The organism is Pseudomonas sp. AK106, assembly GCF_053903055.1.
The window spans coordinates 3,088,505-3,141,965 of the sequence record NZ_CP096426.1 but is presented as its reverse complement, the minus strand read 5'-3'; the positions used below and the strand labels follow the sequence as shown (position 1 = coordinate 3,141,965).

The window sequence follows — 53,461 nt, the reverse complement described above, 5'->3', positions numbered from 1 at the left end:
GACGGATGGCCCGGGTGAGGTCGTAGCCGTTCATGACCGGCATGTTGCAGTCCGCGATCACCAGATCGAAACGCTCTGCACGCCAGCGTTCCAGCGCTTCGGCACCCTGAAGCGCCATGTCGCAGCGGTGCCCGAGGAAGCACAGTTGCTCGAACAGCAACAGACGGTTCGCCGGGTGGTCGTCGACGATCAGAATATGCAGCTGTCCCGAGGCATGGGTGACCGCTTCACGGGCGATGCTTTTCGCCTCCAGCGGCTCCAGGGTGGTGAACTCGAAGGTCATTTCGATGCGCGTGCCATCCCCGGGGCGGCTGCTCAGCGTCAGCTTCCCGCCCATCATTTCGCACAGGCTGCGACAGATCACCAGACCCAGGCCGGCGCCGGTGCGCGCCAGTTGCCCGGATTGATCGACCTGAGAGAAGGGCGCAAACAGCCGCTGCTGGTCCTGCTCGGTGATGCCGATGCCGCTGTCGTGAATCACCACTTGCACGCGCATTTGCTGGGGGCTGCGGCCGGCTTCGGTCTGCAGGGTGATCTTGACCTGACCCATTTCGGTGAACTTGATGGCGTTGCTGATGAGATTGGAGAGGATCTGCTTGAAGCGCAGCGGGTCGATCAGCACATCGGTGTTGGTCCGCGCGTCCAGATCCAGGGCCAGGGTGAGGCTTTTCTGCCGGGCCAGGCCGTCGAACACCCGCACCACGGATTCGACCAGCTGGCGCAGGTTGGCGCGCTCGGGGCTCAGGCTCAGTCGCCCCGACTCGATGCGCGCGATGTCGAGGATATCGCCGATCAGTTCGAGCAAATCCTTCGCCGAGCTGTAGGCCACTTCGATGGCCGGTCGGTCGAGATGGCCGTGGTCGGCACGCTTCAGGGCCAGCTCGAGCATGCCGATGACGGCGTTCATGGGCGTGCGGATCTCATGGCTCATGGTTGCCAGGAAGGTGCTTTTGGCGCGGTTGGCATCGTCCGCCAGGTCCTTGGCCGTCTGCAGTTGCTCGATCAGTTGCCGCCGTTCGCTGATGTCGATCCAGCCGCCGATGATGCCTTGCACTTTGCCGAGGGAATCGCGGAACGGCAGGATCCAGTGGTAGATCGTCAGCTCGCGGCCGCCGATGTGCAGCGAGCGGTCGAGAATCAAGGGCTCGTTGTCGGCCATGACGCGCTTGTAATCCTCGACGTAACCCTGGGCCTCTTCGGTGTTGCTCAGTACACCGTCCAGAATGCTTTTGCCGATCACGTCCTCGCGCCGCTCGGCAAAGGCGGCGAGGTAGCTTTCGTTGCACATTTTCAGCAGGCCGTCGCGGTCGCGGACATAGATGGGATGAGGCGTGCCGTTGAGCAGCGCGCTCATGAATTCGAACTGATCGTTGAGCGCCCGCTCGGCGCGTTCGCGCTGTTTGATCTGCCGGCGCATCCACGCGTTCCAGGCCAGCGAGCCGAGCAGCAACAGGCTGGCGCCGCCGATGATCTGATAGATCAACAGCTCATAGTCGTGCCACGCGCCGCTGCTCGGCGGCGTATAGGTGCGCCACCGATTGTTGATCGCGGCCAGGTCTTCCGGGGCGATGCTCGACAGCGCCTTGTCGAGAATCGAGGTCAGTTCGGTCGCATTGCGTGACGTGGCCATGGCAATGCGCGCCGGTTCCTGCCCGACGGTCACGCGCATCTGCAACGTGTCGTTCAACGCCCGGGAGGAGAGGAAATAACTGGCGCTGAACAGCGACGTGATGGCGCCCTCGGTACGGCCGTGGGCCAGCAGGTCCAGGGCTTGCGCCGGGTTGTCGACCTCCACCGGATAAATGCCCGGGTGCTGGTCGCGCAGGAAAGGCAGGATCGGGCTGCTGAGGGCCAGCGCCACCCGCTTGCCGTCCAGTTGATCGAGATTGGAGGGCGCCGAGGTTTCCTTGCGGGTGACCAGCACGAACACGTTATCCATGTACGGCCGGCTGAAATTGAAGCGGTTCTGGCGCTCTTCGCTGGGAATCATCGCGCCAATCAGGTCGGCCTGGCCCTGGCTCAACTGGTTGGTCATGTCGTTCATGCTGGCGGCATGGCTGACCTTGAAGGTGAGCCCGGTGCGCAGGCGTATGAGTTCGAGCAGGTCGGCGGTGACGCCGCTGAAATTGCCGGCTGCATCAAAAAACGTCAGCGGCGCGTAAGCCTCGTTGAACACTACGCGAACGGTCGGATGCTGAGCGATCCAGCGTTCTTCCCGTTGATTGAGCTGCAGCTTCTGGTCGGTGAGCATCAGATCGCTACCGGCGCCCCAGCGTTTGGAAATGGCGATGCGCTCTTCCACCGGAATGCCTTTGATGATCCGATTGACGATGTCCAGCAGTATCGGGTTTGAAGCCTGCACGGCGAAGCTGAAACCGTTTGCCTCGTGCTTGCCGAAATTGGCCATCTGCACGTTGTTCAGATAGCCCTTGTTGATCACGTAATGGGTGGAGATGGTGTCGCCCAGAAACACGTCGGCCTGATTGAAGGCCACGGCGTTGATCGCGCTCTGGAAGGAGGGGAAGGTCTGCAGGCGCGCCTTGGGATACAGCGCGGCGATTTCGTCGGGCGGCAGGTAGTGATAAACCATGCTCAGGCGCAAACCGTTGAGGTCGCCGCTCAGGGGCCGGGCCTCGCCGGCGCGGGTCACCAGGACGGGCTGATCCACGGCGTAGGGCGTAGACAGTACGATCCCGCGCGACGCCGCTTCGTAGCCATTGGCGCTGCCCAGCAGATCGATTTCGCCCTTGCTCAGCGCCTGAACCGCCTCGTCGCGGCTGGCGAAACGCAGGACCTTGACCGGCAGGTCGAGCACGCGTCCGAGAATGCCGATGTAGTCGGCGGTAAAGCCTTCGTAGTCGTGCCCGGTCAGGGTCATGTCGAAAGGCGGATAGTCCGGCGCGGAGGTGCCGACCACGAGCTCGCGCTTGTTGCGCACCCATTGCCACTGGGCGCGCTCCAGCGTCACGTCCATGTGCGCAGGGTTGGAGCGGCTCAGCAGCGTGTAGCGTTCCGGCGCCAGGGGTTCTGCCTGGCTATCGAAGCTCAGGCAGACAATCACGGCTGCTATCCAATAGTCCTTTAACGCCTTTGGCATCCTGTCTCTCACACTAGCGAATTACGTTTTGCCATCTCGATAAGTTCTACCAGAGTCTTGGCCTTGAGTTTTTGCATCAATCGGGTTTTGTAAGTGCTGACCGTTTTGTTGCTGAGGAACATGCCTTTGGCGATTTCCTTGTTTGTCCGCCCTTGGGCAAACAGTTGCAACACCATCAGTTCACGGTCATTGACGAGTTTGAAGCGCTCAAGCTCGTTGGGGTCACCCTCTTTTTTGATTGATGCGGCAAGGGCCTGACTGGGAAAGTAATTGTAGCCGGATAATACCGCTTTGACCGAACTGACAAGTTCGCTGAGGTCTTCCTGCTTGCAGACATATCCCGAAGCGCCCGACTGCATGCACCGGATGGCGAACAGGCTCGGCGCCTGAGCAGTGAGTACGAGAATTTTCGAGGGCAGGTTCATGGCGTTGAAGCGGGCGAGGACTTCGAGCCCGTCCAGCTTGGGGATGCTGATGTCCAGGATGATGAGATCGGGCATGCATTCACGGACCATCTGCATGGCGTCGACACCGTTGTCGGTCTCTCCGACCACCTCGTAATTCTCGTTTTCCAGAAGCATACGTATGGCCATTCGTATGACCGGGTGGTCGTCGATAATAAAAATAGAGTTCATGATCAATCCATAACGGGTGGCAAGAAAGCGCGCACCTTATCCCAGATGTTCAGAGGCGCACACGAAGAGATCATGCCCGAAGCGCTATATAGGAATGTTCCTACAGAAATAAGCGTATGTGCGTACGTGGATACACGCAGCGGTCATGAATGTTTAATACGTAACAGCATTTACCATCAATCGATATGCATTTAAGTGCGCGCGTTTATTGCGAATCGGAATAACCCTACATAATCCGGAAACTTTGCCTACCTGCTTAAACATGTCGGTTCAACGATATCAACGGCGCTTTGGCAATAGGCGCTGGGCAGCGGTCTGTATTCTTGCCCGATATATCCAAAAAAGGCTGCCATGCAGGCAACCTTAAGCGGGTGCGGACAGCAGGCTGATCAGCTCGAGGGTGTTAAGCGGCTTACTCAGGCACCCCAGCAGTGGCAGGCCCAGCGCCCTGGCCTCGGACTCAAGGTTCGCCAGCGGATCCGCGTCGAGGCCGCTGAGCAGCACGGCGCGCTGGACCAACCCGCGCTGGTTCGCCGTCTGAATCAGCTCCAGGCCACACATGCCTGGCAGACGCTGGTCACAGAGCAGCAGGTCATAGAGCTCGGCGCTGCGCTCCATGGCGCCGAGCGCTTCGCTGGCATTGAGCGCTGGCGTGACACGGTACAGGCCGTGGTTGTTCAGCAGAATCTGCAAGGCAATCAACTGAAACGGATGATCCTCAACCAACAGGATTCGGAAATCTTTCGTGAACATCGGCGGTTCCAGACGTAGGGGAAATGAGCACCGCCGTTTGAAGGCGGGCCGGCGGCGCGCTCGCAGGGCGGGCGGTGTCTTCGGGAGGTAATGGGTCGGGTTGTCCCAAGGCTCGGAATGGCGCGGATTATTCGGCAGCGATGTATGACCAGCGATAAGGGCATTCCGACGGTTGCGTAGGAAATGTCCGAAGTTGCTGTTGGATTGCCTGAAGCCCCAACGAGAAAAGCCCGAATACCGGTACGTATTCGGGCTTTGGCAAGCGTCCTAGGAAGGGCGCCACGGCTGGCGGGCAGCCCTAGGCGGGGTTGGAGTGGCCGGTCATCTCACGGGCCATTTCGCTGGCGTAGCTGTCGGTCATGCCGGCAATGAAGTCGATGACCCTGAGAAAGGACGTGTGCAACGGCCAGCTCGGGTCGGGCGCGTTATTGCCCAGCAGATCGAGAATGCGCCGGCTCTTGAACGACGGCTCATGCCCGCCGAACTGTTCCAGCGCCGCGCCGCAGAAGGCGTTTAGCAGGATCTCCAGCGTGGTGTAGGCGCCGATTTCGTGCAGGGTCTTGCGCTTGTCCTGGAAGATCTTCTTGCGCGCCATGTCCTTGGCGTTGAGCACGCAGCGCTTGGCCGGCCCGTGCATGTGTTCGACCAGATCACCCTGCAGCGTGCCGGCCAGCAGTGCGTCCTGCTGTTCGACGAACGCGCGGGCGGCGGCGTTGGTCAGGTGCTCGATGGCCTTGCCGCGCAGAATCGCCAGCTTGCGACGACGGGAGTCATTGGGGCCCAACTGACGATAGGTTTCGGGCAGGTCATCGCCCACCAGGCCCAGCAACAGCGACTCCACTTCGTCGTAGGTGAGCAACTCCATTTCCAGGCCGTCTTCGAGATCGATCAGCGCGTAGCAGATGTCGTCGGCCGCCTCCATCAGGTACACCAGCGGATGCCGGGCCCAGCGTTGGTCCTCGATCTGCGGCAGACCGAGCTTGCCGGCGATTTGCTCGAGGATCGGCAGCTCGCTCTGGTAGCAGCCGAATTTGTGTTTCTTGTAGCCCAGCGAGTCGGCGTGACGCGCCGTCCACGGGTATTTCAGGTAGGTGCCGAGGGTCGCGTAGGTCAGCCGCGTGCCGCCTTCGAACTGGTGGTACTCCAGCTGAGTCAGGACGCGAAAACCCTGGGCATTGCCTTCGAAATTGAGAAAGTCATTGCGCTCGACTTCGCTCATCGCGTCGAGCCAGCCGCGGCCGGCGGCCTGTTTGAACCAGTTGCGAATGGCGTCTTCACCGGAGTGGCCGAACGGCGGGTTACCGATGTCGTGCGCCAGACAGGCCGATTGCACGACCATGCCCAGATCGCTGGGGTCACACCAGTCGGGCAGGGCGCTGCGCAGGGTTTCGCCGACGCGCATGCCCAGCGAGCGGCCGACGCAGCTGACCTCCAGCGAATGGGTCAGGCGCGTGTGAATGTGGTCGTTGCTGGTGACCGGGTGAACCTGGGTCTTGCGGCCTAGACGGCGAAAGGCACCGGAGAAAATAATGCGGTCGTGATCCTTGTGGAACGGACTGCGGCCCAGTTCCTCAGGGCTGTGCAGGGTTTTGCCAAGGCGCTCGCGGGTGAGCAGGGTTTGCCAATCCAAGGCCGGTACTCCGTCGGGTGATTACCGCGCTAGCTTCCCGGTTCGCCCCGCACGCTGCAAGCACAAGATCGCCGATGCGGCGTCAAGAAGCGTCATCAAAACCCTGCTGCGTCGACATCGATCAGCAACAGCCGCTCGCCGTTGTCGAAGAATTGTCCGGCCGTCAGGCAATACTGATTGCTGGTGGCGTCCCGGTAGGTGCTCGACAGCGTCAGGCGCCGCTCGTGCCAGCCCTCGGCCAGCAGGTGATAGAAATAGGGTCGCCACGACCAGTTATGGCCCAGATACCGGGCGTCCGCGGTCCACGCGCCGTTGCGCCATTCCAGATTCGGCGTGAGCTGCGTGCCATGGCGGTCGCACTGGTAAAAGCGCAGCAACCACGGGAAGTCAGTGACCTGGGGCAAATCACTCAGCGGCGCGTTGCCCTCGGCCCAGCTCTGCAGGCGGGACATCAACTGCGTGAGTTGTCGGCGCAGGGTCATCAGCCGTTCGCGCTCACCCACTTTCTTCATCACGTAACGATCACGCAGGACGGCGAAGCGGTCGACAAATGCATTGGCATTAAAGAAGTCCAGCTGCGCCGGGGCGAACAGATAGCCCTGGACGTAGCGCGAGCCGCATTCGAGGGCGAAGTCCAGCTCGGCTTCGGTCTCGACCCCTTCGGCGATGATCCAGCACCCGGTTTTCTCCGCCATTTGGGCGAGGGCCTTGACCACATCACTGCTGGGGCCGCCCCTGGCTGCGGCCTGAAACAGGCGCATGTCGAGCTTGAGGATGTCGGGCTGCAACGCCAGTACCCGGTCCAGCTGCGAATAGCCGGCGCCGAAATCATCGATGGCAATGCGCGCGCCGGCGTCGCGGTAGCGGGCGACCACCTCGTTCAGGCGCTGGCCATCGCCGCTCAATTCGGTGATTTCGAAAACGATCCGTTCCGCGGGAATGCCGTAGGTCTGCAGCTGCTTCAGGCTGGGCGGCGATTCGTCGGCGCGCAGGCGGCTGATCCAGCGCGGGGAGATGTTCAGGCTCAGGAACCAGTCGCTCGGCGCATCGTGAAAGCGGCTCAAGGCATTGTCGCGAACCTGACGGTCCAGCCGACGCAATTGCACCGCCGGGCGCCGTGGGTCCGTGAACAGCGCGCCGACCGATTGCAGGCTGCCGTCTGCCTGGCGCAGACGGCCCAGGGCTTCTACGCCGGCGATGCGCCCGGTCGCGGTGTCGATGAACGGCTGGAAACAGGCGAGCGGTTGCCCATCGAACACGGGGCCTCCTTAGTGGCGGTTGATTGGAGTGGTGTTGGCGACGGATTGGCTGAGTGTTCTCGTCTGACAAGCACCGCCACCTCACCCGATAGGCGTATCGGGCAAGGCGGGGTTGCTTAGCAAGAATGCAGCCAGAAGGCTTTTAGCGACGGCGGGACGAGTTCTGCAGGGCCATCTTGATCAATGGCAATACGGTTGCGCTGAACTTGATCAGGCGGGTGACACTGCCGGTCTTTTTGCTGCGCGTGCCCTTGCCGGTGAGGAACCCGAGGAGGGTGACAGCACCGACGCCCCACAGCGGCCCATGCTTGATGCCGAGGGAGCCGGGGAGGTCGGAGGCCATGCCGCGCATGCGTTGCAAAGGGTGCATCAATCGCGAGGATTCCTGACGGATCTCCTGACGGTGCATTTCCATGCGCAGGCGGATCAGCGCCTTGCGCAGCTCGCGACGGTTATGGGTCTGGGGCAATTGAGGTGCACTCATGGCATCAGTCGCTCGCGGTCGTTGGCCAGTTCTTCCAGGGTCGAATGGAAGGGTGAAGACTCATCGAACACAGCCGCCTTAAGCCGCATGGCGCAGAACAATGCCGCCAGGGTGTATAGCCCGCACAGGCCGACGATCCCGTAAAGGCGATAGCTGTCCCAGACGAGAACCAGCAACAGCGCGGACAGGCCGATGAGCAGCAGCAACGCGAAAACCAGCGCCAGGCCTGCGAACAGCAACAGCCTGACCGTACGGGCTTTCTGTTCCTGAAGCTCAATGCCGAAGAGCTCGACATGGGTGTGCAGCAGCCCTAGAAAGGCCGCACCCAGCCGTCGTGGCGAAGAGGATTGATCGGTCCCGGTTGGACCTGTCGGCTGCGTCATGGCCGTTAGCGCCGGGTGGCCAGCAGGCCCAGCAGAAAGCCGACGCCAGCTGCGATGCCTACCGATTGCCATGGATTGTTCTGAACATAGTCCTCAGTGACGATGACCGCTTCCTTGCCGCGTGCGCGCAGGGTTTCTTCGGTCAGCTTGAGGGTTTCGCGTGCACGGAGCAGGCTTTCGCGAATCTGCTCACGCAGTTCGTCAGCCTGTTCACCGGCCAGGGAGGCCGTGTGCGCCAGCAGTTTTTCCGTATCGGCAACCAGCGTCTGGAAGTCAGACATCAATATGTCCTGGGCTTTTTCTGCTGTAGGTCGAGCCATGGTTTTCTCCTTAGGGGATGACGATATGGGGTTTCGAGTATGGCGCATTCCTGAAGGTTCATTCCAATCGCGTGAACAGCACTGCCGTTTCGGCCATGGCGTTTTCTGCGCCGTTCCGGTGCGCCCGCCGAGGGTTGCGCGCCAGTGTGGGCAGGCGCGTGGAGGGAGGTCTGGGCGCATGGGCAGGCTCGACGGTGTTTCAGGGGAGTTCTAGACTGGTTCATCCAAACCCTTGCAATCGCAGCCACAGAGGGGCCGAGCCATGCCATCGGAATGTCAGCTATTTGGAACGTTGGGGTGTCATCTGTGCGAGGTGGCCGAAGCGGAACTGATGCCGCTGGTTGAGCACGGCTTGATGGTGGAGCTGGTCGACATTGCCGACAGCGAGGCGGACCACGAAACCTACGGCCTGCGAATTCCCGTGCTGAGGCGGGCGGACACCGGTGCCGAACTGGACTGGCCGTTCGACACCGATCAGGTCGTGCTGTTTCTGAGCGACTGACGCCCACGCGATCAGGGCACAGGACCGCGCGTTATCGCTGGCTTCAGAAATGTCGCGTATCAGAGGTATTGCGTGTCGACCACCATGGCTTGAGCGACAGCGGCTTTCTGCTCGTCGGTCATGCCGTCCCAGACGTGGACTTTGGCGTAGTAGCCAAGGCCGGCGACGATGTACAGGCTCAGGGTGAGCACGATGAACACCGACATGAACGTCCAGCGACCCACGTCGTGGTCTTCGTTGGAAAAGGACTGGGAGTAGTTGTCATCGTTCTGCGATGACGTACCGGTGGAGAGACGTTTGATCCATTGGAAGAATTGAACCAGCATGGGCGTAACCTCAAAAGTTGCGAAAAGAAATCTGTGGTGGCAGCACGTCGTGCAGTGGCGCCCGACGCGCGATACAAACGCTGAAAACGAAAAAAGCCCGTCGATGACGGGCTTTCTTTTTATGGGTTCAGGTCTGGCAGGCGTTTTCGATTTCAGTCACGTGGGTGTTCGTGTCCGCTCGGATTCGCGCCTGCGTGCCGATTTCGAAACATTTTAGGACAAATCAATTTGCGCATCCAGCACCGCACTGTGGTTGTCAGACAACTGGCGCCGGTTTTCCGTGCGACATAACGTCGCGCGCCGCTGTGGGGCTCGGAATAGAGCCCTCCCGCGAAACCGTCATTTGCCCTGTCGCGTAAAGCGTCGCCGGCATTGATAATGCCGACCCTGTCGCCTTCGTTATTTCAGCCTGAGTCATTTATGTCCGCACCTGTGTTCACCGCCGCCCACCGTCAAGCCAGCACGTTGTATCTGCCGCCCGGACCCTGGTTGACGGTGCTCGACTGCCTGTGCGAGCGCTTCAGTGCCATCAGCCGCGAGCAGTGGCTCGACCGGATCGCGCGGGGCAAGGTGCTGGACGCTGACGGCCGGCCGATCGCCGTGGACCTTGCGTACCGCGAAGGCCTGCGCATCCATTACTTTCGCGAGGTGCCCAACGAGACGCCGATCCCGTTGCACGAGTCGATCCTGTACGCCGACGAGCATCTGGTGGTCGCCGACAAGCCACATTTCCTGCCCGTCACCCCCGCCGGCGAGTACGTCGAGCAGACCCTGCTGCGGCGACTGATCCGTACCCTCGACAATCCTGATCTGGTGCCTTTGCATCGCATTGACCGGCACACGGCGGGGTTGGTGCTGTTCTCGGCCAGCAAGCAGACGCGCTCGGCGTATCAGGCGCTGTTTCCTACCCGGCAGATTGAAAAGCGCTACGAAGCGATTGCCCCTGCGCTCCCGGACATGGCATTTCCTCGCGTGCACAAAAGCCGTCTGGTCGATGGCGAACCGTTCTTTCGCATGCAAGAGGGCGACGGGCCGAGCAACACCGAGACGCGCGTGGAAGTCAGCGAGAAAAATGGCGGGCTCTGGCGCTACGCCCTGTATCCGGTGACCGGCAAAAAACATCAACTGCGCGTGCACATGGCGGCCCTGGGTGCCGGCATCTGCAACGACCCGTTCTATCCCGACGTGCTCAAGGATGCCGTGGACGACTACGCCCACCCGCTGAAGCTGCTCGCCCAGGGCTTGCGCTTTGTTGACCCGGTGACCGGGCAGGAGCGGGTGTTCGAAAGCCGGATCACCCTGGACTGGTGAGGCACGGATTTTTCGCCGTCCCACCCCTATACGCCAGACAAAAAAAGACCCGCTCGATTGGCGGGTCTTTTGCATTCAGCGACGGGCTATCAACCCCTCGCGATCAAGCCGGGATCACAGTTCTTTAACGGTACGAACCTGATCTTTGTTGATGCGGGTTTCTTTACCGTCCAGCTGCTTGAACTCATAGAAGCCCGAATCTTCGTCGTACTTCGGCTCGTCGGTTGCCTGGATTTCACGGCCGTCGTTCAGCGTGATCACGGTTGGCGAAGAGCAACCGGCCAGGGAGGCGAGGCTCAGTGCAAGCAGGAAGGCGGCAGGAAGAGTCCGTTGTTTCATTGCTGTGTCTCCGGGGTATTTTGTTTAGTGATGTGTCTGACGCAGAGTGTAACGGCAAAGTTCCATGAAACCTGCCCGCTGCGCTCAGTGCGTGATCTCGGTCAATAGATCCGGCGTGTTGAGGTTGGCCAGACGCGGGTCGTCGGCTTCGCACTGCAAGGCGACGGCGTGCAATTCAGCCAGGGTCCGGCGTGGGCTGCGCTGGCCCTGTCGCCAATGCTGCTCGAACACGTTCGCGTGTTGGCAGGGGATGCAGCATAACAGCGGCTCCCACTGCTCGCCCTGGCGGACCATCACCGGCACGCCGGGGTTATCGGCTGCGGTCTGGCGCAGGCCCTCGAGAAGCGCGCGATCCAGCAGCGGCATGTCACAGGGGATGACCAGCAGGTAGTCATGTTTTGCCACGGCAAGGCCGCCGCGAATGCCTGCGTAAGGGCCGGGAAAGTCCTGTTGCTCGTCCTCCACCAGTTGGTCGGCGTAGCGCGCGTAGTGCTCGCGGTTGCGGTTGCACGACACGATCACATCGTCCGTGAGGGGGCGCACCAGATCGTGCAAATGTTCGATAAAAGGCTTGTCGCGCCAGGCGATCAGGCCTTTGTCTCGTCCGCCCATGCGGCGACCCTGGCCGCCGGCGAGCAGCAGGATAGAGCAGGGCGGGAGGGCATCGGAAGGGGTCATGTTCAGCTCGGTTGGCGCGGAAAAAAACAGGTGCTGTGATATAACACCGCCCTGTTTCCTCTACAACCGGACCTCGCCATGAAAGCCAAGGCAGACTCGCCTTTCGTACCCCTGAACATTGCTGTTCTGACGGTCAGTGACACCCGTACTTTTGAAACCGATACCTCCGGCCAGATGTTCGTCGATCGCCTGACCACCGCCGGTCACGGCCTGATCGAGCGCGTGCTGCTCAAGGATGACCTTTACAAGATTCGCGCCCAGGTGGCGACCTGGATCGCCGATGATGAAGTGCAAGTCGTGCTGATCACCGGCGGCACCGGGTTCACCGGCCGCGACAGCACCCCGGAAGCCGTGGCCTGCCTGCTGGACAAGCAAGTGGACGGTTTTGGCGAGCTGTTCCGCCAGATTTCCCTGCCCGACATCGGCACTTCGACCATCCAGTCCCGCGCCCTTGCCGGGCTGGCCAACGGCACGCTGGTCTGCTGCCTGCCGGGCTCGACCAATGCTGTGCGCACGGGCTGGGACGGCATCCTCGCCGACCAGTTGAACAACAGCTTCCGTCCGTGCAATTTCGTGCCGCACCTGAAAAAGGCCGAACCCTGCGCGACCCGCGGGTGAGCCTTTATGAGCGCACCTGAAAAGAGTCGCCTGATGCCGGTCGAAGAGGCCATGCAGCGATTGATGGACCTCGCCGCCGCAGCGCCGATCACCGAGCGTGAAAGCGTGGCGCTGGCCGATGCCTTGGGACGCGTGCTGGCGGAGGATCTGGTCTCGACGCTGGATTTGCCGCCCTGGCCCAACAGCGCCATGGACGGCTACGCCATGCGCGTCGCGGACTGGACCGGCGAGCCGTTGCCGGTGAGCCAGCGGATCTTCGCCGGGCACGCGCCCGAGCCACTGCAACCCGGGACCTGTGCGCGAATCTTCACCGGCGCTCCGGTTCCTGAAGGGGCTGATTGCGTCGAGATGCAGGAGAACGCCGAAGTCCAGGCGGATGAGACGGTGCGCTTTCTCGAACCCTTGAGCGCCGGTCAGAACATTCGCCCCAAAGGGCAGGAGACCACGGTCGGCGACAAGGTGCTGGATGCCGGCACCGCCATGAACCCGATTGAACTGGGCCTGGCCGCGAGCATGGGTTTCGGCCACGTGCAGGTCATACGCCGCGCTCGGGTCGCTGTGCTGTCCACGGGCGATGAGTTGATCGAGCCGGGGCAGCCTTTGGGACCAGGGCAGATCTACAACAGCAATCGCGTGCTGCTGTGCAGCTGGCTGACGCGGCTGGGCTGCGAGGTGGTCGATGCGGGCATCCTTCCCGACAACCTCGAGAAAACCCGCGCGGCGCTGGGCAGCCTGAACAACGTCGACCTGATCCTCTCCACGGGCGGCGTGTCCGTCGGCGAAGCCGATTTCCTCGGCCACGCGCTGCGTGAAGAAGGCGAGATCGCCCTGTGGAAACTGGCCATCAAACCCGGCAAGCCGCTGACCTTCGGCCACTTCCGTGGGGTGCCGGTGATTGGCCTTCCGGGCAATCCGGCCTCGACGCTGGTGACTTTCGCGTTGCTTGCCCGTCCTTACCTGCTCAGACGCTTGGGCGTGCAGGCCGTCAAGCCGCTGCAGTTTCAGGTGCCGGCTGCATTCACCTGGACCAAACCGGGCAACCGGCGCGAGTACCTGCGCGGACGCCTCGAACAGGGCCGGCTGGTTGCCTACCGCAATCAGAGTTCGGGTGTGCTGCGCAGCGCCGCCTGGGCCGACGGGCTGATCGAGATTGTGGAAGGCACAACGGTGGCGGAGGGTGACTTGCTCAACTTTATTCCGCTGAGCGAAGTCATGGGCTGAAGAGGTGAGCCTTCTTCGAAAGGCTCACCCGTGGAGCTACTGTTTTTTAGCCTTCAACGCAGGCTGCGCTTCACTCGCTTCCTCGTCCATCCGGTCGGATTCGAACAGCTCGGACAACTCGGTCCGCGCCTCAAGCGCGCTTTGCATGACCTTCGCTGCATCGTCGTAGATCAGGTGCTGGCGATTCAGCACTTGTTCGTCATGACGCTTGAATCGATCAATCCGCGCCGCCGCCTGGGCTTCACTCAGGCCCAGCCCGATCAGGGTGCGGCGGGTCATCTCCAGGCTTGAATAGAACGTCTCACGCACCGCCTCGGCGTCCAGATCCAGCAGGCGGTGAACGTGCTGACGGTTACGGGCCCGGGCAATGATCTTCATGTGCGGGTACAGCCTGCGCACCAGCTCGGCGGTCTTGATGTTGGTGTCCGGGTCGTCGGTGGCGATGACGAAGTATTCGGCCTGATCCACCTTCGCGGCGCGGAGGATTTCCGGGCGCAGGGGGTCGCCATAGAACACCGGTACATTACCGAAACTGCGGGTGAACTCGATGGTTTCCACCGACGTGTCCAGCGCGATGAACGGGATATTCTGGGCGCGCAGGATACGCGCAACGATTTGCCCCATCCGGCCCATGCCGGCGATGACCACACGCGGGTTGTCGGATTCGATTTCCTTGTACTCGGCCGGTACTTCCCTGACCACCGGCTTGGGTTTTAGCCAGCGCGACATGACCAGCAGCAACAGCGGCGTCAGCGCCATCGACAGGGTGATCGTCAGCACCAGCGTGTCGTACAGCGCGGCATCGAACAGGCCCTGATCGCGGCCGATCTTGAACACCACGAAAGCGAACTCACCGCCCGCGGCCAGGACCAGCCCGAGGCGCAGCGCGCTTTGCTTGCCAAGGCCGCCGGCCAGACGCCCGACGAAAAACAGCAGCGGCAATTTCAGGCCGATCAGCAGCAGCGTCAGGCCCAGCACGGTGAACGGCGAATTGATCAGCAGGCCGATGTTGGCGCCCATGCCGACGCTGATGAAGAACAGCCCCAGCAACAGACCCTTGAACGGCTCGATCTGCGCTTCCAGCTCATGGCGGTATTCGGAATCAGCCAGCAGCAGGCCAGCAAGAAACGCCCCCAGCGCCATGGACACGCCCACCAGATCCATCAGCCACGCCGTGCCGATCACCACCAGCAATGCGGTCGCGGTGGAGACTTCCTGCAGTTTGGTTTTGGCGACGATGCGGAACACCGGACGCAACAGGTAACGACCGCCGACCACGACAATGGCGATACCGCCGAGCACTTGCAGGCCATGACGCAGGGAATCGCCGGAACCGGCATCGTGTGAACCGCCCGCCAGCATCGGCACCAGCGCGATCAATGGAATGGCCGCGATGTCCTGGAACAGCAGAATGGCGAAGGCCAGGCGACCGTGGGGCGCATTGAGCTCCTTGCGTTCGGCCAGGCTCTGCAAGCCAAAGGCGGTCGACGACAGCGCCAGCCCCAGGCCGAGCACCACGGCGCTGTTGAGCGGCTGATTGAAGCCCAGCAAGGCGACCGCGCCAATGACCACCCCCGTGAGCAGCACCTGTGCCATGCCGACACCGAATACCGATTTGCGCATGGTCCACAGGCGTCGCGGCGACAACTCCAGGCCGATGATGAACAACAGCAGCACCACGCCCAGCTCGGAGATGTGGGCGACGCTTTGCGGATCGCCGATCAGGCCGAGGCAAGACGGGCCGATGATCACACCCGCGATCAGGTAGCCAATCACGGCGCCCAGTTGCAGGCGTTTGGCCAGAGGAACCGTGAGAACGGCGGCGAGCAGGAACACGACTGCGGCCTGCAACAGGCTGCCTTCATGGGGCATTGGGAACTCCTTGTTGAATGAGTGCGGAGGAAGAATTCTGCGTTGTTGGCAGACCCGTCCTACCGCCCTTAAACGCTTAAGCGACTGAAAGTGCGCGCATTAAACCACGTGAAAGTGACGGGCATCAGCGGCCGAGGCGCTTCGTCGCAGCCTCGACGCCGCCCTGATGCGGGCGTGTCAGCGTCGATGCGAGCAGGTACCATGTCCGCACATGTGTACAGCGCCCCACATCTCGACCGGTTTTCAGGAATCCCGCAATGACCAACAAACAGCGTCTGATTTACTCAATCATCATCGCCCTCAGCGTTCTGGCCATCATGCTTGGCCTTTCCCATCTGCAGAACACCGGCGTGCTCAGCGAAAAGACCTTTCAATACATCGCGATCTTTGTCGCCGTCGTCGTGGTGGTGCTCAACGGCGTGCTGCGGCGCAAGGTCAAGCGCTGATCGGATCTGATCGGTGCCTCGCTGACGCGGCCTTCGTGGCGGCATTTGTTCGGCAGCATCAAGCGGTTACAAAACCCCGGATGAACTATTTTTCGGGTCAGGAACTCCAAAAAATCGCATTCAAAAAGCCCGCAAAGGGAAATGGAGTTCAATCATGATCAAGACACTTACCGCTGCCGTTCTCGCCACCGCTGCCCTGACCACCGCACAGTTCGCTCTGGCGGACAAGCCGGGCGCTGGCTGGATCACCATCGAAAAAGCGATCGAAAAAGCCAAGTCGGCGGGTTACACCGAGATCTACAAGATCGAAGCCGACGACAATGGCTACTGGGAAGGCGAAGGCCGCAAAGCGGACAGCCTGACGTACGAATTCCGCATCGACGGCACCTCCGGTAATGTCCTGCGCGATCAGAAAGACTGATCGACTCTGCGCCTGAGCGCGTGTGGGAGCCCCCGGGCTTCCACATCCATCCTCACTGAATCCTTTGCCACTTCTTCGCTTTAACCCCTCGCAGCTTTACTCCCCCTCGCATATCCGACAACCTTGCACTTCCCCCTTTACGTCAGCAGGAAGCGATGCATGAGTGTCCGGATCGAATTCAATTCCAACCCCTCCGAAGAAGAACGCCTGCAGATCCTTGAGCCCCTGAGGGCCTATAACGCTGCCATGGCGGGCGACGGCAAATCCGAGAAATTTGCCCTGTTTGTCCGCGACGAACAGACCGATGCCGTGCTCGGTGGTCTGCATGGCCGAATCCTCTACAGCTGGCTGTTCATTGAACTGCTCCTGGTGCCTGAACAGGCGAGGGGCCAGCGCATGGGCAGCCAGTTGATGGCGATGGCCGAGGACCTCGCCCGCGAACGGGGCTGCGTCGGCGTGTGGCTCGACACCTTCGATTTCCAGGCACCCGAGTTCTATCGCAAGCACGGCTATGAGCAGTTTGGCCAGCTGGATGATTATCCGCCCGGGCACCAGCGGCTGTTCTTCCAGAAGCGCTTGCAGGCGGAGTAATCAGCGCTGTGCAGCGCGCGGCGGTTTACGCGAACCGCTTGGGGCTATAAGGCGCCGGATCGGTAAACGGCGTGGCGCCGGTCATCATTTCCGCCAGCAGTCGGCCTGTGACCGGGCCGAGGGTCAGACCATGGTGGGCGTGCCCGAAGTTGAACCACAGCCCTGTGTGCGACGCCGCCGGCCCGATGACCGGGCGCATGTCCGGCAAACACGGTCGGCGACCCAGTCAGGGTTCATCGTCCAGCCGCTCGCCCAAGGGATAGAGCGTTCGGGCGATGGCTTCGCAGCGGCGCAGCTGGATCTCGTTGACGGGCGCGTCTGGTGCGGCGAACTCGAGGCCGGTGGTGAGGCGAATCCCGCGCGCCATGGGCGCCAGCACACAATGCCGGCGCCGAGGACGACGGTGTGGCAATTCACGATCTGGCTATCAGCGGTCAGCGAATCCATCGAGCGGTCCTCGTTCGGTTGAGGTCAGTGCGGCCATTGCGCTAGGCACGCAGTTTACCCGCTTGTGGCCGCGCAGTACTCTGCAGAACGAGCGTCTCCAGGCGCCTGCCTTCTCTGTTTCGCTTCCACGTCCAATAATCACAACGGAGCTTCAGATGCCTTCAACCCACGACAACCAGACCACCCGGACGATTTCCTTTGCCGATCTGACCGAGCTGCTGCGGCAGATCTTCGTGCGCCATGGCACCTCGCCCGAGGTGGCGCAAGTGCTGGCCGCCAACTGCGCGGCCGCCGAGCGCGATGGTTCCCACAGCCATGGCATTTTCCGCATCAAGGGATATCTGTCGTCGCTGGCAGCGGGTTGGGTCGACGGCCGGGCGGAGCCGAAGGTCGAGGACGTCGGCGCAGGGTTTGTGCGCGTCGATGCCATGGGCGGCTTTGCCCAGCCGGCGATGCAGGCGGCCAAGGCTTTGGTCATGGACAAGGCACGAAGCGCAGGGATCGCCATTCTGGCCATTCGCAACTCTCATCACTTTGCCGCGCTGTGGCCGGACGTCGAGCCGTTCGCCCAGGAGGGTCTGGTGGCGTTGAGCGTGGTCAACAGCATGACCTGTGTCGTGCCCCACGATGGGCAAAAGCCTTTGTTTGGCACCAATCCTATTGCCTTCGCCGCGCCCCGCGCCGACGGTCAGCCCATCGTTTTCGATATGGCGACCAGTGCCATCGCTCATGGCGACGTGCAGATTGCCGCCAGAGAGGGACGCATGCTCCCGCCCGGGATGGGCGCCGATCGCAATGGTCAGCCGACCGAAGACCCGAAAGCCATTCTCGACGGCGGCGCGTTGCTTCCCTTCGGCGGTTACAAGGGATCGGCACTGTCGATGATGGTGGAGCTGTTGTCCGCCGCGCTCACCGGCGGCCATTTCTCCTTCGAGTTTGATATGTCGAAGTCTCCCGGGGCGCAAACCCCCTGGACCGGTCAGGTGATCATCGTTATCGATCCGGACAAGGGCAGCGGTCAGGCATTTGCCGAGCGCAGCGAAGAGCTGGTCAGGCAGATGTACGGCGTTGGCCAGCAGCGGATGCCGGGTGATCGCCGCTATCGCCAGCGGGAGCGTTCGTTGAAAGACGGGATTGTGTTGTCCGCAGGAGATCTTGATCGGCTGGAAGCGCTCGCCCGGGTTTAAGCGCCTGGTTACGGATCCAGTGCCTGAGAGGGTGGCAAGTCGCTCGGACGTCCACACTGCCGGGGGTTATCCGAGTGACCATTCGTCGCGACAGGACTTGCGTTCGAGGGGCGTTGAAAATACTGTATGTTTAAACAGTATCGAGAAGAAGAGAGCAGCCATGCAAACCAATCAAGTCAATACCCGTCAGGACTTCACCGCCCAGAAAAACGAATCGTCGTTCAGCAGCGTATGGGGCAACGAGATGCAGCGTGAGGATTTTCTAGCCCTGGCATCCGGACTTCGCCAGTTCAGCGCCAATCAGGCCGACCTTGCGTTTGTGCCAGCGAGCGGTGGCTTCGCATCGGGATATGCCACGGGCAACGCCAGCGGCTACGCGGCTGAACAGGCGCAGCTCGCAGGGGAGTGATTTAAGGGGTTGCTCCCGGCAAGACGACAGGGGCTGATTCAGGGTTTGAATCGCACCAGGACCGGGACGGGTATTTGACCGGACACCGTTTCATCTGCGTCAGGCTGGCGCATTTTACCGGTGCGAATCACCGCCAGGGCAATCAATGTGCCTACGGCGGACAGCGCCAACCAACCCAGTAAGAAAGAAATCATTGTCTGGTTCTCCGAACTACAGAAATCGGGCGGCCATTCGAAAAGAATAGCGGTACATCAGAACCTATCGGCCACGAAGGGGATTCCTTGAGCCGTCAATTCGGAAGATTGACCAAATGAGCCCAAGGGCGCAACTCCCTCGGACCAATGGGGTCTTGCTCTTTGAACATAGTCAACTTCAGGACCCTCGTTTATGAAAGATCTCGGCTCACGTCTGAAAGAAGAACGCAAACGGCTCGGGCTGTCGCAACAGGACTTCGGCTCCATCGGAGGCGTAGAGGCCAACGCACAAGGTAAATACGAGAGCGGTGAACGCATCCCACGCTCGGATTACCTCGCGGCCCTGGGCAAAAAAGGCATCGACGTCATGTACGTGCTGTCGGGCGAGCGTACCCCCATTGCCACCGACACACTGAACGAAGCGGAGCGGGCGGTCATTACTCATTACCGGGCGCTCAGCGAAGACGACCGCGAGGCGATTTCGCAGCTGGCCACGTCGCTCTCCGAGTGCGCAACCGAGTTTTCCGGCTCTGCGTAAAAGGTCGTGCTCTGCATAGGGTCGCGTTCTGCGTAGCAGATGACCAAGGCCGGTTGCGATGAAATATATGGAACGTATATGCTCCGTATATTCTTCGAGAGGTCGTTATGGGACTGGTCAAAATTTCCGAACAGATGCACGCCAACATTCGTTGCGCCAGCGCGGCCTTGAGTCGCTCGATCAATGCTCAGGCCGAGCACTGGATGCGGGTGGGCATGCTCGCCGAGCTGCACCCCGGTCTGAATTACAGCGAGATCTGCCAGTTGCTGATTCGCGCTGAAACGTCCGGCGGCGCCGTGTTGAGCCTTCAGGCCAGCGACCTTGTGCCGGATCTGGCACCGGCCAGGGCGGTGTCCCAGTGAGCATCAGCATCAAGACCGAAGCCGACCTGGTCGGGCTGCGTGTGGCGGGGCGTCTGGCGGCAGACGTACTGGCGATGATCGCAGAGCACGTCAAGCCGGGCATCAGCACTGAAGCGCTGGATGACATCTGTAACGCGTACATCGTCAACGAGCTGAAAGTGATCCCCGCCAACGTCGGTTATCACGGGTTCACCAAAACCACCTGCATCTCGCCCAACACGGTCGTCTGCCACGGTATTCCTTCGGCGGAAGATGTGCTCAAAGACGGCGACATCGTCAACATCGACGTCGCCGTCATCAAAGATGGCTGGCACGGCGATACCAGCCGTATGTACTACGTCGGCGAGGTCAGCCCGCTCGCCCGCCGTCTGGTCGAAACCACCTACGAAGCGACACTGGCGGGGATACACGCGGTGAAGCCCGGCGCGACCCTGGGCGACATCGGCAATGCCATCCAGACTGTGGCCTACCGCGAAGGCTTCAGCGTGGTGCGCGAATACTGCGGACATGGCATCGGTCGCAAGTACCACGAAGAACCTCAAGTGTTGCACTACGGCGCGGCGGGCAAGGGGCTGAAACTCAAGACCGGCATGGTCTTCACCATTGAGCCCATGATCAATGCCGGCAAGCCGGGCACCTACGTGCTGGAGGATGGCTGGACCGTGCTCACCCGCGACCAGTCGTTGTCGGCGCAGTGGGAACACATGGTGGCGGTGACCGACACGGGGTTCGAGCTGCTGACCCCTTGGCCAGATGGCACCGGTGACTACCCGGCGGTCTGAGCGCATGCGTTGAGCCAGAGGCTGGGGAAAGGGCTGGACGCATGAAGTCACAATACGGGGCGTGACGAAAACGAGACTCAGCTTGTAGGCTCCTTCTCGTTCCCCTGTGGTGCTGCGTCCTGACAGGCTTACGATGTTCAGTGCAGGCAGCACCAGGGGAGAACACCACTTTATGGATTACCTGAAAAAACCGGCCTTGGCCGGTTTTTTTATTGCACGCGCGCGCGCTTAGTGCCGGGACTGGTCCACCTCCAGTTGCTTGGCCGCCTCGACACCCGAAGAACTGAGTTTGATGGGGTACTTCAGAGACCGATCCCCCTCACTGACGCGATGGACGCAGCCGTCGTGGATCAAGCCCGCCGTCTGCAAATGCTCCAGAGTGTCCGCGACTGCGTTCTCCCCCCTGTAGTTGTCCAGTACTTCTTTGCCCAGGCCTGCCGGGTGGGCGTGCAGCAATCGGGTCAGGACTTCCTGTTTCAACGCGTTGTCGATGGTCATGTTTACCTCGCTTTGCTGGTGTGATGAGCGCTGCTAGTAAATTCCGACCGCGTGAATCAGGGTTTGTTTGCAGTTTTCCTCGATCAGGTGCGTTTCCATCGCACCTGCGTGACGCCCAAGCCTTCCGCGCAAAGCAGCGCCAGTTTCACCGGGCCTGCGCAAATGTGCCCCTCGACTGCGCCCACCCCGGCGTGCAAGGTCGCAAAATGCAGCGCCTCACTTTCGCAGAGAGGGTTGCCGTGATGATTGAAGTGCCGCGGCTCACCTTGAAAGCGGTAATGAATTACAAAATCCTTGTAGTCACTCATTGTCCTGGCCTGTAGGGGGGCGTGCAGTGACGCCGGGTGAATAAGGGCTTCCTTGATGTACTGGACAGCCTGCGCGTCGACTGCATCGGCATTGCTGTCATTTCATTTCGAGATCGATACAGGCTGATCAACTCTCAATGGGCCTCGGACCGTAATGCATCTCTACCCGAGACGGGCCGTCCGCAACCGGGTTGCGAGGCGACCAGCCGACGCAGAATTGCACACCTTCCTGAGCGTTTAACATCCCTCTCCGATGGGCGGCCATGTGCCATATCGATATGGATATTGCCCCTATATCCAGACGAATTGAACGGATGAATAGGGCGTTTTCGAGGGGGCTGCCGGGGATCGGATCAGCCCGATACAGTGACCGCTGGCAGCGCCGGAAATGTTTTGTGCGAAAGAGGCATATTGATGGCCCGCGCCGGCTGCCATTTCTGGAAAAATCCTTTTTTATCAATTAATTCCGGGATGAAATGTGTATGCGCAGTGTGGGCTTGGCCGTGGTGGCGGCTTTTCTGGCAGCGGTGTCCGTCACCGCGCACGCCAAGGACCTCAGCAAGAACGACCTGCAGGTCTGCAAATGGGGAGCGGGGGTCGCGGGGGCGGCGCAGCAGTCCAAACTCTCTGGGACAACCCTCTACAGCGCGCGCAAAAAGCTGCAGAGCCGCAAGTTCGCCAAACCGTGGATGAGCAAGATGGCGTTGGGCATCACGGAGCAGACTTACAAAAGCCCCTCGAAGCTGAAGCCCGCCGCTGTGAAGCAGACCTACTACGAGGGCTGCATTCAGCACGACCTGGCGCGTAAATGAGTCGGGAAGTCAGCCCGTTCTGGCCAGTATCGCCTGCCACTGTGTGGCAGGCGAGTTGAGTGGGGATCAGCGTGCGCCGTTGCGGATCAATGGCAATTGCCTGCCAAGTGATAATGCTGCGCTTCTGCCGCCGCCGGGCTGTTGAACTCCACCCGGTTCTTCTCGGCGATCGCGTTGTACGAAGGGCAGTCCGGGCGGTGGTAAACCATGGTCTTCCTGTTGCCGCGAATCGCCAGCGTCAGGTTGGCCGGGCTGCCACCGGCACTCGCAGCGGGTTTCATCGGATTGCCCGCAGGGGGGCGGGCTTGCGCGGTGACGGCAGACGCGCTGGCTGCGCCGTTGCCGCCGCTCAGGTTGGCGCTGAGGAAAATCGGCGCGTGGTCGGAGACGCTGTCACGGCCCTTGGCGTGGGTCAGGCCGAGGAATTTCGGGTAATCGAACACTTCGACCTTGTTCACCCGGATCGCCGACTGCTTGCTGATGAAGATGTTGTCGTAGAGGTTGGCGAATTTGCCATCCTTGGTCGACAGCGTGCTGGCGCCTTCCAGTACCAGCGGCCTGGCGCTGGTGTCGAGTTTGTCCCACGCAGGCGAGTTGGGTGGGGTGTTGAAGTCGCCCATCAGCATGATCTGGTTGTTGCCGGGGTAGGTTTCCTGTAACCAGGTCCAGTAGTTGGACAGCGCGACGATTTCCGAAGCGCGCTCCGCCTGGTTCTTGCCGTAGAGGATGTGCACGGTGGCCACGACAAAGGTCTTGCCGTCCTTGAGCGAGCGGAATTGTGCGGAGTAGGGCTCGCGCTCGAAGGTGTCGCTGCGGTCCAGGTAGCTTACGGCACCGTCTTCGTACGCAACGGCATCGTCTCGCCACACGAATCCGTACATTTCCTTGTAGGACGAGCGGCCCACGGCATGGGAGGCCATCGAACTCCAGTGCTTGCCGGTCTGCCGGGTCAGCTCCTTGGCCAGCGCGTCCAGCGCGTCTTCACTCATCAATTCCTGAACGGCGAGAAAGTCGACCTTCCGGGCGACCTTGGCGATGCCCTCGAAGTCCTTGTTCGGGCGCACGCTCAAGTGCTCCAGGTTCCAGGTGCCAATGTTGACGTCAGCGTAAGCGGTTTGCAGGAAGGTAAAAGCCAAAAGCAGAGCAGCACAAAATCTGAGCATGTTATCCAACTGGGTCGTTCATCGAGGTGGGTTCGGGTTGCAGGTCAATCTTCCTTGGGCACCGTCCAGAAAATCTGCACGCCGCCGTCGTCCCGCCAGGCCAGGGTCACGTTGTCGTTCTCGTCGATCTCTTCCAGCAGCTGTTTCCAGTCGTCTTCGAGTTCGTCCGGGAGCCTGAAAATCAGCGCCGCGCGGGCTTTCTGCGCACTCTGCGAGTTGATGATCTTCTGGACCCGCACGGCCATGCGCTCGTAGTGCCCTGGCGATGCTGCCGTTGATACGTCGGTGTCAGACACGAAGTGACCCTCCTGCTTGCTGTATGCGCATACAGTATTTGAGTGTCAGACGTTTCGCAACAGCGGATCGGACAAAAACCTGCTTTCACCCAAGTTGCTGATTTTTCGGCTGATTGTGCAGATGGCGAACCAAACTCGATCACGCTGATCTGATCTGCTAGATGACGATTGATCGCTTGCGCGCACCACGCCCGAGCCACACCCCTCAGGAGACTTTATGAAAATCCAATCATTGCTGATGCCCGTCGCGTTCGCCTGCTGTGCAGCGTTGGCCGGCTGCTCCACATCGACTGTCGTTACCCTGCAGAACGGCACCCAGTACGTGACCAAGGACGCGCCGAAAACCAAGAGCAAAGACGGTTTTTATGAGTTCGAAGACATCTCCGGTAAAACCATCCGCGTGCGCGCTGACGAGGTGGCTACCGTCAAAGAAGAGGATTGAGTCGCGTCAGGGCCCGGCTGCTACGGCTACCGGGCCATGTGTGTGCAAACTCATCCCGATCTGAATGGAACGCCATTGCATCGCCGTCGCTCTAAGCGATGCAATCTGCTCACGATATTTCCTGTCAGGCCCTAATTATGGATAGCCCACCCAACACCGGGTTCAGCGCAGCCCCCCTGCGCTTTCTAGCCAACGGCGGTGCGGTCGGTGATCTGCTTCAGTCCCCCTTGATGGATGGCTCGCCCCTTGGCGTGCCCGCCGACTGGCCCGACGGTCTAAAAACCCTGATGGGCACGATCCTTCCCGTGCAGGCGCAGATCGTGCTTTTCTGGGGGCCCGAATTTGTCGCGCTCTACAACGATGCCTATGCACCGAGCATCGGTTCGAAGCATCCCCGCGCCCTTGGTCGGCCTGCGATCGAGAACTGGCGCGAACTGTGGGACGACCTTGAGCCACTGTTGCGCGGTGTGCGGGAAACCGGGCAAACGTTTGCTGCCAAGGACCGTGCGTTCTACATCGAACGGCATGGCTACGGCGAGACCGTCTACTTCGACGTCTCTTACTCTGCGGTGCACCAGAACGACGGATCCGTCGGCGGTGTGCTCTGCGTTGTCACCGAAACCACCGAGCGTGTGCATTTCGAGCGTCGTCAGGCGCTGCTGCTTGAACTGGGCCAGGCGCTGCCCTCCATTCGCGACCCCGAGCAGATCAAGGCAGACGTGATCCGGCGTATCGGTCAAGAGCTGGGCGCCGCCCGCGTCCATATTGCGGAAACGGACGAGGAGAGGGGCGATTTCGTCATTCTCCGTGAGTACCGTGAGGGTGAGGTGGCGGCCCGATCAGGGCTGATCTCCGTGAGTCATGACACCTGTTCTGCGTTGCACCAAGGCATTACCGTGCAAGCGCTGGTGAAGGGCGACGCCGTTCGCGCCAACCCTGACGCCCCTGCCTCTCAATCGACCGTCACAACGAGTCTGGCCGTGCACGTCCCGTTGATGCGCCATGACACATTGGCCGGCGTGTTTACCGTTGAGTTCGAAGGGCAGCGGGTCTGTAGTCCCCACGACATCCACCTCATCGAGGAAACAGCCAAGCTGGGCTGGCAGTGGATCAACCACACGCGGGCTGAAGCGGCGCTGCACGCCAGTTCCGCGCAACTGGCCGGGATGTTCGAGCAGGCGGGTGCCGGCATTGCCTTGTGTGATCACCGAGGCGTGTTCCAGCAGGTCAATGATCGCTACTGCGACATCATGGGTCTGCAGCGCCGGGCGATCGCCGGCCGTTCGATCCTTGAATTGCAGAAGGATCTGGCAGCCGGCGCGCAGCCGATGTTCTACGAGAACTTTCTGACCGCCGAAGCGCCCTTCGAACTGACCCAGCACCATGTGCGGGCGAACGGCTCTGTGGTCTGGGTGCAGACCCACGTCACGCCGCTGCTCGATGCCCAGCAGCAGGTCAGCGGGCTGCTGTTCGTGTGCGTGGACATCTCGGCGCGGGTCGGCGCGGAACATCAACTGATCGAACTCAACGAAAGCCTTGAACAGCGCGTTGCTACCATGGTGTCCGAGCGCGAAGCGGCCATTGCGCTGCTGCACGAGTCGCGCAAGATCGAGATGGTCGGCCAGTTGGGCGGCGGCATCGCCCACGACTTCAATAACCTGCTGACGCCTATCATGACGTCGCTGGAGTTGCTGAGGCGCCAGCCGGTCAGCAATGATCGCTCCCATCGGCTGATCGACGCGGCGCTGCAGGCGGCGGATCGCGCGCGGATTCTGGTGGGCCGTCTGCTGACCTTTGCCCGCCGGCAGACGCTCAAACCCCAAGTCGTGGCCCTGGACAGTCTGGTCAACGACATGCGTGACCTTATCCAGCGCTCGCTCGGCCCGACCATCGAAGTGATTGTCGAGATTCCTGCAGATCTGCCCAACATCCTCATTGACCCCCATCAGCTTGAACTGGGGGTACTCAACCTCGCGGTCAACGCCCGTGACGCGATTGCCGAACGCGGCTACCTGAAAATCAGTGCGCGGCCTGAAGTCGTGGCCGACAGTCCAGGGCTGGGTCCGGCGCCCGCACAGGGTTGCTACGTCAGGCTGACGGTCTCGGATAACGGCAGCGGCATGAGCGAGGAAGTCCTGCAACGCTGCGTTGAGCCTTTCTACTCAACCAAGGGCGTCGGCAAGGGCACCGGCCTCGGGTTGTCGATGGTGCAGGGGCTGGCCCTGCAATCCGGCGGTGGTTTTGATGTTCAGTCCGCGCCGGGTCTCGGCACGCGGGTTGACATCTGGCTGCCGGTTTCCAGTGCGCAGGTGCTGACACCGGCAGAAGGCGAGGGCGACTCAGCGCCTGGCGCGGACCACCCTTTTCACGTGCTGGTGGTGGACGATGAGGAACTGGTCCGCTACACCGTTGCGCTGCAACTGCGTGACCTGGGCTATCAGGTGACCGAAGCGGCGTCGCCGTCCGCCGCCGAGCACATGGTCAGCGCCGGCTTGCGGCCGGACGTTCTCATCACTGATCAGCTGATGGCCGAAAAAAGCGGCACACAGCTCGCCGTGAGCCTGCGCGAGGTCTTGCCTGCGCTGCCGGTGCTCGTGGTCACGGGTTACACCCGCGAATCGGCAACGCAGATTGCCGGTTTCGACGTGCTGGCCAAGCCGTTCACCCGCGCTGACATCGCGTCGAAAGTGGCGCAGGTGATCAACGAGCGCGACGCCCCGGCATGGATCAGCGAGCAGGCGGGTTACGTCCCTTGACGGGCCAGGCTCCTCACGCCGGGTGCTGCTGCGCGTGAAGGGGCCTGCCTGCCTTTGCTGCCGCGCTTAAATGGCTCGGCCGATGGCTTGCTCGTAGCACGACAGGAAGTACTGCCACTGGGACTCGTCCCAGAACGAATGCCTTCTGAGCTGGGGGATGTCGTGACGCGCGGCGCCCAGGGCAGTGATCCGGCCGTGGGATTTTTCCAGATCCAGCAGCGCCAGCTCGAAGTCAAAGCGCGTGTCGGTGACGGTCGCCTTGATGAAGATGTGTTTGGAGCGCATGCAGCCGTGCTGCCACTTGCCCAGGTGCATCTTCGCCAGCGTTTCAGCCAGACGCTTGAAGAGGCGCTGATGTTGCTCGACGCTCAAGGTGCTCGCGCCGCCCTGGGCATACCAGGTGTCGAGGTCGATGAAGCCGCCCAGGTCCTTGGTCACCAGGACGCCCTGCCATACACCGGCAACTTTGCGTGCGCCGTAGAACACAGGTCGTGGCGCGTTAACGCCCAGTTCCTCGAGCTTGGTCAGCGCGATGCCTTCACGCAGTGCAGTGGGGCGGCCGGTGGGGTAGCGCAGGCTGCGAAACAGGTGGCCAGTCTGGCGTTTGACGTAAAGCGTCTTGCCATCGTGCACCACGCGTTGCACACCGCTGGTGCCGTTGCGGCGCACATTCGGCGGCTCGACCCAAGGCCCCGAAGTGCCCCACCAGAACTCAAACTCGTTGTTTGCCCGACCCATCATGTGCTCCAAATACGGTAGAAATCTTTCTTGTGCAGCGACTGCCACGTTGCAGCGCGAGCCCCTCTGGCCGCCGCGGGCGTGATTAGTTCACTGCCGCTCAAGGAGATTGGCGAATGGCCATTTTAAAGGCGCCCAGCTTACTGGCTTGTCGCATGGCTCACCTCCTCAAACCCGCGCCATTTACGCCATCCAACAGGCCGTATGTGCAGCGCCGGTCTGATCGGGGTCACCGCGTTACCTCGTCGAACCCTCCATGGACGATGACCTTTTGATCTAGGTCATGCCCGTTCGTCCCATTCTTGAGAAACTCTTGGAATTGCTGCCCCTGTGCGATATCCACCGTGCATAACCAAATAAGGAAATTTGCCATGATGTCCACACTTGAACTCTGCCATATCGTCGAATCAGGCTTTCTGCCTGCCAAATGTAAATGCACCATCGATGCCCAGGATCAAATAATGGTGCAAATCTTTGATCGGGAAAGGGGCCACGCAGATTTGCTCGCGGCGGGTATCCCGGTCAGTTCGCTCAACTCCAGCCGTGCCATTGCCAACCTGATTGCCAGGTTGAAGGATGACTTGAAACTGCATTCGGCCGGCCGCCGCGCAACCGCCTATCAGGAACGCGCTTAGCTATTCGATTTCCTTTCTATCCTCCGATTCGGGGTGCAGGCCATCAGCACTGCAACGGTGATCGGAGGAGCCGGGCCATACCGGCCCATCCCTAGATTCCCTTGCTTTGCAGAGTTGACAAAACCCTAAACGATTCCCATAGTTTCGCTCACGCAAACGTTTGCGATTCCGTCGATCCTTCCCTTGACGCGTAAACGCTGCCGATAACAACAATCATAATGTCGGAGTGATTCCATGAAGCTGCCATTCGCTGCACGCCTTCTTGCTGTTGCCATGCTTACTGCTTGCGCTGCAACCCTGCCTCTCTCTTCCGCCTTTGCCGACGACGCGAAAAAGCCCACCGTCGCGCTGGTGATGAAATCCCTCGCCAACGAATTCTTCCTGACCATGGAAGACGGCGCCAAGGTCTATCAGAAAGAGCATTCCGCTGACTTCGACCTGATTTCCAACGGGATCAAGAACGAGTCCGACACGGCGGCGCAGATCGACATCGTCAACCAGATGATCGTCAAGAAAGTCGACGCGTTGGTCATCGCCCCGGCCGATTCCAAGGCTTTGGCGTCGGTCCTGAAAAAGGCCATGGATGCGGGCATCAAAGTCGTCAACATCGACAACCAGCTCGACGCTGATGTGCTGAAAAGCAAGGGCATGGAAGTGCCTTTCGTAGGCCCGAACAACCGCAAGGGCGCCAAGCTGGTGGGTGACTACCTGGCCAAGCAGCTGGCAGCGGGTGATGAAGTCGGCATCATCGAAGGCGTGCCGACCACCACCAATGCGCAGCAACGCACCGCGGGCTTCAAGGACGCGATGGACGCTGCGCAGATGAAGATCGTCTCCACGCAGTCCGGTAACTGGGAAATCGACAAGGGCAACGCCGTCGCGTCCGCCATGCTCAACGAATACCCGAATCTGAAAGCGCTGCTGGCCGGTAACGACAGCATGGCGCTGGGCGCTGTCTCCGCCGTTCGTGCGGCGGGCAAGGCGGGCAAGGTTCAAGTCGTCGGCTACGACAACATCAACGCCATCAAGCCGATGCTGAAGGACGGCCGCATTCTGGCCACCGCTGACCAGTTCGCTGCGCGTCAGGCCGTGTTCGGTATCGATACCGCCCTGAAGATGGTCAAGGGCGAGAAGCTCGAGATCACCAACGGCGTGATCGAAACCCCGGTCGAGCTGGTCACCAAGCCGCAATAAGCCGCTCTGGTTTTCACCCGGCACTGTTCACCTCAGCAGTTTTTCAAATATGTACCGCCTGCCCGTGAGGGCAGGCGCGTGGAGATCGTTATGTCAGCGTCTGCTCAGGCCGCTGTTCTATCTGTCAGTGGTATTGGCAAAACCTACGCCCAACCCGTACTCGGCGACATCGACCTGACGTTGATGCGCGGGGAAGTGCTGGCCTTGACCGGCGAAAACGGCGCCGGCAAAAGCACCCTGTCGAAAATCATCGGCGGTCTGGTCACCCCGACCATCGGCCAGATGCAATTTCAGGGGCAGCCCTACCAGCCTGCCAGTCGCACCCAGGCCGAAAAGCTTGGCGTGCGCATGGTCATGCAAGAACTCAATCTGTTGCCGACGCTGTCGGTGGCGGAAAACCTGTTTCTCGACAATCTGCCCAGCCGCGCAGGATTCATCAATCGCCGCAAGCTGCGCGAGGACGCGATCAAGGCCATGGCCCAGGTCGGCCTCGAGGCCATCGACCCGGACACATTGGTCAGCGAACTGGGGATCGGCCATCAGCAGATGGTCGAAATCGCCCGCAACCTGATCGGCGACTGCCACGTGCTGATCCTCGACGAGCCGACAGCAATGCTGACGGCGCGCGAGGTGGAAATGCTCTTCGAGCAGATCACCCGCCTGCAGGACCGTGGCGTTTCCATCATTTACATCTCCCACCGCCTGGAAGAACTGGCCCGTGTTGCCCAGCGCATCGCTGTGCTGCGTGACGGCAAGCTGGTGTGCGTCGATGCCATGGCCAATTACAACAGCGAGCAGTTGGTCACGCTGATGGTCGGCCGCGAACTGGGCGAGCACATTGACCTGGGCGAGCGAAAAATCGGCGCGGTGGCGCTATCGGTCAAAGGCTTGAATCGCTCCGACAAGGTCCGCGACGTGTCCTTTGATGTCCGGGCTGGGGAGATCTTCGGGATCTCCGGTCTGATCGGCGCCGGGCGTACCGAGTTGCTGCGGCTGATTTATGGCGCCGACGTGGCAGACAGCGGCAGCATCGAGGTCGGCAGTCCGTTGCGCAGTGTGCAGATCAAATCGCCAGTGGACGCCGTGGGTCATGGCATTGCCTTGATCACCGAAGACCGCAAAGGCGAGGGCCTGCTGCTGTCGCAATCGATCAGCGCCAACATCGCGCTGGGCAACATGGACGCCATTTCCAGTGCCGGCGTGGTCAACGGTAATTCGGAGATCGCTCTGGCTCAGCGCCAGGTGGGAGCCATGCGCATCCGCAGTTCCAGCCCCACGCAACTGGTGTCGGAGTTGTCGGGGGGCAATCAGCAGAAGGTGGTGATCGGCCGCTGGCTGGAGCGTAACTGCCATGTGATGTTATTCGACGAGCCCACCCGCGGCATCGACGTCGGCGCCAAATTCGACATCTACGCGCTGCTGGGCGAACTGACCCGTCAGGGCAGGGCGCTGGTAGTGGTTTCCAGTGATCTGCGCGAGCTGATGCTGATCTGCGACCGCATCGGCGTGCTGTCCGCCGGGCGCCTGATCGACACCTTCGAGCGCGACACCTGGACCCAGGACGAACTGCTTGCCGCTGCCTTCGCGGGCTATCAAAAACGTGATGCGCTGCTGTCTGAAGCCGCGCCCAGGATCGACTGATGAAAACTTCTACTACTCCTGCCGCGCTGCCGTCTCCGGGCAAGCGCAGCGGCAACTACTTCGGCCTGGGCACTTACCTGGGGCTGGCAGGCGCCTTGCTGGCGATGATCGTATTGTTCTCGCTGCTCAGCGATCATTTCCTGTCGTACGAAACCTTCAGCACCCTGGCCAACCAGATTCCCGACCTGATGGTGCTGGCAGTCGGCATGACGTTCATCCTGATCATTGGCGGCATCGACCTGTCGGTGGGTTCGGTGCTGGCGCTGGCGGCGTCGGCGGTCAGTGTCGCCATGCTCGGCTGGGGCTGGGGCGTGTTTCCATCGGCGTTGCTGGGCATCGCCTGTGCAACGGCGGCCGGTACGCTGACCGGCTCGATCACCGTGGCGTGGCGCATACCCTCGTTCATCGTTTCCCTCGGCGTGCTGGAAATGGCACGGGGCGTCGCGTATCAGCTGACCGATTCACGCACTGCGTACATCGGTGATTCATTTGCATGGCTCTCCAACCCGTTCGCCTTCGGCATTTCGCCGTCGTTCGTGATCGCGCTGATCGTCATCTTCGCGGCCCAGGCGGTGCTGACGCGCACCGTGTTCGGCCGCTACCTGATCGGCATCGGCACCAACGAAGAAGCTGTGCGTCTGGCGGGCATCAACCCCAAGCCGTACAAGATCCTGGTGTTCTCGCTGATGGGGCTGCTGGCGGGCGTCGCCGCGCTGTTCCAGATTTCACGCCTGGAAGCCGCCGACCCCAACGCCGGCTCAGGCCTTGAGCTGCAAGTGATTGCGGCGGTGGTCATCGGCGGTACCAGCCTGATGGGTGGGCGCGGCTCGGTGATCAGCACCTTCTTCGGCGTGCTGATCATTTCGGTACTGGCGGCAGGGCTGGCGCAGATCGGCGCGACCGAGCCAACCAAACGCATCATCACCGGCGCGGTCATCGTCGTCGCCGTGGTCCTCGACACCTACCGCAGCAATCGCGCGCGGCGGCGCGGCTGACATGGCAACCATCAAGGACGTAGCGGCGATTGCCGGGATTTCCTACACCACGGTGTCCCATGTCCTTAACCGCACCCGACCGGTCAGCGAAGCCGTGCGCAAGAAGGTCGAGGCCGCCATCGTGCAGCTCGACTACGTGCCCAGCGCCGTTGCGCGGTCGCTGAAGGCCAAGGCCACGGCGACCATCGGTCTGTTGATTCCCAACGGCATCAACCCGTATTTCGCCGAGCTGGCTCGGGGCATCGAGGATTACTGCGAGCGTAACGGCTTCTGCGTGATCCTCTGCAATTCCGATGACAATCCCGACAAGCAGCGCAGCTACCTGCGCGTGCTCCTGGAGAAACGTGTCGACGGCCTGATCGTGTCGTCGGTAGGCGGCGGTGACAGCGTCCTTGAGGGTTTGTCGGCGGTGCGCACACCTCTGGTCATCGTCGACCGCGACCTGGACGGCGTCACGGCTGATCTGGTGCGCATCGATCACGAGCTCGGCGCTTATCTGGCGACGTCCCATTTGCTGTCCCTCGGCCACCGGCACATCGCCTGTATTTGCGGCCCGGTCCAGACCAGCGTGGCGAAGATGCGGCTGGCGGGGTATTACCGTGCAATGCAGGAAGCCGCGGTCGACGTCCCGGAAAGCTGGGTGGTGGAAAGCGATTTCACCGGCCACAGTGGCTATTGCGCAGCGGTCAAACTGCTGGAGCAGGATCCGCCGACGGCGATTTTTGCGGCCAACGACATGGTCGGCATCGGTGTGTTGCGCGCCGCTGCCGAACGTAACGTACGGGTCCCGGTGGATCTGTCGGTCATTGGCTTCGACGACATCCAGATGAGCCAATACGTTTACCCGGCCCTCACCACCGTGGGCCAATCCATTCTGCAACTGGGCGAGCGCGCGGCCGAAGTGCTGCTGCGGCGGATCTCGGCGCGGGGCGAAACCCCTGTCGAACACCTGATCGTTGCACCGAGCATTGTGCTGCGCGAATCCACCGCGCCTCCACCCCGGGCATTCACCCAGCTTCGTTGAGCCGGGCGCGTTGCCCGGTCCAAAACAGTGTTCTGAAAGCGTTCTGAAGAGTAAACGTCATGCAAGCAAAAGTAGTGATAGTGGGCAGCCTGAACATGGACCTGGTGACGCGCGCGCCGCGTTTGCCGCGCGCCGGAGAAACCCTGGCGGGGCAGTCGTTCGTCACCGTGCCGGGCGGCAAGGGTGCCAATCAGGCCGTTGCGGCGGCGCGACTGGGCGCCAGTGTCGCCATGGTCGGCTGCGTCGGCGATGACGCTTACGGCGAACAACTTCGCTCCGCGCTGCTGGCCGAAGGCATCGACTGTCAGGCAGTGACCCGCATCGCCGGAGAGTCCACCGGCGTCGCGTTGATCGTCGTCGATGACAGCAGCCAGAATGCCATCGTCATCGTTGCCGGTGGCAATGGCCACGTCACCGCCTCCGTGGTGGACAGCTTCGATGCCTTGCTGTCCCAGGCCGAAGTCATCATCTGCCAGCTTGAAGTGCCGCTGGACACCGTCGGCCACGTCCTCAAGCGCGGCCACGAACTGGGCAAGACCGTCATCCTCAACCCCGCACCGGCCACGGGTCCGCTGCCGGCCGAATGGTTCGCCTGGATCGACTACCTGATCCCCAATGAAAGCGAAGCCAGCGCATTGACCGGTCTGCCCGTGGACAGCACCGCCAGCGCAGACGCCGCCGCCTCGGCGTTGCTCGCGGCGGGCGTCAGCAAAGTCATCGTCACGCTGGGCGAGCAGGGCGCCTTGTTTGCCGGCAAATCGCGCTCCGAGCACTTCCCGGCGCCCAAGGTCCAGCCCGTTGACACCACGGCGGCAGGCGATACCTTTGTCGGCGGTTTTGCAGCGGCGTTGGCCGATGGCAAGTCTGAATCTGAAGCCATTCGCTTCGGTCAGGTCGCGGCGGCGCTGTCTGTGACCCGGTCCGGCGCGCAGCCTTCCATTCCTACGTTTGCCGAGGTTCAGGCCTCTGCAGCACAAGGGCATTCATCATGAAAAAAACGCCACTGCTTAACATCGCCTTGTCCCGCGCCATCGCGTCCCTCGGGCACGGCGACATTCTGATGATCGTCGATGCGGGGATGCCTGTGCCCGCGGGCGTCGAACTTATTGATCTGGCGCTGACCCACGGTGTGCCTGACTTCGTCAGCGTGCTGAACGTGGTGCTGACTGAAATGCAGGTCGAGAGTCATGTCCTTGCCGAAGAGATGCTGTCGAAACAGCCGCCCGCCTTGGCCACCGTCACTGCATTGCACGCCTCGGGCGAGCTGGGCGAGCGACGCCTGATGAGTCATGACGCGCTGAAACACCTCAGCCGTGGCGCGCGGGCTATCATCCGCACCGGCGAATGCCAGCCGTATACCAACATCGCGCTGGTAGCGGGTGTGGTTTTTTAACGCTCATCTTTCCGATTGAGCAGTCAGGAACAAGGAGTTCCCATGAAGACGCATCATCATTTTTTCACCGGACTGATCAGGAGTGCCGCGCTGTTGGCCATTTTATCTGCCACGTCGGTGCATGCCGCCGAAAAGCGCGACGTGATCATCGACACTGACCCGGGCGCTGACGACGTTGTTGCCTTGCTGCTCGCGCTGGCGTCGCCGCAAGAACTCAATGTCATGGCGATCACCACCGTGGCGGGCAACGTGCGCATCGACAAGACCTCGCGCAATGCCCGGCTGGCACGGGAATGGGCCGGTCGCGAAGAGGTGCCGGTGTACGCCGGTGCAGGCCGGCCGCTGGTGCGCACGCCGATCTACGCCGAGAACATCCACGGCAAGGAAGGCCTGCCGGGCGTAGAAGTGCATGAGCCGAAGCAGCCGCTGGCTGAAGGCAATGCCGTGCAATACCTGGTCGACACCCTGAAGAAAGCTGCGCCCCACAGCGTCACCATCGCCATGCTCGGGCCACAGACCAACCTGGCGCTTGCACTGATTCAGGCGCCGGAGATCACCCAGGGCATCAAGGAAGTCGTGGTCATGGGCGGCGCCCATTTCAACGGCGGCAATATTACCCCGGTGGCCGAGTTCAATATCTACGCCGACCCCGATGCGGCGAAGGTGGTGCTGGCCAGCGGTGTGAAGCTGACCTATGTACCGCTGGACGTCACCCACAAGATTCTTACCAGCGAAGCGCGGCTCAAGCAGATCGATGGCCTGAACAATAAGGCCGGCAAGCTGGTCAGCGACATTCTCAACGAGTACGTCAAGGCTGACATGGTCCATTACGGCCTGCCCGGCGGGCCGGTACACGATGCGAGCGTGATCGCCTGGCTGATCAAGCCGGAGCTGTTCAGCGGCCGGCAAGTCAATCTGGTGATCGACAACCGTGAAGGCGTCACCCATGGCCAGACCATTGCCGACTGGTACGACACCCTCGCGCAGAACAAAAATGTGTTCTGGGTGGAAAATGGCGATGCCCAGGGCTTTTTTGACCTGCTGACCCAGCGCCTCGGCCTTTTGAAGTAAATCAGCCGTGCTGCGCCCCGTGGCATCCCGCTACGTGGCGCAGAGCAACCAGAGTGCACACCATGTCTATCGATCTCAATAACCCCGTTTCCTTTACCCACGACGCGGTCCGGCAAATGATCGCGGCGGCGCGGGATGGCGTGCACAATCAGTTGCGCGTCAGTCGCGACGGCCATGCCTGGATCTCCAGCGACGCGGTGGGCGGCGTGGACATCGGCGGACTGCTGTTTCGCCTGGAAACCTGGGCTGCCGGGTCAGGGTGCGTCGGCCCGGTAGCGGCCAGCGATGCGGTCTGGGTGACGCAGATCTACAACGCCCTTCGCGATAACTGGGCCAACCCCACCACGGACTACGTCGACGTCTATTGAGTCGCGCTCGTCCTGTGCAGCGCGTCCTGCGGGCACGGCTTTAACGTTTTGTCACGATTGATTGCGCCCGGCAGACGATGCCTGGGGCAGACTCCTGCGCTGCCTGCGACGGGGCGCGCTTGCGTGGCCTGGCCCGGACGCGGCGAAACGAAGCCGCTCGACCGCTGTCGCAGAGGTTCAGCTTTGAATAAATGTTAGGAGGTTGTATGCCCTGGAAATACGCATCATCGGGTCTGGTGCTCGCTGCAGCGCTGCTGGCCGGTTGCAGCAGCACGTCGGAGTCTTCGAGCCAGCCTGAGGACAGCGGCGCTGCCAGTTCCCCGGTCAGTTCCGCTGGTGGCTATGCCCGTTGTGATGCGGCAGCGGTGCAGTTCGCCGTCGGCAAGCCAGCTTCAGCGGCATTGCTGGATCAGGCGAAGGCCAAGGCTGGCGCGCAGACAGCCAGAGTGCTCGGGCCCAACGACATCGTGACACTGGAATACCGCTCGGACCGTCTGAACCTGAACACCGATGATTCCGGGAAGGTCAACCGCGTCAATTGCGGGTAACGTCACCGCAAGATGAAATCGCAGGCATAAAAAAACCCCGTCAGTGACGGGGTTTTTTCAGATCGCTGGGATTACTCCGCGCGAACCTGAGCAGCTTGCATGCCCTTTTGGCCTTTCTCAGCCACGAAGGAAACAGTCTGGCCTTCTTTCAAGCTTTTGAAACCGTCGGATTCAATGGCTTTGAAATGTACGAAAAGGTCGTCGCCGCCACCCTGTGGGGTGATGAAGCCGAAGCCTTTTTCATCGTTGAACCATTTTACGGTGCCGGATTGGCGATTAGACATGGTGTATCTCCAGGAACATAATTTTCAGTAGTGCTGTGTTGCTCAGGCCAACTGGGCACACGAGCGCTATCATAGTCGAATTGTGTGAATGCTGGACTTTTTCAATTAGAACTTTGGGTCAACATCTTCGATATAACGCCCCAAATGGGCACTTCGGGCCTTTTCAACCCCATTGGCACGTGTGGCCGTCAACCCTTCCATTGGCCCTGAAACCCGCTGAATTCGCGGTCTTCAGGGCATCGCCCCATGGGCATTCCTTTACGCCCCGGTCGGGGGCATCAAGGAAATGTAAATTTTTTATTTTTTGCCGCTCAGGCAGTTTTTACTCACTGCAGCCTGCAGGCGAGAGGTCATATCGGTACTGGGAGGCGTCGTTTTGTCATTCAGCGACGCGATCTCTTTGTCCGAGAAGTTCTGGTTGATCTGCTGAGCGCCGCACTCGCAGTGCGCTTTGACTGCACTGGCGTCCATGGACGGATTGCTCTGGGTGGCTGCGGTGGTGCATTCATTCATGTAGCTGGTCTTGGTCTTCGCGTCCATCGCGGCGTGAGCGCTGAGGGGCAGGGTCAGGGCCAGCGGGGCGAGGAGGGCGGCAACGCGTAGAAGCTTCATGGTGGATTCCTTTATGTCGGTTTTGTCGTTGGGCCGTTGAGGTTTCAGGCCTTGAACGTGTACTACCGATAATCTGAGGCCTTCAATGCGCACCAGTTCCGTGGACCTGGCAACGCCCGATGCGGTTGCCGTCAGGCATAAGCCGCCCTCTACCGTTTAGCTGACCCTGCCGTCACCCTGTGATAGCATGCGCGCCTGCAGATTAGCTCGCGTCTCGCGGGGCCCGGTTGCCCTGCTGCAAGTCTGTCGATTTCGTAAGTTCCAGTCACTCTGGTTCGGTCTTCAGGTTGGCCTTCGGGCTCCTGCCACTGTGAGGCAGGCATACCACCGAATCGCGTACTGGCTCTATCCCACCCACGTGACCTTTGGTAGGGGTCACCACTAGGAGAGGAGGCGCCATGCCAACTATTACTCTTCCCGACGGCAGTCAACGTTCTTTCGATCACCCGGTATCCGTTGCCGAGGTCGCAGCCTCCATTGGCGCAGGCCTGGCCAAAGCCACCGTGGCCGGCAAGGTCAATGGTCAACTGGTTGATGCCAGCGACATCATCGATACCGATGCGAGCCTGCAAATCATCACCCCCAAAGATCAGGAAGGCCTGGAGATCATTCGTCACTCCTGCGCGCACTTGGTGGGCCATGCCGTCAAGCAGCTCTATCCGACTGCCAGGATGGTCATCGGCCCGGTCATCGATGATGGCTTCTATTACGACATTGCCTACGAGCGTCCTTTCACCCCGGACGACATGGCGGCGATCGAGCAGCGCATGCAGCAGCTCATCGAAAAGGATTACGACGTCATCAAGAAGGTCACGCCGCGCGCGGAAGTGATCGAGGTGTTCACGTCCCGCGGCGAAGACTACAAGCTGCGTCTGGTCGAAGACATGCCGAACGAGCAGGCGATGGGCCTGTACTACCACGAAGAATACGTCGACATGTGCCGTGGTCCGCACGTGCCGAATACGCGTTTTCTGAAGTCGTTCAAGTTGACCAAGTTGTCCGGCGCCTACTGGCGTGGCGATGCCAAGAACGAGCAGTTGCAGCGCGTTTATGGCACGGCGTGGGCCGACAAGAAGCAGCTGGCTGCTTACATTCAGCGCATCGAAGAAGCCGAAAAACGCGATCATCGCAAGATCGGCAAGCGTCTGGGCCTGTTCCATACCCAGGAAGAAGCGCCGGGCATGGTCTTCTGGCACCCGAACGGCTGGACGCTTTACCAGGTTCTCGAGCAGTACATGCGCAAGACCCAGCGCGAGAACGGCTACCTCGAGATCAAGACGCCTCAGGTTGTCGACCGCTCGCTGTGGGAGAAGTCCGGCCACTGGGCCAACTACGCCGAGAACATGTTCACCACCGAGTCGGAAAACCGCGACTACGCCATCAAGCCGATGAACTGCCCGTGCCACGTACAGGTATTCAATCAGGGCCTGAAAAGCTACCGCGAGTTGCCGCTGCGTCTGGCCGAATTCGGCGCTTGCCACCGCAACGAGCCCTCGGGTGCGCTGCACGGCATCATGCGCGTGCGGGCGTTCACTCAGGACGACGCGCACATCTTCTGCACCGAAGAGCAGATGCAGGCTGAATCCGCTGCGTTCATCAAGCTGACCATGGCCGTTTACGCCGATTTCGGTTTCAAAGACATCGAAATGAAGCTCTCGACCCGTCCGGAGAAGCGTGTCGGTTCCGATGAATTGTGGGATCGCGCCGAGTCCGCACTGGCTGCAGCCCTTGACAGCGCTGGTCTGCCGTACGATCTGCAGCCGGGCGAGGGCGCATTCTACGGTCCGAAGATTGAATTTTCTCTCAAGGATTGCTTGGGTCGCGTCTGGCAATGCGGTACTCTGCAGCTCGATTTCAACCTGCCGATCCGTCTGGGCGCCGAATTCGTGTCGGAAGACAACGGTCGCAAGCACCCGGTCATGTTGCACCGCGCAATCCTTGGCTCCTTCGAGCGCTTCATCGGAATTCTGATCGAGCATTACGAAGGCGCCTTCCCGGCGTGGCTTGCTCCAACTCAAGCAGTGATCATGAATATCACTGATAAACAGGCTGATTTTGCCCTTGAGGTGGAAAAAACATTGGCGCAAAGCGGATTCCGTGCCAAGTCCGACTTGAGAAATGAAAAGATCGGCTTTAAAATCCGCGAGCATACGTTGCTCAAAATTCCGTATCTCCTGGTGATTGGGGATCGGGAGGTTGAAACACAAACTGTCGCTGTGCGTACACGTGAAGGCGCAGACCTTGGCTCGATGCCGGTCGCCCAGTTCTCGGAGTTCCTTGCACAAGCGGTTTCCCGGCGTGGTCGCCAAGATTCGGAGTAATTATTATTAAGCGTGAAATGAGACAAGATAAACGAGCTGCACCGAAAGCCCCGATCAACGAGAATATCTCGGCACGTGAGGTTCGTTTAATTGGGGCTGAGGGTGAGCAGCTTGGGATTGTGTCAATTGAAGACGCGCTTCTTAAGGCTGAAGAGGCCAAGCTGGATCTGGTGGAAATTTCCGCCGATGCAGTACCCCCTGTTTGCAAACTGATGGACTACGGCAAATCGATCTTCGAGAAGAAGAAGCAGGTTGCTGCCGCCAAGAAGAATCAGAAGCAGATCCAGGTTAAAGAAATCAAGTTTCGTCCAGGGACGGAGGAAGGGGATTACCAGGTAAAACTACGCAACCTGGTACGTTTCCTGAGTGACGGGGACAGGGCCAAGATTTCCTTGAGATTTCGCGGTCGTGAGATGGCCCACCAGGAGCTGGGGATGGAGCTGTTGAAGCGGGTTGAAGCTGACCTGCTCGAATACGGCTCGGTCGAACAGCATCCTAAGATGGAAGGACGCCAGCTGATCATGGTCATCGCCCCGAAAAAGAAGAAATAACCACCAGGGCACGGCAGGCCTTGCGGTTATGTTTATCAACTGAATGCGGAGTATCCGAACATGCCAAAGATGAAGACTAAAAGTGGTGCAGCTAAACGGTTTTTGAAAACCGCGAATGGCATCAAGCACAAGCACGCTTTCAAGAGCCACATCCTGACCAAAATGTCGACAAAGCGTAAGCGTCAATTGCGTGGAAGCAGCTTGCTGCATCCGTCCGACGTGGCAAAAGTCAAGCGCATGCTGCGCCTTTGCTAATTTTGATCAAGAACAGAGGAATTAACTCATGGCTCGTGTAAAGCGTGGCGTCATTGCCCGTAAGCGTCACAAAAAAATTCTGAAACTTGCTAAAGGCTACTACGGCGCGCGTTCACGCGTATTCCGTGTTGCCAAGCAAGCGGTAATCAAGGCTGGCCAATACGCCTACCGTGACCGTCGTCAGAAAAAACGTCAGTTCCGCGCTCTGTGGATCGCTCGTATCAACGCTGGTGCGCGTATCAACGGTCTGTCCTACAGCCGTTTCATCGCTGGCCTGAAAAAAGCGTCGATCGAGATCGACCGCAAGGTTCTGGCTGATCTGGCAGTGAACGAAAAAGCGGCGTTTGCTGCGATTGTCGAGAAAGCTAAAGCCACTTTGGCCTAAGTCCCCGGCAATCACCGGACCCCGTTCGGGGTTCGGTGTTAAACGTCATAAATAGGGGAAGAGCCTTGTAAGCTCTTCCCCTATTTTGTATCTGGAGTCTGTACATGGAAAACCTGGACGCGCTGGTCTCTCAAGCACTTGAGGCTGTGCAAAGCGCCGAAGATATCAATGCCCTGGAGCAAATCCGGGTTCTGTACCTTGGCAAGAAGGGCGAATTGACTCAGGTGATGAAGACCCTGGGAAATCTGCCTGCTGAAGAGCGGCCGAAAGTCGGGGCGCTGATCAACGAAGCCAAGGAGCGTGTCACAGAGGTTCTCAATGCGCGCAAGGCATCGTTCGAGGAGGCTGATCTTGCAGCCAAACTCGCGGCCGAATCCATTGACGTGACCTTGCCGGGCCGTGGCCAGACCACTGGCGGTCTGCATCCGGTTACCCGCACTCTGGAACGAATCGAGCAGTTCTTCACCCACATTGGCTACGGCATTGCCGAAGGCCCTGAGGTCGAAGACGATTATCACAACTTCGAAGCGCTCAACATCCCAGGCCATCACCCGGCCCGGTCGATGCACGACACCTTCTATTTCAATGCGAACATGCTGCTGCGCACCCATACCTCGCCGGTTCAGGTCCGCACCATGGAATCGCAGAAGCCTCCGATCCGCATCGTCTGCCCCGGCCGTGTGTATCGCAGTGACTCCGATATCACCCATTCCCCGATGTTCCATCAGGTCGAAGGCCTGCTGGTCGACCGCGATATCAACTTCGCCGACCTGAAAGGCACCATCGAGGAATTCCTGCGCGTGTTCTTTGAAAAAGAGCTGGCAGTGCGTTTCCGTCCCTCGTATTTCCCGTTCACCGAGCCTTCGGCTGAAGTCGACATGGAATGCGTGATGTGCAGCGGCAAAGGCTGCCGCGTCTGCAAACAGACCGGCTGGCTTGAAGTCATGGGCTGCGGCATGGTCCACCCGAACGTGCTGCGCATGTCGGGCATCGATCCGGAAGAATTCCAGGGCTTCGCCTTCGGCATGGGCGTAGAGCGTCTGGCGATGCTGCGTTATGGCGTCAACGACTTGCGCCTGTTCTTCGACAACGACTTGCGGTTCCTCGCGCAATTTCGCTAGGTCGCCCGTAACGAATTCTTTAGGAGAGCAGGATGAAATTCAGTGAACAATGGCTGCGCGGCTGGGTTAGCCCGCAAGTATCCCGCGACGAGCTGGTTGCTCGTCTGTCGATGGCCGGCCTTGAAGTAGACAGCGTCACCCCGGCAGCGGGCGTTTTCAGCGGTGTTGTGGTGGGCGAGGTGCTGAGCACCGAGCAGCACCCGGACGCGGACAAGCTGCGCGTTTGCCAGGTGAGCAACGGTGCCGAGACTTTTCAGGTTGTGTGTGGCGCGCCAAACGTGCGTCCCGGTTTGAAGATCCCGTTTGCCATGATCGGCGCCGCATTGCCGGGCGACTTCAAAATCAAGAAAGCCAAGCTGCGGGGCGTCGAGTCCAACGGCATGTTGTGCTCACAAGCCGAGTTGCAGGTGGGCGAGGGCAATGACGGCCTCATGGAGCTGCCGGCCGATGCGCCAGTGGGCCAGGATGTGCGCGTTTATCTGGAGCTGGACGACGCGAGCATCGAAGTCGATCTGACGCCCAACCGTGGCGACTGCCTGTCGGTCGCGGGTCTTGCCCGTGAAGTGGGTGCGCTCTATGACGCAGTCGTGACGCGTCCGCAGGTTGCAGTGGTTCCCGCCGTGCACGATGAAGTGCGTCCGGTGGACGTGATCGCGTCTGCGGCATGCCCACGTTACCTGGGCCGTGTGATTCGTAATGTCGACCTGTCACGGCCTACGCCGTTGTGGATGGTTGAGCGCCTGCGTCGCTCGGATGTCCGCAGCATCGACGCAGTAGTCGACATCACCAACTATGTGATGCTTGAGCTGGGCCAGCCACTGCATGCGTTCGACCTTGCCGAAATCAATGGCGGCATTCGCGTGCGCATGGCGGAGGAGGGCGAGAAGCTCGTGCTTCTGGATGGTCAGGAAGTCAGCCTGCGCGCTGATACCCTGGTCATTGCCGACCACCAGCGTGCCCTGGCCATCGCCGGTGTCATGGGTGGCGAGCACAGCGGCGTGTCGGCGACGACCCGCGATATCTTCCTTGAAAGCGCCTTTTTCGATCAGATTGCCGTTGCCGGCAAGGCGCGTTCGTATGGTCTGCACACCGACGCGTCCCATCGCTATGAACGCGGCGTTGACTGGCAACTGGCCCGCGAAGCCATGGAGCGTGCCACTGGCCTGCTCCTGGAAATCACGGGCGGTGAAGCCGGTCCGGTCATCGAGAACGTCAGTGATCAGCACTTGCCTTCGGTTGAGCCGATCATTCTGCGTGCCGAGCGTATCGAGCAGATGCTGGGCATGAAGATGGACGCCGCGGAAATCGAGCGGCTGCTGACCGCGCTCGGTCTCACCGTCGCGCCTCACGCCAGCGAGCAATGGCGCGTCGAAGTGCCAAGTCATCGCTTTGATATCACCCTCGAAGTCGATCTGATCGAGGAACTGGCCCGCCTTCACGGTTACAACCGTCTGCCGGTTCGTTACCCGCAGGCGCGTCTGGCCCCGCAACCGCGTGCCGAAGCCCAGAGCGATCTGCCGGCCTTGCGTCGTCTGTTGGTAGCTCGCGGTTATCAGGAAGCAATCACCTACAGCTTCATCGATCAGAAATGGTTCGAGCTGTTCAGCCCGGGTGTTGAGCCGCTGTTGCTGGCCAATCCGATCTCGGCTGACATGTCGGCGATGCGTTCATCCCTGTGGCCGGGTCTGGTGAAGTCGCTGCAACATAACCTCAATCGCCAGCAGGATCGCGTGCGCCTGTTCGAAAGCGGCCTGCGATTCGTCGGTCAACTGGAAGGCCTGAAACAAGAGCCCATGCTGGCCGGTGTGATCTGTGGCAGCCGTCTGCCGGAGGGTTGGGCGCAGGGCCGCGATGTCGTCGACTTCTTCGACGTCAAGGCTGACGTCGAGGCAGTACTGGGCTTCGCCGGTGCGCAGGATGATTTCCGTTTCGTACCCGGAAGCCATCCCGCGTTGCACCCGGGGCAGACCGCGCGTATCGAGCGTGACGGGCGAGAAGTCGGCTACATCGGCGCGCTGCACCCGGAACTGTCGAAGACCCTGGGGCTTGATCGTCCGGTGTTCGTTTTTGAACTGGTGCTGGCGGAGGTTGCCGTTGGGCGCCTGCCAAAATTCCACGAGCTTTCACGCTTCCCGGAAGTGCGTCGCGACCTGGCGCTGCTGGCCGATCGTGAAGTTTCGGCGACTGCCGTGCTGGACGTTATTCGTGAGAATGCAGGGGAATGGCTCACAGACCTCAGGCTGTTTGATGTTTACCAGGGTAAAGGCATTGATCCGCTTAGAAAAAGCCTTGCAGTCGGCTTGACCTGGCAACATCCATCGCGCACTCTTACCGACGATGAGGTAAACGCTTCGACGCAGCAAATTCTCACCTCGCTAGAGGCAAGGTTAAACGCCACGTTAAGGATGTAGCGTATGGGGGCTCTGACGAAAGCTGAGATGGCCGAACGTCTGTACGAAGAGCTAGGCCTGAACAAACGAGAAGCCAAGGAACTGGTCGAGCTGTTCTTTGAGGAAATCAGGCACGCTCTGGAAGATAACGAGCAGGTCAAATTGTCCGGATTCGGCAATTTTGATCTGCGCGATAAACGCCAGCGACCGGGCCGGAACCCCAAGACAGGGGAAGAAATCCCGATTACCGCTCGCCGTGTGGTCACCTTTCGCCCAGGGCAGAAACTGAAGGCCCGAGTTGAGGCTTATGCTGGAACCAAGTCATAACGACGAGCTACCGCCTATCCCCGGCAAACGCTACTTCACCATTGGTGAAGTCAGCGAGCTCTGCGCGGTCAAACCGCACGTTCTGCGTTATTGGGAGCAGGAGTTTCCTCAACTCAACCCGGTCAAGCGCCGCGGAAACCGCCGGTATTATCAGCGACAGGACGTGCTGATGATCCGTCAGATCCGTGCGTTGCTTTACGATCAGGGCTTCACCATTGGCGGCGCGCGTTTGCGCATGTCCAGCGATGAGGTCAAGGATGATTCGCTGCAGTACAAGCAGCTGATCAAACAGATGATTGTGGAGCTGGAGGATGTCTTGGTCGTGCTGCGTTAGCAATTTCGCGCGGTGAGCCGAAATACTTCCATCATTCAAAAGCTTAGGGTATATTCCTCGACGCTTTCGCAAGAACCCGCAACACAGAAGTAGCAGTGAGTAACGCCTAGTCGGGGCGTAGCGCAGTCCGGTAGCGCACTAGCATGGGGTGCTAGGGGTCGAGTGTTCGAATCACTCCGTCCCGACCATATTTTGTAAAGGGAATCAGCCACTTACCGGTTTGATTCCCTTTTTCATTTCTGGCTTGCGCAAAACACGCGCAAAACCGGCGCAAAACTATCCGGCGATTTCGCTGATATCGAGGTCTGGAATGGCCTCCGACCAGATCACCTCGGCGTGCTCCTTCTGGTAGTTTTTGGTCATCTCCTCGCTGGCGTGACCGACCATCGTCTGCCCATCCTCCATGGCTTTCTTGTACAAGTGCAGTGACAGCCACTGGTCAACAAACGGATTTGAGGTGATTGATGTTCGAGCGTTACGGTGAACAGGCTAGGGATCGAAAGTTTTCGGCGTTGGGCGCATTGTTTGCTTTAGTGCTCTGCGTCGGCTCTGTCTTCTATGGGGCCTGGTGGATTGGTTCCGTATTTGGGATTTTCGCGCTGGTCTTCGGCGTTCCTCCATTCGTCTTCGGGAAGGAGCGGTTTGCGACAACCATGCATGTTCTGAGCTGGATTGGCACTTTCGGTTGGCTTGGATAATTGAGCCAACCAATAGTGTTCGAGCATGGCGATACTCCGGTGACCCAATCAGGCGCCGTCCCAACCGCATGTCATTGGATGCAGTCCGATTTGCTGACCTGCACGTTGACTATCAGCGAGTTGCTTGATTCCTTGAATATATAGACCAGGACCAGCCCGGACTTCACAAAAAGTCCCAGACCTTCTCTTGCGCAGGATTGCTCGACCGCTACAGCTTTTGCTCGGGTCGTAAAATCTGCAACGTCAATATCGCCCATTGCTAGCTGTGTGAGTGTGTAGGACACCCGCATCGTGCCGTCTTTGTAGGTGACGGAGTTGAGACGACTCGTGTCATCAACCATCTTTGGCGTGCCGAGACCCATGATGAAGGCGATGCCTTCAAGCTTTCGCTCCCGTTCCTTCTTTTCCTCTTCCGGCGCAACCCTCGCATGCCAGACCTGAGTCAGGATGAAGACTGCCGTGACTGCAGTGAAAAATATGATGATTCCGCGGTACTGCGGCACAATACGCCAAATTTTTGGGGAGGCACGGAGTTGACGATGTTAGCCAAGGATGCAGGTGTCCCGTCGTCTGACGACATCGTTTCAAAGAACCTGATACTGATCGTATGCCTTTCGCTGGCGATAGCCGTGCTCACAGTTATCGTGTGGTTTTTCGCCAATGGGTTGATAACGCTGCCGACGCCTGACCAGGTCCTGGTTCATGACCGACTTGGGAATCCCTATGTTGTCGCGCCTGAGCCTGTGGAACGCACCGTCTTCGTGACGCTGGCAGCGCTGGCGCCGATCATGCTGGTGGGTTGGTTCTGGGTCTGCGGCATGGGCCGCATGAACAGGTCTGCACCGCGAAGAGTGCAATTGGCGATTGATGTGGTCCTGCCCTTTGTGGCTGCCTCGTTTCTTTGTCTGTTGTTCTGGTATTCGGATTTCCTCGACATATTTTTCTTTTCAACACCCTGGATGAAAAGCCACAAACGCGAGTTGATAGGTGTCGCTTTATGCCTGTCGCTCATCGTTATGGTGTGGAAGAAGCCGTTGCCCGCTTCGTATGGTCGCTGGACGGCCGCAGGGTGGTGGATGCTTGCCGCCATCGCAATCGCGTTGCAGATACTGCCTTACCGAATCGCGTCGGTTAATGCAGTTACTGTCTCCCCCGTTTGGTCAGTCCATCTCGATGCGGTGATGTATCCCATCAACCAGGTTGCTCATGGCGCCACATTGATTGCTGACCTGCCGTCGCAATATGGATTTTATCCCGAGATTATTTCGCCGATATTCAAGCTTGTCGGCGTCTCCGTACTTTCGGTGACGGTGTTCTTCGCCATCCTGCATGCGATGGCACTGTTCGCCGTTGCAGCGATCGTCATCAAATACGTAAGATCCCGGCTGATAGCGCTGATGGCGTTTCTCACAATACTTATCGCAACCAGCCTGTTCATGTACCTGAACGGTATCGTTGAAGATATTTACGTTCAGTACTATCCGATCAGATTTTTCTGGCCAGCAGTGGCACTGCTGCTCTTCGCTTCCAATTCAGCGAATCCCGGCAGGGCTAAGTTGTGCGCACTGGGCGTCGTCGCAGGCTTGTCGATATTCTGGAACATCGACACCGGTATTCCCGTGATGATTTCCATCGGCGCCACTCTTTTTGTAAAGCCAATTATTGCGAGACGAGCGTTTTTGCAAGGCACACTCACGGCGGCCTTGTTCAGTGTCGTGGCCGTGTGCACTGTCCTTGCGTGTTTCGTGGTCATGCGTATCAAGGCAGGGGGCCCACTGGATCTCGGCGATGTGCTTGCCTATCAGAAAATCTTCTACATGACGGGCTTCGGCATGATACCGATGCCGCTCGTGCCCGATCCGTGGCAAGCGGTGTTGGCCATATACATAGCGGGGGTAGTGACAGCGCTTTCTGGATGGGCGCGAGGTCATGACCGCAGTGTTAATGATGTCCTGTTCTGTTCAGCGCTGCTTGGGCTTGGCCTGTTCACGTACTTCCAGGGCAGGTCGCACGTGTTTTGCCTGGTGCTGGTTGCATGGCCGGCTATCTTGATCAGCGCCATCCTGGCGGACCAGACGTTGCGCGCGGTATCGAAGCGCACCACCCGACTGTCTTCCGCAATATTGACGCTGCCGTTTCTGATGTTTTTCTCGCTGGGGACCCTTACATTCATTTCCGCGAGCCAGGGTCTATTCGCTTCATCCGAGCGAAATCTTTCCTCTTTGAAGACGGCGAAAGACGCGACGGTTGTTGATGAGCTGAGCTTCATGCGCAGTACTTATCGTGGCCGAAATTGCCTTATCCTTTCCCAGCGTCAGGCGATTTATTCTGCCGAGCTGGGTATACCTTCCCCGCTGAAAGGACCGGGGCTCGTCGAGACGATACTGCAGCAATACCTCGACAAGCTCGTCGACAGAGCGCTGCATGACACGGTGAAATGCGTTTACCTTGGGGTGAAGGAAGGCACCATCACCTACATCGACGTCGGTGACGCATTGTTCAAGGCTCGATTCCCGGTCATCTCGACGAACCCGCTTGGCACCATGATGCTGCTCGAACCGGCGCCTGGCACCCCGGACCAATCGTTTCCGAGCGGGCACTGACCCAAGGGGATCCAGCGCGGAGCTTCTACGTCTGGCCCTTCGCACTAAGTCCTGCTTGCGGGTGGGCCTGTGGCGGGACTGTTTACTTTGGGCCCCGCCGTGTGGGGCCAAGGAGAAAGAAGTGAAACGGATTTTTTTCGCGGTGCTGCTCGCCCTGGCAGCGTTTGTTGCGGCAACTTCTCCAGTCGTCAAACGATGGGCAAGCAGCGCGCTGGCGCCTCCCAGTACCGCCAGGTCAGTCGCATCCGACGTTTCATCCACCACAACGGTTCAACTTGCCACCTTCAAGTGCGACGGCCGCAAGTATTGCTCCCAGATGACGTCTTGTGCCGAAGCCAACAGCTTTCTGCAAAATTGCCCGAATACTGAAATGGACGGTGACAGCGACGGCATTCCCTGCGAATCCCAATGGTGTCGGTGAGGCCGAGTCCTCCAACTGACCGCCATCATGGATGTCGCAGATAACGGCATAAGGAAGGTCTGAGCCGCGCTTGGAATTAGTTATGAGCGCTGCTCAGACGTACATCGGGGACGTGTGCCTTCAATAACATCCTGGCTGATTCGGCGGTGTGCCGTTGCAAGGAATGGTTCCGGCTCTGTGTATGCCCCGATAATCGCCCTGGCTAAAGTGGTTACACCCCGACAGCGTAGCGACTGCAATGACCAGTAAAGCCAGCATCCCAGATTTCATCGTGTTCTCCCTATAGGTGTAAGTTTGACTTGCATTTGCAACCCCTGATTCCTCACATTTCCCACTTCCGTCACACTTCGAACCCAGCGAACTGTTCCGCCGGCGTGCCGCACATCGTCATACCCTCAACACGAGCCGCCGGCGCAACGTCGTAAGCTTGAGCAGCCAAAACTCGTGTCCATTAACGACCAACTGCTCTGGCGCAAGCTCCTCGGGGTAGTGATCCATCATCTCGTCAATCGAGTAGCGTCCGCGCCTGCGGTCACCCGTCGAAATTCCCTGCGCAGAACATTGACCTCCGGCGGGCTAAAACGTTAACTGTATATACATACAGTTTTTCAAGGCAAAGCTTGCATCATGAGCGTCACTGTTCTTGGCCCACTCTCGGCCTGCGGCGAAAAGCTGCGTTTCAACGCGTATCACGTACCGGCCGAGCGGGTGATCTGGACCGTGGCGAAATACAGCGTTCGCGACCATGACCAAGCCTGAGCCCGTCTTTGCGCTGATCGACTGCAACAGCTTTTATGCCAGTTGCGAGCGTGTCTTTCGGCCTGACCTCGCCAAAACGCCCATCGTGGTGCTATCGAATAACGACGGCTGCGTGATTGCCCGAAGCTATGACGCGAAGCCCTTCGTGAAAATGGGTGCGCCTTACTTTCAGATCAAGGACCAGTTGCGCCGAGACGGTGTGATCGCGTTCAGCAGCAATTACGCGCTGTATGGCGACATGAGCGAGCGGGTCATGAGCATCATCGAATCGATGGTCCCCGCGCTGGAGGTGTACAGCATCGACGAGGCCTTCGCTGACCTGTCTGGCATCCCCGGCGACCTGACGGCGTTCGGCAGGCAGATTCGGGCGACGATCTACAAGCGTACCGGCATTCCGGTGGGCGTGGGCATAGCCCGCACCAAAACACTGGCAAAGCTCGCCAATCACACGGCAAAACGCTTGCTGGCGAAGACCGGCGGGGTAGTCGATATCTGCGATCCGTTCAACCGTGACTGGACGTTGCGCAACACGGACGTCGGCGAGGTCTGGGGCGTGGGCAAGCGCATGAAGGCCCACCTCGAAGCCATGGGGATCAAGACCGCGATGGATCTGGCGAAGGCCGATCCCTGGACGCTGCGGCAGAAATTCAGCGTTGTGATCGAGAAGACTGCGCGCGAGTTGTCCGGCACTCCATGCCTGGAGTTGGGGGAGGCCGATCCGCCGAAGCAGGAGATCTGCTGCAGCCGAATGTTTGGCAGCCGTTTGACAACGATTGAGCCCATCAGAGAAGCCGTCGCCACCTACACCCAGCGCGCTGCGGAAAAGCTCCGGGCACAGAACTCGCTGTGCAAGAGAATCCGGGTCAGCATTCGTACGGGGATGTTCAATCCCGAGGAGGCCAAATACGCCAACGGGGCGATGGTCGAATTGCCGTATCCCACCAATGACGTGCGCCTGATGACGAAGGCTGCGACAGAGGCGGTCAACCGGCTATTCCGGGCAGGCTTCAAATACAGCAAGGCCGAGGTCCTTCTGATGGATCTGCGCAAGCCCGGCGAATTTACCGACGACCTGTTTGCCCATTCGCAGCCCGTGGAAGCCGAGAAGGTGATGAACGTGCTGGACGAGATCAATGCCAAGTGGGGGCGGGGAACGTTACGCGCGGCAAGTGTGCCATCTGCCCCTGAGTGGGCCATGCGGCGGGATCTGATGAGTCAGAGCTTCACGACGAAAATCGGCCAGCTGTGGATCGTGAGGTGCAATTAGGATCTACGCGGCCGAAGTCTGTCGCAACCGCAGACTTGCGTTGAATATATGGATATCCGTATATTCGGTTACTTGCATACGACAGTGTCCACGATGATCACTCCACCCGACGTATTTAAAAGCCTGGCCGATGAGACACGCGCCCGCGCCACCCTCCTGATCGCCAGCCAAGGCGAACTCTGCGTGTGCGAACTCATGTTCGCTCTTGAAGACAGCCAGCCGAAGATCAGCCGGCACCTTGCCCAGCTGCGCAGCAGCGGAGTATTGCTGGATCGCCGCCAAGGGCAGTGGGTTTATTACCGCCTGAATCCGCACCTTCCCGCGTGGGTGAGAGAGATGTTGCTGATAACACTGAATGCCAACACCGAGTGGCTGCGCCACAGCGCGCACCGCTTGCTGAGCATGGAGGAGCGGCCCATTCGGGATGTTTCCTGCTGCTGACGTTTCGCCGTTCACCCTCGGTGCCTGGGCATTACGCCGGCATCGGTTTATCGCTAACGCCGGAGGAAAAAATCCATGCGAGTACTCTTCATGTGCACGGCTAATAGCTGCCGTAGCATCCTCTCGGAAGCCATGTTCAATCACTTTGCGCCGCCAGGCTTTGAGGCAGTCAGTTCCGGAAGCTTTCCGAAAGGGCAGGTGTTGCCGCGCAGCCTCACCACGCTTCAGCAAGCTGGTATTGCCATAGACGGCTTGAGCAGCAAGGGCAACGAAGCCTTCGCGGACAACCTGCCAGATATCGTCATTACCGTCTGTGACAAAGCGGCGAACGAGAGCTGCCCGGTGTATTTTGGCCCGGCGCTCAAGTCCCACTGGGGCCTGGAAGATCCATCCGACGTGAAGGGGGATGACGCGACAGTTGAGGCGGCTTTCCGCGCAACGCTCGCCCGGATCGAGGAACGCTGCAGAGCGTTTATCACGCTTCCTTTCAGCACCCTCAGTCGCGATGAGCTCAAGCGCGAGCTTGATCGTATCGGCGGTCTTTGACAGGAGGACATATGCAAGAGCAAGTCCCCAACCTCGACCGCTCACTCTTCGACGGCATGCAGGCCGCGTCCCGCCTGAGTGACGACAAACCACGCATCCTCCTGCTTTACGGGTCGACCCGGGAGCGCTCGTTCAGCCGTCTGTTGACGGAGGAAGCTGCTCGTCTGCTGGAGTATCTCGGTGCAGAGACGCGTTTGTTTAATCCCTCTGGATTGCCTCTGCCGGATGACGCTACGGTGGATCATCCCAAGGTCGAGGAACTGCGCGAACTGGTGCTGTGGTCTGAGGGCCAGGTCTGGTGTTCACCCGAGCGGCACGGTGCGATGTCGGCTGTGTTCAAGGCTCAGATCGACTGGATTCCACTCGAACTCGGAGCCGTTCGCCCCACGCAGGGTAAAACCCTGGCGGTCATGCAGGTGTGTGGCGGCTCACAGTCCTTCAATGTCGTTAATCAGCTGCGCGTACTGGGGCGCTGGATGCGGATGGTCACCATCCCCAATCAGTCCTCGGTGCCGAAGGCCTACATGGAGTTCGACGAGGCCGGCCGGATGAAGCCTTCCGCGTATTACGACCGTGTCGTTGACGTGATGGAAGAGCTGGTCAAGTTCACCGTCCTTTTGCGTGACCGCCAGGTTGAGCTGGTGGACCGCTATTCTGAACGCAAGGAAACGGCGGAACAGCTCATGGCTCGCGTGAATCAGCGCTCGATTTGAGGTCCTGATGACGATTGAAACTGAAATTGAAATCCGAACGGCGCGACGGGAAGATGCGGCATCGATCCAGGCTATCTATGCACCGGTGGTAGCCGGGACTGCGATCTCGTTCGAAGATACGCCGCCCGGCGTCGAAGAGATGCAGCTGCGCATGGCCGCAACGTTGCAAACCTACCCCTATCTGGTTGCGGTTCGGGATGGCCGCGTGGTCGGGTACGCCTATGCCAGCCAGCACAGGGCCCGCGCAGCTTATCGTTGGGCGGTCGATGTTACGGTCTACATCGGCGAGCGCGAACGTAGAACCGGCGTGGGCCGTGCGCTGTATGAAGCGTTGCTGCCGATTCTGGCCCGCCAGGGCTTCCGTTCCGCCTATGCCGGCATATCTCAGCCTAATCCCGGCAGCGTTGCGCTGCATGAACTGCTCGGTTTCCGGCACATCGGCACTTACCCGAATGTCGGTTATAAACTCGGTCGCTGGCACGACGTTGGCTATTGGCACCGTGAGCTGAGCACGAGCCCATCCCCGCCAGGCGAAATCAGCCCGTACCCGGAACTGAATATCTGCTTGTCCGCTATGGGTCGCACTTGGATCGATAGATAAATTCGAACTCAATCATCAGTTTTAACGATGATCCTTTTGATTAACTTTTCAACTAAGGAGTCGATAACAGAGCATTACGAAAAAATCAAAGGTTAAAGGCGATGAAATCCAACTGGTTGGATAATTTGAAAGTAGGCAAGAAGCT

The 53,461-nt window shown here is 60.0% G+C and carries 63 protein-coding genes, 1 tRNA gene and 3 pseudogenes (2 of these 67 cut by a window edge); 45 read left to right on the top strand and 22 right to left on the bottom strand.

What is annotated here, in order from left to right; translation table 11 throughout:
• The 8 genes from M1E04_RS14015 to M1E04_RS13980 all read right to left on the bottom strand — a co-directional run.
• Window positions 1-3,097, bottom strand: the 5' portion of a protein-coding gene (locus tag M1E04_RS14015; RefSeq protein ID WP_456291526.1) for a transporter substrate-binding domain-containing protein. The gene continues 581 nt to the left of window position 1, outside the view; 3,097 of the gene's 3,678 nt are visible here — the first part of the coding sequence; it begins with the start codon at window positions 3,095-3,097; its stop codon lies beyond the left edge, outside the window.
• Between the two features lie 8 nt (window positions 3,098-3,105).
• The gene (locus tag M1E04_RS14010) at window positions 3,106-3,732 is read right to left on the bottom strand and encodes a response regulator transcription factor (protein ID WP_065991486.1); all 627 of its coding nucleotides are present in this window, start codon (window positions 3,730-3,732) and stop codon (window positions 3,106-3,108) included.
• A 363-nt stretch (window positions 3,733-4,095) separates the two neighbouring features.
• Window positions 4,096-4,485 carry a response regulator gene (locus tag M1E04_RS14005; RefSeq protein ID WP_369318110.1) on the bottom strand — a complete coding sequence of 130 codons (390 nt, stop codon included), beginning with the start codon at window positions 4,483-4,485 and terminating at the stop codon, window positions 4,096-4,098.
• A 298-nt stretch (window positions 4,486-4,783) separates the two neighbouring features.
• Window positions 4,784-6,115: a deoxyguanosinetriphosphate triphosphohydrolase gene (locus tag M1E04_RS14000; protein WP_192131248.1), complete on the bottom strand. Its 1,332-nt coding sequence runs from the start codon at window positions 6,113-6,115 to the stop codon at window positions 4,784-4,786.
• 95 nt (window positions 6,116-6,210) lie between these two features.
• A complete protein-coding gene (locus M1E04_RS13995; protein ID WP_456291525.1) occupies window positions 6,211-7,374 on the bottom strand; it encodes an EAL domain-containing protein in 1,164 nt (387 codons plus the stop codon).
• Between the two features lie 142 nt (window positions 7,375-7,516).
• On the bottom strand, window positions 7,517-7,858 hold the full coding sequence (locus M1E04_RS13990; RefSeq protein WP_065991490.1) for a hypothetical protein: 342 nt from the start codon (window positions 7,856-7,858) through the stop codon (window positions 7,517-7,519).
• The gene (locus M1E04_RS13985) at window positions 7,855-8,241 is read right to left on the bottom strand and encodes a phage holin family protein (RefSeq protein WP_065991491.1); all 387 of its coding nucleotides are present in this window, start codon (window positions 8,239-8,241) and stop codon (window positions 7,855-7,857) included. Before M1E04_RS13985 ends, M1E04_RS13990 begins: the two co-directional genes overlap by 4 nt.
• A 5-nt stretch (window positions 8,242-8,246) precedes the next feature.
• Entirely contained in the window at window positions 8,247-8,561 is a 315-nt protein-coding gene (locus M1E04_RS13980) for a DUF883 family protein (protein ID WP_065991492.1), read from the bottom strand.
• A 262-nt stretch (window positions 8,562-8,823) separates the two neighbouring features.
• Between M1E04_RS13980 and M1E04_RS13975 the strand changes: the two genes are divergently transcribed.
• On the top strand, window positions 8,824-9,063 hold the full coding sequence (locus M1E04_RS13975) for a glutaredoxin family protein (RefSeq protein WP_192131252.1): 240 nt from the start codon (window positions 8,824-8,826) through the stop codon (window positions 9,061-9,063).
• 59 nt (window positions 9,064-9,122) lie between these two features.
• On the opposite strand, the gene M1E04_RS13970 is transcribed toward M1E04_RS13975, so the two are convergent.
• Complete coding sequence (locus tag M1E04_RS13970) at window positions 9,123-9,389, bottom strand: hypothetical protein (RefSeq protein ID WP_065991494.1); 267 nt, start codon at window positions 9,387-9,389, stop codon at window positions 9,123-9,125.
• Here M1E04_RS13970 and M1E04_RS13965 point away from each other — a divergent pair.
• A complete protein-coding gene (locus tag M1E04_RS13965) occupies window positions 9,388-9,606 on the top strand; it encodes a hypothetical protein (RefSeq protein ID WP_065991495.1) in 219 nt (72 codons plus the stop codon). The genes M1E04_RS13970 and M1E04_RS13965 overlap by 2 nt on opposite strands.
• Before the next feature lie 203 nt (window positions 9,607-9,809).
• A complete protein-coding gene (locus M1E04_RS13960; RefSeq protein WP_296306234.1) occupies window positions 9,810-10,700 on the top strand; it encodes a pseudouridine synthase in 891 nt (296 codons plus the stop codon).
• 114 nt (window positions 10,701-10,814) lie between these two features.
• Here the strand turns inward: M1E04_RS13960 and M1E04_RS13955 are convergent, their stop codons facing one another.
• Together M1E04_RS13955 and mobA are read right to left on the bottom strand one after the other, a co-directional pair.
• A complete protein-coding gene (locus tag M1E04_RS13955) occupies window positions 10,815-11,039 on the bottom strand; it encodes a YgdI/YgdR family lipoprotein (protein ID WP_065991497.1) in 225 nt (74 codons plus the stop codon).
• A gap of 84 nt (window positions 11,040-11,123) precedes the next feature.
• On the bottom strand, window positions 11,124-11,717 hold the full coding sequence (gene mobA / locus M1E04_RS13950; RefSeq protein WP_456291524.1) for a molybdenum cofactor guanylyltransferase MobA: 594 nt from the start codon (window positions 11,715-11,717) through the stop codon (window positions 11,124-11,126).
• Between the two features lie 78 nt (window positions 11,718-11,795).
• Between mobA and moaB the strand changes: the two genes are divergently transcribed.
• Together moaB and M1E04_RS13940 are read left to right on the top strand one after the other, a co-directional pair.
• Window positions 11,796-12,335 carry a molybdenum cofactor biosynthesis protein B gene (moaB, locus tag M1E04_RS13945; RefSeq protein WP_065991499.1) on the top strand — a complete coding sequence of 180 codons (540 nt, stop codon included), beginning with the start codon at window positions 11,796-11,798 and terminating at the stop codon, window positions 12,333-12,335.
• A 6-nt stretch (window positions 12,336-12,341) separates the two neighbouring features.
• Entirely contained in the window at window positions 12,342-13,556 is a 1,215-nt protein-coding gene (locus M1E04_RS13940) for a molybdopterin molybdotransferase MoeA (protein WP_369318107.1), read from the top strand.
• A gap of 36 nt (window positions 13,557-13,592) precedes the next feature.
• Here the strand turns inward: M1E04_RS13940 and M1E04_RS13935 are convergent, their stop codons facing one another.
• A complete protein-coding gene (locus M1E04_RS13935; protein ID WP_456291523.1) occupies window positions 13,593-15,428 on the bottom strand; it encodes a monovalent cation:proton antiporter-2 (CPA2) family protein in 1,836 nt (611 codons plus the stop codon).
• A 257-nt stretch (window positions 15,429-15,685) separates the two neighbouring features.
• Here M1E04_RS13935 and M1E04_RS13930 point away from each other — a divergent pair, with 257 nt between their 5' ends.
• From M1E04_RS13930 to M1E04_RS13920, 3 genes are all read left to right on the top strand, one after another.
• Window positions 15,686-15,874 carry a hypothetical protein gene (locus M1E04_RS13930; RefSeq protein ID WP_065991502.1) on the top strand — a complete coding sequence of 63 codons (189 nt, stop codon included), beginning with the start codon at window positions 15,686-15,688 and terminating at the stop codon, window positions 15,872-15,874.
• Between the two features lie 154 nt (window positions 15,875-16,028).
• Window positions 16,029-16,295, top strand: a complete 267-nt coding sequence (locus M1E04_RS13925) for a PepSY domain-containing protein (RefSeq protein WP_456291522.1) — start codon at window positions 16,029-16,031, stop codon at window positions 16,293-16,295.
• A gap of 159 nt (window positions 16,296-16,454) precedes the next feature.
• The gene (locus M1E04_RS13920; protein ID WP_456291521.1) at window positions 16,455-16,886 is read left to right on the top strand and encodes a GNAT family N-acetyltransferase; all 432 of its coding nucleotides are present in this window, start codon (window positions 16,455-16,457) and stop codon (window positions 16,884-16,886) included.
• Between the two features lie 25 nt (window positions 16,887-16,911).
• Here the strand turns inward: M1E04_RS13920 and M1E04_RS13915 are convergent.
• Window positions 16,912-17,265: pseudogene (locus tag M1E04_RS13915) on the bottom strand (NAD(P)/FAD-dependent oxidoreductase); the annotation flags it as partial.
• 223 nt (window positions 17,266-17,488) lie between these two features.
• On the opposite strand from M1E04_RS13915, the gene M1E04_RS13910 reads away from it, so the two are divergent.
• The 5 genes from M1E04_RS13910 to map all read left to right on the top strand — a co-directional run bounded on the left by M1E04_RS13910 (window position 17,489) and on the right by map (window position 20,805).
• Window positions 17,489-18,520, top strand: a complete 1,032-nt coding sequence (locus M1E04_RS13910) for an Ldh family oxidoreductase (protein ID WP_456291520.1) — start codon at window positions 17,489-17,491, stop codon at window positions 18,518-18,520.
• Window positions 18,521-18,680: 160 nt separating this feature from the next.
• Complete coding sequence (locus M1E04_RS13905; RefSeq protein ID WP_456291519.1) at window positions 18,681-18,929, top strand: hypothetical protein; 249 nt, start codon at window positions 18,681-18,683, stop codon at window positions 18,927-18,929.
• Window positions 18,930-19,316: 387 nt separating this feature from the next.
• Window positions 19,317-19,661, top strand: a complete 345-nt coding sequence (locus tag M1E04_RS13900) for a helix-turn-helix domain-containing protein (protein WP_065991508.1) — start codon at window positions 19,317-19,319, stop codon at window positions 19,659-19,661.
• A 107-nt stretch (window positions 19,662-19,768) separates the two neighbouring features.
• Window positions 19,769-20,023: a ParD-like family protein gene (locus M1E04_RS13895; protein WP_065991509.1), complete on the top strand. Its 255-nt coding sequence runs from the start codon at window positions 19,769-19,771 to the stop codon at window positions 20,021-20,023.
• Window positions 20,020-20,805, top strand: coding sequence for a type I methionyl aminopeptidase (map, locus tag M1E04_RS13890; RefSeq protein ID WP_456291518.1), 786 nt, complete (start codon window positions 20,020-20,022; stop codon window positions 20,803-20,805). The genes M1E04_RS13895 and map overlap by 4 nt, the downstream gene beginning before the upstream one ends.
• Before the next feature lie 228 nt (window positions 20,806-21,033).
• Here the strand turns inward: map and M1E04_RS13885 are convergent, their stop codons facing one another.
• Together M1E04_RS13885 and M1E04_RS13880 are read right to left on the bottom strand one after the other, a co-directional pair.
• Entirely contained in the window at window positions 21,034-21,303 is a 270-nt protein-coding gene (locus M1E04_RS13885) for a hypothetical protein (RefSeq protein WP_456291517.1), read from the bottom strand.
• A gap of 83 nt (window positions 21,304-21,386) precedes the next feature.
• Window positions 21,387-21,611 (bottom strand): DUF6555 family protein, encoded by a 225-nt coding sequence (locus M1E04_RS13880; protein ID WP_192131268.1) that lies wholly within the window; start codon window positions 21,609-21,611, stop codon window positions 21,387-21,389.
• 482 nt (window positions 21,612-22,093) lie between these two features.
• Here M1E04_RS13880 and M1E04_RS13875 point away from each other — a divergent pair, with 482 nt between their 5' ends.
• A complete protein-coding gene (locus M1E04_RS13875) occupies window positions 22,094-22,423 on the top strand; it encodes a hypothetical protein (RefSeq protein ID WP_065991512.1) in 330 nt (109 codons plus the stop codon).
• Between the two features lie 86 nt (window positions 22,424-22,509).
• Here M1E04_RS13875 and M1E04_RS13870 read toward each other — a convergent pair whose 3' ends face one another.
• Together M1E04_RS13870 and M1E04_RS13865 are read right to left on the bottom strand one after the other, a co-directional pair.
• Entirely contained in the window at window positions 22,510-23,586 is a 1,077-nt protein-coding gene (locus M1E04_RS13870) for an endonuclease/exonuclease/phosphatase family protein (RefSeq protein WP_369318099.1), read from the bottom strand.
• Window positions 23,587-23,630: 44 nt separating this feature from the next.
• The gene (locus tag M1E04_RS13865; protein WP_065991514.1) at window positions 23,631-23,831 is read right to left on the bottom strand and encodes a DUF1654 domain-containing protein; all 201 of its coding nucleotides are present in this window, start codon (window positions 23,829-23,831) and stop codon (window positions 23,631-23,633) included.
• Between the two features lie 268 nt (window positions 23,832-24,099).
• On the opposite strand from M1E04_RS13865, the gene M1E04_RS13860 reads away from it, so the two are divergent.
• The gene (locus M1E04_RS13860) at window positions 24,100-24,324 is read left to right on the top strand and encodes a YgdI/YgdR family lipoprotein (RefSeq protein WP_037010898.1); all 225 of its coding nucleotides are present in this window, start codon (window positions 24,100-24,102) and stop codon (window positions 24,322-24,324) included.
• Between the two features lie 137 nt (window positions 24,325-24,461).
• Entirely contained in the window at window positions 24,462-27,080 is a 2,619-nt protein-coding gene (locus M1E04_RS13855; protein ID WP_456291516.1) for a PAS domain-containing protein, read from the top strand.
• A gap of 66 nt (window positions 27,081-27,146) precedes the next feature.
• Here M1E04_RS13855 and M1E04_RS13850 read toward each other — a convergent pair whose 3' ends face one another.
• Window positions 27,147-27,818 (bottom strand): lipopolysaccharide kinase InaA family protein, encoded by a 672-nt coding sequence (locus M1E04_RS13850; protein WP_192131273.1) that lies wholly within the window; start codon window positions 27,816-27,818, stop codon window positions 27,147-27,149.
• Between the two features lie 371 nt (window positions 27,819-28,189).
• On the opposite strand from M1E04_RS13850, the gene M1E04_RS13845 reads away from it, so the two are divergent.
• The 10 genes from M1E04_RS13845 (at window position 28,190) to M1E04_RS13800 (ending at window position 36,687) form a co-directional block, all read left to right on the top strand.
• Window positions 28,190-28,453 carry a DUF1652 domain-containing protein gene (locus tag M1E04_RS13845; protein ID WP_369318096.1) on the top strand — a complete coding sequence of 88 codons (264 nt, stop codon included), beginning with the start codon at window positions 28,190-28,192 and terminating at the stop codon, window positions 28,451-28,453.
• Window positions 28,454-28,687: 234 nt separating this feature from the next.
• Complete coding sequence (locus tag M1E04_RS13840) at window positions 28,688-29,647, top strand: sugar ABC transporter substrate-binding protein (RefSeq protein ID WP_065991520.1); 960 nt, start codon at window positions 28,688-28,690, stop codon at window positions 29,645-29,647.
• A 90-nt stretch (window positions 29,648-29,737) separates the two neighbouring features.
• The gene (locus M1E04_RS13835) at window positions 29,738-31,288 is read left to right on the top strand and encodes a sugar ABC transporter ATP-binding protein (protein WP_410934309.1); all 1,551 of its coding nucleotides are present in this window, start codon (window positions 29,738-29,740) and stop codon (window positions 31,286-31,288) included.
• On the top strand, window positions 31,288-32,283 hold the full coding sequence (locus tag M1E04_RS13830) for an ABC transporter permease (protein WP_065991522.1): 996 nt from the start codon (window positions 31,288-31,290) through the stop codon (window positions 32,281-32,283). Before M1E04_RS13835 ends, M1E04_RS13830 begins: the two co-directional genes overlap by 1 nt.
• Window position 32,284: 1 nt before the next feature.
• Window positions 32,285-33,307, top strand: a complete 1,023-nt coding sequence (locus M1E04_RS13825; protein ID WP_296307737.1) for a LacI family DNA-binding transcriptional regulator — start codon at window positions 32,285-32,287, stop codon at window positions 33,305-33,307.
• Window positions 33,308-33,366: 59 nt separating this feature from the next.
• Complete coding sequence (gene rbsK, locus M1E04_RS13820; protein WP_296307736.1) at window positions 33,367-34,299, top strand: ribokinase; 933 nt, start codon at window positions 33,367-33,369, stop codon at window positions 34,297-34,299.
• On the top strand, window positions 34,296-34,700 hold the full coding sequence (rbsD, locus tag M1E04_RS13815) for a D-ribose pyranase (protein WP_065991525.1): 405 nt from the start codon (window positions 34,296-34,298) through the stop codon (window positions 34,698-34,700). The genes rbsK and rbsD overlap by 4 nt, the downstream gene beginning before the upstream one ends.
• Before the next feature lie 42 nt (window positions 34,701-34,742).
• Window positions 34,743-35,771 carry a nucleoside hydrolase gene (locus M1E04_RS13810; RefSeq protein WP_296307734.1) on the top strand — a complete coding sequence of 343 codons (1,029 nt, stop codon included), beginning with the start codon at window positions 34,743-34,745 and terminating at the stop codon, window positions 35,769-35,771.
• Between the two features lie 62 nt (window positions 35,772-35,833).
• Complete coding sequence (locus M1E04_RS13805; RefSeq protein ID WP_065991527.1) at window positions 35,834-36,139, top strand: hypothetical protein; 306 nt, start codon at window positions 35,834-35,836, stop codon at window positions 36,137-36,139.
• Window positions 36,140-36,345: 206 nt separating this feature from the next.
• The gene (locus M1E04_RS13800; protein ID WP_369318091.1) at window positions 36,346-36,687 is read left to right on the top strand and encodes an I78 family peptidase inhibitor; all 342 of its coding nucleotides are present in this window, start codon (window positions 36,346-36,348) and stop codon (window positions 36,685-36,687) included.
• Window positions 36,688-36,758: 71 nt separating this feature from the next.
• On the opposite strand, the gene M1E04_RS13795 is transcribed toward M1E04_RS13800, so the two are convergent.
• Together M1E04_RS13795 and M1E04_RS13790 are read right to left on the bottom strand one after the other, a co-directional pair.
• Complete coding sequence (locus M1E04_RS13795) at window positions 36,759-36,971, bottom strand: cold-shock protein (RefSeq protein WP_065991529.1); 213 nt, start codon at window positions 36,969-36,971, stop codon at window positions 36,759-36,761.
• Window positions 36,972-37,268: 297 nt separating this feature from the next.
• Window positions 37,269-37,583, bottom strand: a complete 315-nt coding sequence (locus M1E04_RS13790; RefSeq protein WP_065991530.1) for a hypothetical protein — start codon at window positions 37,581-37,583, stop codon at window positions 37,269-37,271.
• Between the two features lie 398 nt (window positions 37,584-37,981).
• On the opposite strand from M1E04_RS13790, the gene thrS reads away from it, so the two are divergent.
• From thrS to M1E04_RS13745, 9 genes are all read left to right on the top strand, one after another.
• Window positions 37,982-39,904 (top strand): threonine--tRNA ligase, encoded by a 1,923-nt coding sequence (gene thrS, locus M1E04_RS13785; protein WP_192131284.1) that lies wholly within the window; start codon window positions 37,982-37,984, stop codon window positions 39,902-39,904.
• Entirely contained in the window at window positions 39,904-40,455 is a 552-nt protein-coding gene (gene infC, locus M1E04_RS13780; RefSeq protein ID WP_172613086.1) for a translation initiation factor IF-3, read from the top strand. The genes thrS and infC overlap by 1 nt, the downstream gene beginning before the upstream one ends.
• A gap of 60 nt (window positions 40,456-40,515) precedes the next feature.
• A complete protein-coding gene (rpmI, locus tag M1E04_RS13775; RefSeq protein ID WP_003442181.1) occupies window positions 40,516-40,710 on the top strand; it encodes a 50S ribosomal protein L35 in 195 nt (64 codons plus the stop codon).
• Window positions 40,711-40,738: 28 nt separating this feature from the next.
• On the top strand, window positions 40,739-41,095 hold the full coding sequence (gene rplT / locus M1E04_RS13770; protein WP_007905879.1) for a 50S ribosomal protein L20: 357 nt from the start codon (window positions 40,739-40,741) through the stop codon (window positions 41,093-41,095).
• A gap of 104 nt (window positions 41,096-41,199) precedes the next feature.
• A complete protein-coding gene (gene pheS / locus M1E04_RS13765) occupies window positions 41,200-42,216 on the top strand; it encodes a phenylalanine--tRNA ligase subunit alpha (RefSeq protein WP_456291515.1) in 1,017 nt (338 codons plus the stop codon).
• A 32-nt stretch (window positions 42,217-42,248) separates the two neighbouring features.
• The gene (pheT, locus tag M1E04_RS13760; protein ID WP_456291514.1) at window positions 42,249-44,627 is read left to right on the top strand and encodes a phenylalanine--tRNA ligase subunit beta; all 2,379 of its coding nucleotides are present in this window, start codon (window positions 42,249-42,251) and stop codon (window positions 44,625-44,627) included.
• Between the two features lie 3 nt (window positions 44,628-44,630).
• A complete protein-coding gene (gene ihfA, locus M1E04_RS13755) occupies window positions 44,631-44,933 on the top strand; it encodes an integration host factor subunit alpha (protein ID WP_002553164.1) in 303 nt (100 codons plus the stop codon).
• The gene (locus M1E04_RS13750; RefSeq protein ID WP_065991534.1) at window positions 44,914-45,267 is read left to right on the top strand and encodes a MerR family transcriptional regulator; all 354 of its coding nucleotides are present in this window, start codon (window positions 44,914-44,916) and stop codon (window positions 45,265-45,267) included. Before ihfA ends, M1E04_RS13750 begins: the two co-directional genes overlap by 20 nt.
• 111 nt (window positions 45,268-45,378) lie before the next feature.
• Window positions 45,379-45,455, top strand: a tRNA-Pro gene (locus M1E04_RS13745).
• 88 nt (window positions 45,456-45,543) lie between these two features.
• Here the strand turns inward: M1E04_RS13745 and M1E04_RS13740 are convergent.
• Window positions 45,544-45,699: pseudogene (locus M1E04_RS13740) on the bottom strand (integrase); the annotation flags it as partial.
• Window positions 45,700-45,731: 32 nt separating this feature from the next.
• Here M1E04_RS13740 and M1E04_RS13735 point away from each other — a divergent pair.
• Window positions 45,732-45,965 carry a hypothetical protein gene (locus tag M1E04_RS13735; protein ID WP_369318088.1) on the top strand — a complete coding sequence of 78 codons (234 nt, stop codon included), beginning with the start codon at window positions 45,732-45,734 and terminating at the stop codon, window positions 45,963-45,965.
• Window positions 45,966-46,036: 71 nt separating this feature from the next.
• Here M1E04_RS13735 and M1E04_RS13730 read toward each other — a convergent pair whose 3' ends face one another.
• Window positions 46,037-46,468: a hypothetical protein gene (locus M1E04_RS13730; RefSeq protein ID WP_456291513.1), complete on the bottom strand. Its 432-nt coding sequence runs from the start codon at window positions 46,466-46,468 to the stop codon at window positions 46,037-46,039.
• Window positions 46,469-46,504: 36 nt separating this feature from the next.
• Here M1E04_RS13730 and M1E04_RS13725 point away from each other — a divergent pair, with 36 nt between their 5' ends.
• The 9 genes and pseudogenes from M1E04_RS13725 to M1E04_RS13685 form a co-directional block, all read left to right on the top strand.
• Window positions 46,505-48,568 (top strand): hypothetical protein, encoded by a 2,064-nt coding sequence (locus M1E04_RS13725; RefSeq protein WP_456291512.1) that lies wholly within the window; start codon window positions 46,505-46,507, stop codon window positions 48,566-48,568.
• A gap of 121 nt (window positions 48,569-48,689) precedes the next feature.
• Window positions 48,690-48,989: an excalibur calcium-binding domain-containing protein gene (locus M1E04_RS13720; protein ID WP_455913013.1), complete on the top strand. Its 300-nt coding sequence runs from the start codon at window positions 48,690-48,692 to the stop codon at window positions 48,987-48,989.
• A 627-nt stretch (window positions 48,990-49,616) separates the two neighbouring features.
• On the top strand, window positions 49,617-49,748 hold the full coding sequence (locus M1E04_RS13715; RefSeq protein ID WP_456291511.1) for a hypothetical protein: 132 nt from the start codon (window positions 49,617-49,619) through the stop codon (window positions 49,746-49,748).
• Window positions 49,735-51,015: a translesion error-prone DNA polymerase V subunit UmuC gene (gene umuC / locus M1E04_RS13710; RefSeq protein WP_456291510.1), complete on the top strand. Its 1,281-nt coding sequence runs from the start codon at window positions 49,735-49,737 to the stop codon at window positions 51,013-51,015. Before M1E04_RS13715 ends, umuC begins: the two co-directional genes overlap by 14 nt.
• A gap of 93 nt (window positions 51,016-51,108) precedes the next feature.
• Entirely contained in the window at window positions 51,109-51,456 is a 348-nt protein-coding gene (locus tag M1E04_RS13705) for a metalloregulator ArsR/SmtB family transcription factor (RefSeq protein WP_369318082.1), read from the top strand.
• Between the two features lie 75 nt (window positions 51,457-51,531).
• Window positions 51,532-52,002: an arsenate reductase ArsC gene (locus M1E04_RS13700; protein ID WP_369318081.1), complete on the top strand. Its 471-nt coding sequence runs from the start codon at window positions 51,532-51,534 to the stop codon at window positions 52,000-52,002.
• A gap of 11 nt (window positions 52,003-52,013) precedes the next feature.
• Window positions 52,014-52,715 (top strand): arsenical resistance protein ArsH, encoded by a 702-nt coding sequence (arsH, locus tag M1E04_RS13695; protein ID WP_192131301.1) that lies wholly within the window; start codon window positions 52,014-52,016, stop codon window positions 52,713-52,715.
• 7 nt (window positions 52,716-52,722) lie between these two features.
• On the top strand, window positions 52,723-53,316 hold the full coding sequence (locus M1E04_RS13690; protein ID WP_456291509.1) for an arsinothricin resistance N-acetyltransferase ArsN1 family B: 594 nt from the start codon (window positions 52,723-52,725) through the stop codon (window positions 53,314-53,316).
• Between the two features lie 101 nt (window positions 53,317-53,417).
• Window positions 53,418-53,461: pseudogene (locus M1E04_RS13685) on the top strand (methyl-accepting chemotaxis protein) (its annotated part continues 1,030 nt past the right edge of the window); the annotation flags it as partial.

What these genes read in the sequence shown, in the direction of transcription:
- M1E04_RS14010 (WP_065991486.1), bottom strand. Translation starts at nt 3,732, where the DNA reads ATGAACTCTATTTTTATTATCGACGACCACCCGGTCATACGAATGGCC.
- M1E04_RS14005 (WP_369318110.1), bottom strand. Translation starts at nt 4,485, where the DNA reads ATGTTCACGAAAGATTTCCGAATCCTGTTGGTTGAGGATCATCCGTTT.
- M1E04_RS13990 (WP_065991490.1), bottom strand. Translation starts at nt 7,858, where the DNA reads ATGAGTGCACCTCAATTGCCCCAGACCCATAACCGTCGCGAGCTGCGC.
- M1E04_RS13985 (WP_065991491.1), bottom strand. Translation starts at nt 8,241, where the DNA reads ATGACGCAGCCGACAGGTCCAACCGGGACCGATCAATCCTCTTCGCCA.
- M1E04_RS13980 (WP_065991492.1), bottom strand. Translation starts at nt 8,561, where the DNA reads ATGGCTCGACCTACAGCAGAAAAAGCCCAGGACATATTGATGTCTGAC.
- M1E04_RS13975 (WP_192131252.1), top strand. Translation starts at nt 8,824, where the DNA reads ATGCCATCGGAATGTCAGCTATTTGGAACGTTGGGGTGTCATCTGTGC.
- M1E04_RS13965 (WP_065991495.1), top strand. Translation starts at nt 9,388, where the DNA reads ATGGGCGTAACCTCAAAAGTTGCGAAAAGAAATCTGTGGTGGCAGCAC.
- M1E04_RS13970 (WP_065991494.1), bottom strand. Translation starts at nt 9,389, where the DNA reads ATGCTGGTTCAATTCTTCCAATGGATCAAACGTCTCTCCACCGGTACG.
- M1E04_RS13960 (WP_296306234.1), top strand. Translation starts at nt 9,810, where the DNA reads ATGTCCGCACCTGTGTTCACCGCCGCCCACCGTCAAGCCAGCACGTTG.
- M1E04_RS13955 (WP_065991497.1), bottom strand. Translation starts at nt 11,039, where the DNA reads ATGAAACAACGGACTCTTCCTGCCGCCTTCCTGCTTGCACTGAGCCTC.
- mobA (WP_456291524.1), bottom strand. Translation starts at nt 11,717, where the DNA reads ATGACCCCTTCCGATGCCCTCCCGCCCTGCTCTATCCTGCTGCTCGCC.
- moaB (WP_065991499.1), top strand. Translation starts at nt 11,796, where the DNA reads ATGAAAGCCAAGGCAGACTCGCCTTTCGTACCCCTGAACATTGCTGTT.
- M1E04_RS13940 (WP_369318107.1), top strand. Translation starts at nt 12,342, where the DNA reads ATGAGCGCACCTGAAAAGAGTCGCCTGATGCCGGTCGAAGAGGCCATG.
- M1E04_RS13935 (WP_456291523.1), bottom strand. Translation starts at nt 15,428, where the DNA reads ATGCCCCATGAAGGCAGCCTGTTGCAGGCCGCAGTCGTGTTCCTGCTC.
- M1E04_RS13930 (WP_065991502.1), top strand. Translation starts at nt 15,686, where the DNA reads ATGACCAACAAACAGCGTCTGATTTACTCAATCATCATCGCCCTCAGC.
- M1E04_RS13925 (WP_456291522.1), top strand. Translation starts at nt 16,029, where the DNA reads ATGATCAAGACACTTACCGCTGCCGTTCTCGCCACCGCTGCCCTGACC.
- M1E04_RS13920 (WP_456291521.1), top strand. Translation starts at nt 16,455, where the DNA reads ATGAGTGTCCGGATCGAATTCAATTCCAACCCCTCCGAAGAAGAACGC.
- M1E04_RS13910 (WP_456291520.1), top strand. Translation starts at nt 17,489, where the DNA reads ATGCCTTCAACCCACGACAACCAGACCACCCGGACGATTTCCTTTGCC.
- M1E04_RS13905 (WP_456291519.1), top strand. Translation starts at nt 18,681, where the DNA reads ATGCAAACCAATCAAGTCAATACCCGTCAGGACTTCACCGCCCAGAAA.
- M1E04_RS13900 (WP_065991508.1), top strand. Translation starts at nt 19,317, where the DNA reads ATGAAAGATCTCGGCTCACGTCTGAAAGAAGAACGCAAACGGCTCGGG.
- M1E04_RS13895 (WP_065991509.1), top strand. Translation starts at nt 19,769, where the DNA reads ATGGGACTGGTCAAAATTTCCGAACAGATGCACGCCAACATTCGTTGC.
- M1E04_RS13885 (WP_456291517.1), bottom strand. Translation starts at nt 21,303, where the DNA reads ATGACCATCGACAACGCGTTGAAACAGGAAGTCCTGACCCGATTGCTG.
- M1E04_RS13880 (WP_192131268.1), bottom strand. Translation starts at nt 21,611, where the DNA reads ATGAGTGACTACAAGGATTTTGTAATTCATTACCGCTTTCAAGGTGAG.
- M1E04_RS13875 (WP_065991512.1), top strand. Translation starts at nt 22,094, where the DNA reads ATGCGCAGTGTGGGCTTGGCCGTGGTGGCGGCTTTTCTGGCAGCGGTG.
- M1E04_RS13870 (WP_369318099.1), bottom strand. Translation starts at nt 23,586, where the DNA reads ATGCTCAGATTTTGTGCTGCTCTGCTTTTGGCTTTTACCTTCCTGCAA.
- M1E04_RS13865 (WP_065991514.1), bottom strand. Translation starts at nt 23,831, where the DNA reads ATGGCCGTGCGGGTCCAGAAGATCATCAACTCGCAGAGTGCGCAGAAA.
- M1E04_RS13860 (WP_037010898.1), top strand. Translation starts at nt 24,100, where the DNA reads ATGAAAATCCAATCATTGCTGATGCCCGTCGCGTTCGCCTGCTGTGCA.
- M1E04_RS13855 (WP_456291516.1), top strand. Translation starts at nt 24,462, where the DNA reads ATGGATAGCCCACCCAACACCGGGTTCAGCGCAGCCCCCCTGCGCTTT.
- M1E04_RS13850 (WP_192131273.1), bottom strand. Translation starts at nt 27,818, where the DNA reads ATGGGTCGGGCAAACAACGAGTTTGAGTTCTGGTGGGGCACTTCGGGG.
- M1E04_RS13845 (WP_369318096.1), top strand. Translation starts at nt 28,190, where the DNA reads ATGATGTCCACACTTGAACTCTGCCATATCGTCGAATCAGGCTTTCTG.
- M1E04_RS13840 (WP_065991520.1), top strand. Translation starts at nt 28,688, where the DNA reads ATGAAGCTGCCATTCGCTGCACGCCTTCTTGCTGTTGCCATGCTTACT.
- M1E04_RS13835 (WP_410934309.1), top strand. Translation starts at nt 29,738, where the DNA reads ATGTCAGCGTCTGCTCAGGCCGCTGTTCTATCTGTCAGTGGTATTGGC.
- M1E04_RS13830 (WP_065991522.1), top strand. Translation starts at nt 31,288, where the DNA reads ATGAAAACTTCTACTACTCCTGCCGCGCTGCCGTCTCCGGGCAAGCGC.
- M1E04_RS13825 (WP_296307737.1), top strand. Translation starts at nt 32,285, where the DNA reads ATGGCAACCATCAAGGACGTAGCGGCGATTGCCGGGATTTCCTACACC.
- rbsK (WP_296307736.1), top strand. Translation starts at nt 33,367, where the DNA reads ATGCAAGCAAAAGTAGTGATAGTGGGCAGCCTGAACATGGACCTGGTG.
- rbsD (WP_065991525.1), top strand. Translation starts at nt 34,296, where the DNA reads ATGAAAAAAACGCCACTGCTTAACATCGCCTTGTCCCGCGCCATCGCG.
- M1E04_RS13810 (WP_296307734.1), top strand. Translation starts at nt 34,743, where the DNA reads ATGAAGACGCATCATCATTTTTTCACCGGACTGATCAGGAGTGCCGCG.
- M1E04_RS13805 (WP_065991527.1), top strand. Translation starts at nt 35,834, where the DNA reads ATGTCTATCGATCTCAATAACCCCGTTTCCTTTACCCACGACGCGGTC.
- M1E04_RS13800 (WP_369318091.1), top strand. Translation starts at nt 36,346, where the DNA reads ATGCCCTGGAAATACGCATCATCGGGTCTGGTGCTCGCTGCAGCGCTG.
- M1E04_RS13795 (WP_065991529.1), bottom strand. Translation starts at nt 36,971, where the DNA reads ATGTCTAATCGCCAATCCGGCACCGTAAAATGGTTCAACGATGAAAAA.
- M1E04_RS13790 (WP_065991530.1), bottom strand. Translation starts at nt 37,583, where the DNA reads ATGAAGCTTCTACGCGTTGCCGCCCTCCTCGCCCCGCTGGCCCTGACC.
- thrS (WP_192131284.1), top strand. Translation starts at nt 37,982, where the DNA reads ATGCCAACTATTACTCTTCCCGACGGCAGTCAACGTTCTTTCGATCAC.
- rpmI (WP_003442181.1), top strand. Translation starts at nt 40,516, where the DNA reads ATGCCAAAGATGAAGACTAAAAGTGGTGCAGCTAAACGGTTTTTGAAA.
- rplT (WP_007905879.1), top strand. Translation starts at nt 40,739, where the DNA reads ATGGCTCGTGTAAAGCGTGGCGTCATTGCCCGTAAGCGTCACAAAAAA.
- pheS (WP_456291515.1), top strand. Translation starts at nt 41,200, where the DNA reads ATGGAAAACCTGGACGCGCTGGTCTCTCAAGCACTTGAGGCTGTGCAA.
- pheT (WP_456291514.1), top strand. Translation starts at nt 42,249, where the DNA reads ATGAAATTCAGTGAACAATGGCTGCGCGGCTGGGTTAGCCCGCAAGTA.
- ihfA (WP_002553164.1), top strand. Translation starts at nt 44,631, where the DNA reads ATGGGGGCTCTGACGAAAGCTGAGATGGCCGAACGTCTGTACGAAGAG.
- M1E04_RS13750 (WP_065991534.1), top strand. Translation starts at nt 44,914, where the DNA reads ATGCTGGAACCAAGTCATAACGACGAGCTACCGCCTATCCCCGGCAAA.
- M1E04_RS13735 (WP_369318088.1), top strand. Translation starts at nt 45,732, where the DNA reads ATGTTCGAGCGTTACGGTGAACAGGCTAGGGATCGAAAGTTTTCGGCG.
- M1E04_RS13725 (WP_456291512.1), top strand. Translation starts at nt 46,505, where the DNA reads ATGTTAGCCAAGGATGCAGGTGTCCCGTCGTCTGACGACATCGTTTCA.
- M1E04_RS13715 (WP_456291511.1), top strand. Translation starts at nt 49,617, where the DNA reads ATGAGCGTCACTGTTCTTGGCCCACTCTCGGCCTGCGGCGAAAAGCTG.
- umuC (WP_456291510.1), top strand. Translation starts at nt 49,735, where the DNA reads ATGACCAAGCCTGAGCCCGTCTTTGCGCTGATCGACTGCAACAGCTTT.
- M1E04_RS13705 (WP_369318082.1), top strand. Translation starts at nt 51,109, where the DNA reads ATGATCACTCCACCCGACGTATTTAAAAGCCTGGCCGATGAGACACGC.
- M1E04_RS13700 (WP_369318081.1), top strand. Translation starts at nt 51,532, where the DNA reads ATGCGAGTACTCTTCATGTGCACGGCTAATAGCTGCCGTAGCATCCTC.
- arsH (WP_192131301.1), top strand. Translation starts at nt 52,014, where the DNA reads ATGCAAGAGCAAGTCCCCAACCTCGACCGCTCACTCTTCGACGGCATG.
- M1E04_RS13690 (WP_456291509.1), top strand. Translation starts at nt 52,723, where the DNA reads ATGACGATTGAAACTGAAATTGAAATCCGAACGGCGCGACGGGAAGAT.